This window comes from Chitinophaga sp. HK235, from assembly GCF_018255755.1.
Classification (GTDB): Bacteria; Bacteroidota; Bacteroidia; order Chitinophagales; family Chitinophagaceae; genus Chitinophaga.
On record NZ_CP073766.1, the window covers coordinates 7,115,388 to 7,173,058 of the forward strand.

Consider the following 57,671-nt stretch of genomic DNA (forward strand, 5'->3'; position numbering starts at 1 on the left):
GATTGGCGGCCAGCTTCCGCTGCTGCACATACACAAATATGCCCAGCAATACCAATGATAAAACCATCAGCAGAAAACTCCACCGTGGCCAGTGTTGTTCGCGGCCTTCCGTGATGGAATAGATCAGGCAGCCCAGTGCTGCCGTGAGCACAATCGCTCCGGGATAATCAAATTTTACCTGATCTGTTTTCTCCGTTTCCTGCAGGTAACGACGGATAGCCCACATAGCGGCCACTCCTACGGGCAGGTTGATAAAAAAGATCAGTCTCCAGCCTTCAATGGCCACCTGTGTCTGGGAGAGGTAACCACCCAGCATCTGCCCGATGATAGCGGCAATACTCAATGTAATGCCATACCAGCCAATAGCTTTGGCTCTTTCAGCTGCATCCGGAAAAAGCACCTGTATCAGGGAAATAGACTGCGTGACCATAAACGCTGAACTGACTCCCTGAAGAAAACGGGCAATGTTCAACTGGGTAGCTGTTTGACATAAACCACATAAACAGGAGGTGAGCGTAAACCAGCCCATGCCCCAGAAGAAAACTTTCTTTTTGCCAAGATAATCCCCGGCCCTGCCACCCGTGATCAGGAAGCAGGCGCTGCCCAGCAGATAAGCGGCTATCACCAGCTGTACTTCGCCATCGGTGGCATGCAGACTGCTTTTGATCGTAGGGATGGCGATGTTGATGATAAAAATGTCTATCACATATAAGAGTGGCGCGGTAAGGACAATAAGCAGCGCATACCACTTGTTGATAGTGGAAGAAGAGGATGTCATAAAGTGATGGTGTTAAATAAAAAAATCAGCAGTTGGCTTTTTCGAAGTCGAGCAGCCACTGTTTACGCCAGATACCGCCGCCGTAGCCGGTCAGGTTACCATTGGTGCCGATGATACGATGACAGGGGATGAGGATGGATATTTTGTTCATGCCGTTGGCATTGGCCACAGCCCTTACAGCATCCGGGTTTCCCAGCGTGGTGGCCTGGGTTTTATAGGTTTGGGTGGTGCCGTAAGACACCTGCTGCAGGGCCTTCCAGACAGATTGCTGAAATACGGACCCTGGCGTGAATAAAGGCACCGTGAATGTTTTGCGTTGTCCTTCGAAATAGTTTTTCAGCTGAGATTCCAGTGTTTCGAAGTGTGGGTTGTCGCCCTGTACAATGGTAGCATTCAGGGTGCGGGACAGGTACCGGAATTCTGTTTCCAGCATTTTCCTGTCGGTAAATTCGAGCAGGCAGATACCTTCTTCCACAGCACAGGCGTACATGGTGCCTAATGGTGTTTCCAGCCGTTTAAGATCGATGACCCGTTGTGTCCTGCTTTTTTTAGGAGAGACACCAAAGATGTTTTTAAAGGAATCACCGAAGCCGCTGAGGGATTCGAAACCGGCATCATAAGCAGCCTCAGTGACGGATTCACCCTGCTGTATTTTTTTAAAGGCAGAATTGATCCTGAACATACGCTGATAGGCATGAAAGGTGATGCCGTGATTTTTAATAAACCAGCGTCTTATCTGATGGGGTTCTATGCCGCGCCGGATAAGGTCTGCATCCTTGTATTTGGTACCCGGATCAGCGGACAGCTCCTGTAAGAGTTGCTGTATTGCTGCTGGTGTCTGGTTGAGTTTCTCCAGCGGGTGGCATACTTTACAGGGCCGGTAACCTTTCAGTATACACGCTTTGGAGGTCGGGAAAAATTCAATGTTTTCCGGTTTGGGTTTTCGCGCATGGCAGGAGGGGCGGCAGAAGATGCCGGTTGTTTTTACGGCGGTAAAAAATACTCCTTCAAAAGTGGCGTCCTTTTCGATGGAAGCCTTATACATCCGGTCAAAGCTCAGTTCCATGGTCAGTTATTTTAATTACTTCCACAAAAGTATTTCTACGCTGTCCGCCGGACAACCGGAAAATTGACAAGTATTTTTTTAACGGGCACAACAAGAAGATAGGTACTGACTGATAATTATTATTTAATGTCATCCAGTCGCTACTTTATAGGTTCAATTGTACTTTTGTTTGTCGAGAAATTCTATCGTAAAGTAAAATAAGCACAACCTTGACTTCCTTTCTGAACTCAGCTGATGTGAAAGCTTTTGATATGATCTATGATCAGTATCATCATGCCGTTTTTAGGAACATCTGCCGGTTGGTAGAGCAGCACGACATTGCAGAAGATATTCTTCAGGAAGTATTTATGAGTTTCTGGAATAGCCGGCATGAGCTGGACCTGTCGCAGGGAGCGGGCAAATGGTTGTTTGTGGTTAGCTATAATAAATCATTACAGTATTTAAAAAAGGCAGCCGCTGAAAAATCGAAACTGGTGGCCTATCCATCTATCCTGGATACAATGGAAGATGATAACCCTGATCTTCGGGAAGCCCGGCTGACATTGATTAACGAGGCTATAGAAAATCTGCCTCCCCGCAAAAAGGAAGTATTTCAGTTATGCAGGCTGGAAGGTAAAACAGCCAGTGAAGTTTCTCATATCCTGGGTATTTCACATCATACCGTAAAAGAATATCTACAGGCTTCCGTTAAGTCTATACGCACCTACATCGCCTCCAGCCAGGGTATGGTACCGGTTTGGGGCGCACTCTTTCTGACCGTGTATCTGTAATAAGCCCGTCTTTTTTTGTTAACAATTCCGTAACCTTCTTCTTACCCCTCTTTTTCCCGGCATCTTACTTTTTATATTTGAAAGACATGAAACACATCATCGCACTGATACAGAAAATGAAAGACCGAAAAAAAAAGGCGGCCGATGTGACACGTTCGGAAACTACGGAGGAGTGGGGAGAAGAGGGGATATTGCAGCAGTGGTTGCGGGAAGATTTTGATCGGACTGTGGACAGTGGTGAGCAGGTGCTGACACCGGAGAAGACCGCTTCTATATTAAATCAACTGCACCACAAAATGGAGGCGCAGGAACGGCAGCAGGCGACTGTACCGCGTTTGAGGGTATCCGGCAGTATATATCGCAGGATGCTGCCGCGGGTTGCTGCGGTTGCAGGACTCATCATGCTGGCAGGGCTGGGTATGATTTATTACAGTCAACTGCAAAGAAAAGGGCATCATCCAATAGCTGTGGTGCAGCATGTGAAGTTCATCCGTAATACTACCGGAAAAATCGTGAAGATCAGCTTGCCTGAAGGATCTCAGGTGACCATGGAACCGGCTGCAACGTTGTCGTTTTCGGAGAATGCCGCAAGAGATGTTACGTTACAGGGTAAGGCTGCATTCAGCGTGCAGGCCGATGAGCATCATCCGTTTACCGTTTATGCCGGCAATATTGTCACCACAGCATTGGGCACTGTGTTCACCGTAGACGCACAAGCGCCGCAGCAGGTAATGGTGAAACTGGAAACAGGGAAGGTATTGGTGCGAACAAAAGACGGGACCGCTAAAGAAGATATTTGTTTATTACCTGGTGAAGCGTTTCATTTTGATAGTTCCCGGCATACCTATTCGGTAACAAAGGCGAATGCCGGTAGTGACCATATTTCAAAAACAACTGTTACAAAACATGCGGTGCTGATGGCATTCAATAATGCACCGTTATATACAGTACTCAATAAACTACAGACAGCTTTCGGGGTGAGTATCCATTATGAGCACAGCGATGTTGACGGAGCGTATTTCACCGGGCAGGTGATGAAAACAGATTCACTGCGTAATATTCTGGAGGTCATATGCCAGCTGAATAACCTGGAGTTAATACCCGGAGAGGGAAATATGTCAATCAGGAAGATCAGATAAAAATCATCCATCTACAATAAAAAATAATGCTTTCAGCACCTGCTCATTGTGCAGGTGGCGGGCTTTCTATTCTTAAACTATAATTAATACCTGTCAAAAAATGATCAGACTATTAAAAAGGTACATCTGTGTGCTTTTAGTATTAATCTGTGCCTTGCACGCTCATTCACAGGATTCAGGCATCGCTGTAACTATTAAAGGCAGTGTTATGAGTGAAGACGGGCAGCCGCTGCCCGGTGTGTCTGTAATGGTGAAACAGCGCAATGGCAATGCCAGGATAAACACTGTAACAGACGAAAAAGGCTTTTTCAGACTGGAAGCAATGAAACCTGGTTTGTTGTATGATTTTACATTCAGTTTTGTGGGATATGAAAACAACTTATTAAACGGGTTTCAGGTAAAAGACGGTAACGGTAATCTGCTGCTGATCCGGATGAAAGAAGCGAGTAAAGGGTTAAGTGAACTGGTAGTAGTGGGTTATGGTACCCGTACAAAAAAAGAGCTGACAGGCTCCGTGTCTTCCCTGCGTTCATCTGACCTGAAACAACAGGCAGTGACCTCTTTCGACGAGGCGCTGGCAGGTAAGATGGCCGGTATTCAGGTGATGCAAACCAATGGGGCACCGGGTGGTAACGTATCTATCCGTGTACGCGGTATCGGTTCCATCAGTGCCGGCAACAATCCTTTGTTTGTAATAGATGGGGTGCCTATTACCAACGATACCCGTAGTGCTTCTCCCGGTGTTAATAATTATCAGCAGCCTTTCAACCCGCTGGCATCTATCAATGTGAATGATATTGCTTCCATTGATGTGCTGAAAGATGCGGCTTCAGCTGCCATCTACGGTTCCAGAGGTTCTAACGGCGTAGTGCTGATCCGCACCAAAAAAGGAGCAACAGGTAAAATGACTGTCAGCTATGATGGTAGCTATGGCCTGCAAAATGTAAATAAACATGTAGATGTGCTGGATGCCTATGATTATGCAAAGTTGGTATACGAAGGACATAACAATGCCTACCTCGATGCTGTGCCTACCGGTAAACCTACTGATCCCAACAGCATCCGGCCAAAGAACCCATCCACCTGGATTCCGCCGCAAATACTTCCCTACCTGGAAAATAAACCCGGACTTACCAATACCGACTGGCAGAAAGAAATTTTCAGACAGGCACCCATGCAAAGCCACACCATCAGCATGACCGGCGGAAGCCCTAACCTTTCCTATTATTTTTCCGCCAACTACTTTAACCAGGATGGTATCGTGATCAACAACAACTACAAGCGTTATTCCAGCCGATTCCGTGTTGATGGGAACTCAGGGAAATTCCGCTTTGGTGTGAATATGACACCGTCCTATACCGATAACCGGGTGGTGAATGCAGAAGGGCCCTGGTTTGCGCCCAACTCCGGTGTGATCGCCCTTGCACTGGGTTATGCACCTATTTTCCCGGTACGCAACCCCGATGGCTCCTTTGCTGATTCCGTGAACGTATGGGGCTATGGACAAACCAACCAGCTTAACCCTGTCGCAGTAGCCTCCCTGGTAAAAGACCGGATCAAAAATTTCCGTCTAACGGCTAACGCCTATATGGAATATGAATTTATCCGTAACCTGAAATACAGGATCTCTGCAGGTACAGACCTGAACAGCTTCCGCAGGGATTATTACCGGCCCTCCAATTTACCACTGCCTTCCGGTACACTGCCTTCTGTAGCAACAGGCTTCTCCAATACGGATATGTATACCAACTGGTTGACAGAGCATACCCTTACCTACAATACCTCTTTCGGTAAACACAAACTGGATGTCCTCGCGGGATTTACAGTACAGAAGGAAAACCAGGAACACAATACCCTTACCGCCAATAATTTCCCTACCGATATCATCACCACGCTGAACGCAGGCCAGGTAAATGCAGGCAGTTCCAACCTCGAACAATGGAGCCTTAATTCCTGGTTGGGTAGGGCTCAATACAGCTATGCTGATAAATATTTTCTGACAGCCTCCATCAGACGTGACGGGTCATCCCGTTTCGGTATCAACCGCAAATGGGCTTCCTTCCCCGCTATATCAGGCGCCTGGCAGGTTTCCAACGAACCTTTTTTCCGTAAGGTAAAACATATCAGTTCCCTGAAGATCAGGAGCAGCTACGGTCTTACCGGTAACTTCCAGATCCCGAACTACGGATCACTGGCACAGATGAGTAATACAAACAGTAATTACATTCTGGGCAACAGCACCCTGGTAAATGGCGTATCCATCACCAGTCCGGCTAATCCCAATCTCACCTGGGAAAGTATGGCCAGCTTTGACCTGGGGCTGGAACTGGGATTGTTTGATGAGATGCTGAACTTCACCATCGACTATTATAACGCAAACACCACCAAACTGCTGCTCAATCTCCCTGTTCCCGGTGCATCCGGTTTCAGTACCTATTTGCAGAACGTAGGAGCGGTGAACAATAAAGGGATTGAAATATCGCTGTCATACAACAAAAAGATCGGAAAAGACTGGCAGCTGGAAGGTAATGCAAACATTGCCTTTAATACCAATAAAGTAACCAAACTGGGACCTTCGGGTGCACCTATCATTGCTACAGGCGGTACCGGCAATACTTACTTCATCACCAAAATAGGTGAAACCATCGGCTCTTACTATCTCTATGTAACAGATGGTATTTACCGTGATCAGCGGGACCTGGACACCTCCGCCAAAACCAGCAATCCTACACGCGTGGGCGACCTGAAGTTTAAAGATGTGAATGGTGACGGCAAGATAGATGCCAACGACAGGGCTGTTGTGGGGAGCTTCCAGCCAAAGTATATCTTCGGCTTCAGCAATACGGTCCGTTATAAAAACCTGGACCTGAGCATTTCCATCCAGGGCAGTCAGGGTAATAAGATACTCAACCTCTTCAGACGTTACATCGCCAATGTGGAAGGCAACTTCAACAACCTGAGCGAAGTAAAGGACCACTATGTTTCTCCGGAAAATCCGGGTAATGGGCTGGTAAATCGCGCCAACAGGCTGGCTACAGGTGGTAATGGTATCACTTCTTCCTGGCATGTGGAAGATGCATCATATATCAGGGTGAGAAATATTGCACTCGGCTATAACTTCCCGGCAGCACTGCTTGGTCGCACGGGCATATCTTCAGCGAGGATTTATGGTGCTGTTCAGAATCCGTTCACTTTTTCCAAATACTCTTTATTCAACCCTGAGATCAGCAACCGTACAGAGAATGCGCTTACTGCCGGAGAAGACTATGGTTCCTACCCGTTGGCACGTACTTACATGATTGGTCTTAACGTCACCTTTTAATGCAGCAAACCATGAAAAAATATAATTGCTATCTCCTGTTACTGATATTGATTTTTGCTTCCTGTAATAAAGAATTTCTGGACCTTAATCCGGTTTCTACCATAGCGCCCGGTCAATTCTTTAAAACCGCAGACGATGCCATCACGGCTGTAAACGGATGTTATGCGTCTCTTGCACAGAGCAGCCAATACGGCGCTACCTTTCAGGTACTGATGGAAGCGAGAGCAGATAATTTTACAGACCAGGACCCCTCTTCCAACTCAGGACAGAACTATCAGATCAACCGTTATTCAGACAACTCGGGTAACACCAATTTCTACAATGCCTGGGTAGGCGTATATAACGGCATCTTCCGGTGTAATACGCTGCTGGCTGCTTTGGATGGTATTCAAATGGATGAAACGCTGAAGAACCGTATCAGGGGAGAGGCGCGTTTTATCAGAGCATTGGCGTACTTTAATCTGGTAAGGTTGTGGGGAGCCGTGCCATTGCTGACTACAGCCGCAGATCCTGTTAATGCAATAAATCTGAAACGGGATAATGTAGCAGCCATCTACACTCAGGTGGAAGCGGATCTTGTATTTGCAGCGGCCAATTTACCGGCCACCTATGCATCGACTGAAACAGGGCGTGTTACCAGCGGGGCAGCCAAGGGATTGCTGGGAAAAGTATATCTCTATCAGAAAAAATATGCTCCTGCTCAAACAGTATTACAGGATGTTATTAACAGTAATGTATACACGCTGTTGCCTAAAGTAGCAGATGTATTCAGCACCACCAATAAGTATAATGCAGAAATATTGTTTGCGGTACGTTATGCCAAGGGAGTGGCCAATCAGAGCCATGGTTTCTGGTATGCCAATTCACAAACGATCACGGTAGATACCACGCTGCTGAAAGCATATGATGATGCCGACCAGCGCAAAGCGTTATCGGAATCTGTGAAGCCGGCCGGTAATGCCAATATGATGCCGCGCAAGTTTGTGGACGACCCGGTGAACGGCCAGGCGGGTAATGACTTTCCGGTGCTTCGTTTGGCAGATGTGTTGCTCATGCAGGCGGAAGTGCTGAATGAGCTGGGATATAGTGCCACCGGTAATGCCATTACTTATCTTAACATGGTACGTTCCCGTGCGGGGCTGTCTTCACTGACAGCTGCTGATCTGCCGGACCAGGTTAGTTTCCGCAATGAGGTATATAAACAACGTCGTCTGGAGCTGCCATTTGAATGTGACCGTTGGTTTGATCTGATACGCACCGGCCGCGTTGTTTCCGAGATACTGGCCAACAAAAAGGTTAACCTGCCAGCTTTCCGTCTGCTCTATCCTATACCGCAGCAGGAGATGGATATCATGAATAACAAAGCGACCTTCCCGCAGAACCCGGGATATGATTGATGAAACTGTTGAGACTTTACATCAAAGCGGGTGCACTTCATCAGAAGTGCACCCGCTTAATTAAATGCCTGCCGGAACTCCAGCGGAGAAAGGCTGGTTTTAGCTTTGAACAACTTGCTGAATGACTGCGGATGTTCAAAACCCAGTTCATAGGCGATTTCACTGACGGATAGGTCTGTAGTAGACAGTTTTTCCTTCGCTTTTTCTATCAGCGTGTCATGAATATGTTGTTGGGTACTTTTGCCGGTCAATACCTTGAGTAACCCACTTAAATAATTGGGTGATACGTTTAAGGTGTCTGCAATGTGCTGAACAGTAGGCAGGCCTTTTTTCAGCAGCTCGTCGCTGTTGAAATAGCTGGTGAGTAAGGCTTCCAGCCGGTCAAGGATTTTGTGATGAGGGACTTGCCGGGTAAGAAACTGGCGATGATAGAATCTCTCTGAATAGGTAAACAGTAATTCAAGCTGGGCGATTATTACAGACTGGCTGAATTGATCGATATTGGAATGGTATTCCTGTTCTATGTTTTGCAGGATCGTTGTAATGATGGTTTCTTCTTTCTCTGACAGATGAAGGGCTTCATTGGTGGCGTAGCTGAAATATTCGTACTGTTTGATTGTTTTGGCCAGCGGTGTATTCCAGAGAAAATCGGGATGGATGAGTAACAGCCATCCCATATGTTTAACATCGTCATTTGCCTCAATGGAAAATACCTGGTTGGGCGCAACAAAGAAAAGTACTCCTTCATTAAAATCATATTGCTGTTGCCCATATTTCATTCTACCATTAAAATTCCGTTTCAGCGCCACCGCATAAAAATCCTGTGTAATATTTTTGGGATCATCCGGCCAATTTTGAATCGTTTCAAAATTGATCACACTCACCAAAGGATGTTCAGGTTTGGGTAAGTGCCTGAACTGATGGTATTCACTGATGGTTTTAATCCTGTATGGTTGTGTATCTGCCATATGATGATTTAATTGTTGGTGCTGAAGGCAGCCGCAAATTCTGCTGCAAAATCTTCCAGTTTCACTTTACCCATTACAGCAGGTGGGTTCTGGTAATAATCTTCTGCCAGTATCCCGCTGTGAAGGGCTGCATATAATTCTACCAGGAGGGTGGCCACCTGCGGTGGGACGCCATTAGTTTCCAGACCTGTTTGCATCTGCTCATCCGGAATGATATTCCATTGCAGGTGCGGCTGACCGATAGCCTTGCCTAAAACAGCGGCCACTTCATTGCAGCTGCGTTCATCGCTGGCAATATACCGTATTTTAGGGCCATGAGGCCTGATAATTTCTTCGGCCACTGCTTCGGCAATGTCTGCCGGAGAAACCCATAAAACCTTGTCTGTACCGCCGTAGTTGGCAGCCATAAAGCCTGCCTGTTTTATCATGCCTGTAAATGCATACAAATTATAGTAGAAAGAGGTGGGACGCATATGTGTGACAGCCACGCCTGGCAGCTCGTTCAGCATTTGTTCTACATAGTGGGAGCCCACGATGATGCCGGTGCCCTTGTTGAGATGAGCACCAAAGCTGCTGAGGAAAACGACCCGTTTTACGCCAGCCTCTCCGATGGCTTGTGCATAGTTTTTTCCGATTTTGCGGTAGTAGGAGATGAGGTCATTTTCTGCAAAGTTGGACGGGGTCATACAATACACAGCATCCGCACCGGTAAAGGTGTTGACAAGAAAATTCACATCTTCCAGCTGTCCAATGGCGGCGGTAGCTCCCAGGGATGTTATCTCCTTTTGTTTTTCTCCATTACTGCTGATAACGGTTACATCATGTCCTTTTTCTATCAGTTGTTTTGTCAGGGGCTTACTGATATTTCCCAGCGAGCCTGTTACGATGATTTTCATGTTTGGATCTTTTTATTGCTGCAAAGTTCCGTTGCAATAAAGAGATGGATGAAGCCAAATCTATGTTTGTTGTAGCCGGATCTGAGCTGTGAATCGTACGACTATAAAAATGATAAATATCATTTGCCCGTTATGTATAAGTGCTAATTTCGCTGAGTCATTATAAAACACCTCAGTTATGAAAAAGCCCTGGATTGGAAAAGTATTAACAGGTATAGGCATTATCCACTCTATATTTGGACTGATAGCATTCCGCAATATTTTAGGACAATTGTTCCGTGAAGGACTATTCAACACCGTCACCACACAATTCGACAGAAACGCCGCCTTCTGGTTTTTATTTGCCGGATTTATTTTGATTTTACTGGGGATTTTTATGGATGATGCGGAAAAGAAACAACACCCTATACCCCGTGCGTTGGGTTGGGGACTTTTGATGATCACCTTGCCCAGCGTGGTGATTCTGCCTGCTTCCGGGTTGTGGTTGTTGTTTATTCCTGCTATTGGGATTATTAAGAAGAAACAGTGAAAGCGGGTGTTTTTTGGAAGGCACCCGCTTTACAGATATGCTGGAAATTTTATACAGCCTTTACAGCAAGACTTTCAACCGTGAATAGAACTGCTTCGCGATTGCTGATGGGCGTGTAGTCGAACCTGTTATTAAATTTACTACTGTCGAAGTAATAATCCCGGTCGTACTGATAAAGCATTTCATGTGTTTCCCTGATAATGGTATCTGACAGCCCTATTGCCGCAATAGCTTCATGGGACAGGATTTCTATTTGATTGGGTTTATTTAATACGGTGGCAAATAGTTCCACCCATTGTCTGCCGGTTAGTCCTTCTGTAGCGACTGGTAAATTCCATATCTGATTGAAGGTATTGTCGTGATTGCCCAACATGGCTGTGCCAATGGCCAGCTCCCTTGTAAACCCGGTGGAATGAATAACGTCTGCATTGCACAACCATTTTGCAGGGTTGTTATGTATCAGACTATCATAGATCAGTCCCATCATCAGACTCTTATGTTTGACAGGTCCGAAAAAATCCGGAGATCTTGCAATAATAGCGTCTATATTGCCTTTTTCAACATTTTCGATGATCAGCTGGTCTACCTTTGCCCGTACAGCTCCTTTTCTGCTGACAGGGCTCAGCGGTGAGGTTTCGGTGATATGATTAACATGGTTACCTCCAATAGCGTACACATTATCGAAGAAAACGAGCCTGGTTTTATGACGGGCACATGCTGCTATTACCTGTTGCATGAAGGGGAGCCATTTAGCCTCCCATACTGTAATGTCGTAATCGAAGCCTATGGTGAGGTAACAGATTTCACTGCCTTCAATGGCTTTGTAGAGCTGATCTGTTTCATTCAGATCGGCTGGGAACAGTATATCGGTGTCATTGATTTTCTGCGGGGTCCAGCTTACCAGCCGGATATTGTTGGTATATACATTCAGTGCTTTGGCCAGTTCCACGCCTATTGCCCCGCCGGAGCCTAAAATTGTTTGCATGTTATGTTGTAATTTTATTGCAAAAGTCAGTCAGCTCATGGTTCCGGACAATAACGAACAAAATTGTGAGCTATAAAACGGGAATGTCATGCGTAAGGAAAATTCCAGCAATGCTATCAACAAGCAGTTTTTATCTGAATCCTGTATATTAAATGCAGCCGTGGATGCGTTCAGCGGGCGCTGGGTCCCTCAGATCATCTATTCCATTTCAGAGGGGTTGAATCGTTTCCATTTATTAAAAAATGAATTACCCAATATTTCGGAGCAGGTATTAGGCAGAAAACTAAAGGAGTTGGAGAAGGAGGGGATTATTATTAAAGAAGTTATTCCGGATACTGTTCCGGCAGGGGTTTGTTATATTCTTACGGAGAAGGGAAAAGATTTACTGCCGGTTTTTGTCAGTATATGTGAATGGGGTAAAAAATATGTGATGGGTAAGGAGATGGATTGATTATCAGGGCATATTGCAAAATCGATATAGTCGGGCATTGTAGCCGATGACATAAAACGGGTATTTTGTTTGTTCTTCTTACATATCTTCTCAAAAAAATATCAATTTTTAAATAAATGTTGTGGGAAAATAGAAGTGATTTATTTATCTTACATAAGATCGACTGATTTATCAGCCCCCTATAGAACCCAACATCCACATGAAATATCCATTGAAGGATTGCATCATCCCCATTGTTGCATGTACACTGCTATTCTGTTCCTGCAGTAAATCCGCTCTCGTATCTCCTGATCCGCAAAACAATCCGGTTAATCCATCCGGAGGAAAACAAACCGGTATAAGCGCTGCTGCCACTACACCTGTAGGTACTGTTATCTATACCAGCAACGGCTATACGCTTACTTTCACCAACAACGATGCTACCTTTGACGATGCCGTACGTCAAAGATTGGTAAACACCTTCTTTACTGTTTATCCAAAAATGCTAAATCGATTTTATCCTGGTGCGACCAAAAAGGTAACTTTCCTCATCGATCCTAATTACAACGGGGTAGCCTACACTTCCGGTAATCAGAGTGTTTACAGCCCGGCCTGGTTCCGCAGCCATCCGGAAGATATAGATGTGGTAACCCATGAAGTAATGCATATCGTTCAGGCATATACGGGCGGTACGCCAGGGTGGCTGACAGAAGGCATTGCCGATTATGCCCGTTATAAATATGGTGTCAACAACGGCCCTGCAGGATGGTCGCTGCCCAACTGGTCGTCTTCACAAAAATATACAGATGCCTATCGCGTTACTGCCCGCTTCCTGGTATGGCTTGAAGGGCATGTACGCAGTACTATTGCAGATGACCTCAACACCGCATTGCGGAACAAAACCTATACTGCCAATACCTGGAACCAGCTTACAGGAAAATCTGTAGACCAGCTATGGGCAGACTATTCCAATAACCCGGCATTATAATATTTCAACTTATAATAGTGTTGCTTTAATTATTCTCTAACCAGGGGAATGATGAAATAGTCGATCAACTTTTCCGGCAATACTATTTCCTACCGGTTACCGGCAACCTGCATGGGTTGCCAGGTGGCCGGTATTCCCGTTTCTGTAAGACAAGTCTACATGTTCTTCCTGAAGCCTTCGGGGGAGAGGCCGGTCTGATTCTTAAAAAACTTACAGAAATAGGAATTGTCTTTAAAATTAAGGCTGTAGGCAATCTCCGTTACGGTCATATCCAGATGGATCAACATGCGCTTTGCTTCCAGCACAATCCTGTTCCTGATCATATCTCCGGCAGATATTCCTAACAGCTCTTTACAAATATTATTAAGATGGCCAGGCGTGATGCATAATATTTCAGCATAATATTTGGGCAGGCGCTGGTGGAGGTATTCTTTTTCTATCAGCTTTTCGAAATTACGCAGTACGGTATAGTTATGATGGGTGGCCGCTTTCACCGGGTCATCCTGATGACCGGCCTTTGCCATCAGCAGAAAAAACGTTAGTAACAGCACCCGCAACGTATCTGTGCGATATTTACCTGCGTCCTCTGCCTCGTTAACTGCCTTTTCCAGTATATCGATGGCCTGCTGGCGGTAGTGGTCGGGGATATCCATTGCTGAAAGAGCCGCATTACCGCTGAAAAACGGGAACTGTTCCAGATACTGGCTGTCTAATAAAAAGGACTTAAAAAAAGAGGCAGAAAAATTAATCACATAACCATCTGTTTCTCCTTCAAAATCCCAGCCATGGACCTGGCTGGGGGCCATGAAGTAGACATGATAAGGACGTATGGTAAATTGCTCAAAATCGATCGAATGGGTACCACCACCACTGGTGAAAAAAACAATATGGTAGAAATCATGCCGGTGCGGGAAATGCAGCTTCCGCATGGAATGGAGGTAGGGTGCAAATCGTTTTACAATGACATCTTCTTCCTGAGAATAGGAAAATTTGCATATATCATAAACCGGAAACTCCTTTTTCATTATATATGGATGCCCGGATTGGCGGGGATCCTGCGGTAAAGATACATTATATTGTAATGGGCCGGTTGTAGCCCGGCCCATCATCATATAAGCTCCCTCTTACAATATCCTGCGCTCTGATTCCTGTATGGGCACATCGTTGATACTGGCATATCGCTTTTGCATATAGCCGTTTTCATCGAATTCCCAGTTTTCATTGCCATAAGCCCGGAACCATTGTCCATGATCGTCATGGTACTCATATTCGAAACGAACGGCGATACGGTTGTCTGTAAAAGCCCACAGCTCCTTTTTCAGTTTATAGGCATGTTCCTTTTCCCATTTGGCGGTCAGGAATTTTACGATCTCTTCGCGGCCATTAATAAAGGAGGAGCGGTTGCGCCATTCGCTGTCTATGGTGTAGGCCAATGATACTTTCACCGGGTCCTGGGTGTTCCAGGCGTCTTCTGCCATCTGTACCTTTTGTTGGGCCGTTGCTGCATTGAACGGGGGTAATGGGTGTCTTTGTTCCATGATATCAATAGTTTATACTGATTTACTGACCCAAAGGTAGCAGCGGATACCAGTTGTGCTACGGTGGTTTTTATGGATGGTACGGTATAAATTGAAAACGATACTCAGCAGGAAGATATAACCTGCTTCTTTCCTGTTATAATTCAGGTTGCAGTCATTAGTCGTAGCTTTCCTAATTATTAACTAATGTCCGGATTCCATTATTGCTGCTACCTGAAAAAGTTGACATCGGAAAACCAATAAACTGTACTATAAATTTTACCGGATTTTTCCCATAAAAGTTATGTAGATGATATAATCACGATTCATATTTCTGTTATACTTATAATCTGTTAATCTTTAATAGATTAATAGGTTGTATGCTGGTTATATGATGGCGCAGATACTGCTTTTTATTTCTTGTAACCCGCTTCTGAAGCGCCCTTTGCTGCAGTGATATTGCATGGGAACAGGGGCTGGTGGCTCACCGCAGATATGCTGCAGACAGTCACAATAACTTTATCCCACATCTGATAAACAGGTGATTGATTAATATGTGTATAACAGGTTAGTTTTGCCAATAATAAAGAGGATGGCTGCTGGGGTAACATGTTAGGAGATGCCTGGCAGTGTCTTATTCCCAAAATCAGTATTAAATTTATTGGAGAGAAATATGCTAGAATCAGGTAATTGACCCCGTTAACATAGAACCTACAATTTTTTATTGCAGATCCGTCAGACATTTTGTTCCCTGAAGATGTTGACCTGTTAAATTAATTTCCTATGCTTGTGTATGACGTATTAGGCGTGGGTATTGGCCCATCAAATCTTAGTTTGTCCGCTTTATTGCATCCGCAGAATGAGATCAGCTCTTTATTCCTTGATAAAAAGTTTTCTTTCGCGTGGCACAATGGAATGCTGATGCCTGAAGCAGGACTACAGGTTTCTTTCCTGAAAGACCTGGTCACCCTGGTAGACCCCACCAACCCTTTTTCTTTTCTGAATTTTCTGAAAGAAGAAGGACGCCTGTACAGGCATTCCATGACAAGATTTCCTTCTATTAAAAGGAAGGAGTTTAACCAGTACTACAACTGGGCCATCAGCAAGATGTCTAACCTGCGCTTCGGATGTGATGTGGTAGATGTAGAATTTTTACAGGACAAATTTTTGCTGAATTCCACCAGTGGTATGTTTGCTGCCAAACATCTGGTGGTAGGTGTAGGGTTGGTTCCCTATATCCCTGATTTTATGAAAACACATCTCAGCAATGAAGTGTTCCATTCTTCTGAATATCTGCAGCGTAAGGGCATTGTGGCCAATAAGCGTGTAGCCGTTATCGGTGGTGGTCAAAGCGGCGCTGAGATCGTGAACAACCTGCTGAATGAAAACGGTGAAGAGGGACCCTTATCTATTAACTGGATCACGCGCAGATATAATTATCTGCCCATTGATGACACTTCCTTCACCAATGAACTGTATACGCCCGCGTACAGCGAGTTCTTTTTTAAGCTGCCGCTGAATATAAAGGATAAGTTACTGGACTATCAGAAACTCACTTCAGACGGCATCAGTCAGGATACCCTGCAGAATATTTATAACAAGCTGTATGAAATGGAGGTGATAGAAAACAGGCCGCGCATGTGTCATCTGAGTCCGGGAATGGAAGTGAAAGAGGTGGCGGTGAACGGCTCTTCCCGGCGGATAACCTGTGTGTCCATGCAAAAGGATGTCACCGCGCTGGATGCTGACATTATTATTCTGGCTACAGGTTATCAACATAAAATACCGGCGTTCATGAAAAACATACAGGGTGAATTCAGGGATGGTGATCAGATAGTGTCCATGAACGAAGATTTCTCTATCCGCTGGGATGGACCGGCGGGACATAAAATATTTATTCAGAACGGCAACAAAAGGATATGGGGTGTGCCCAATCCCAATCTGAGTCTGAATGCCTGGAGGTCAGCCAAGATTGTTAACTCACTGCTCAATACAGAGCGGTATTTACTGAAGAAAGAAAGCTCCGTGTTTGCATGGCCGGCCAGCAATGAATACTGCTGAATACCCTATTGAATTAGATAAAATATTTTGTTTCATGCGCATATTTGAACCTCAACAGGTAAGGAAAAAATATTTACTGATCCCTGCAATGCCTACACCCAATGGCAGATTACACCTCGGACATATGGGTGGTCCGTTCCTTAAAATGGACATACTGGCAAGGCTGTACCGCAGAAATGGCCACCAGGCGGAAGTGATGTCTGCATCGGATGTGTATGAATCGTATACCCTGATGAAATCCTTCCGGACTCACCTGCCGGTACAAACGGTGTGCAACGATTTTCATGAGCTGATCGTGAAAGATCTCTCCGCTATGCTGGTGGAGTGCAGTCACTATTTTAATCCGTTGGAAGAAGCTTTTCGTACTACCGTAGACGATACCTACCGGGATACACTCGAGAAACTTACTGCGGCAGGTGCTGTGGTGAAGAGAACCGAAAAAGTATTATACAGCCCTTCCGCTGATAAATATATCGTTGGCACCTGGCTGAAAGGCAAATGCCCACATTGCCATAGCGATGCAGGCAGTTATCTGTGCGAAGCCTGCGGTATGCAGTTTAATCCGGAAGATGTGCTGGAACCTGCTGCTGTTACCGGAGAAACGGACCTGGAAGAAGTAACTGTAGAATCATTTTTTCTGAAGATAACACAGCCGGAAGCACTGATCGCGTATATACATAAGATGGGCGTACCGGATATTAATCTGGAGATTGTGCAGCGTTACCTGACACATTATAACAACGAAGTGCGGCTGACGAATCCTGGTAAGTGGGGCGTGAAATGGCAGAATGATGTGTGGCGTGGAGAAAACTACAATGTCGTTTTCCCTTACAGCGGTTTGCTTTCCCTGTCAAGGGTTTGCGGCGGGCTGTATCCTGCGGGGCAGCATCCGTTCAGCAAAGATTCGGAGGTGATCACCATCGCCAGCTTTGGCATTGACAGCACTGTTCCTTGGTTTGTTGGTGTGCTGGGCAGTTGCCTGGCTACGGATGAACTGAAGCCTTTTGATTATTTCCTGACCAATCATTTTTACAGACTGGAAGGCTCGAAATTCTCCACCAGCAGGTCTCATGCCATATGGGCCGCAGATATTGTCAATAAAACCAAAGCATCTGTAGATGCTGTCAGATACTATCTCACGAAGAACAATCCGGAGTTTGAAGAGAAAGATTTTTTTGTGCAGGATTTTATATCACTCAACAACCATTTCCTGGTTGAACGACTGAACAACCAGATAGAAAAATGCTGGCATTATCTCGAACCAGCGGAAGTGCAGCCTATATCGGATAGTTTGTTGCGTGCGCTGGAAGCAGCGCTGGAAACACAATCCGCTTATCTGGAACCTCCCCGTCAGCAACTGGCTGAAAGCCTCACCGTATTTGATGGCTGGGTGAAGCGTTTGACAGATAAGAACATATGGAAGCTGCAGCCTTACTGGGCGTTGAAAAGTATTGCGCTACTGGCTTATCCGGTGATGCCGCAGATGAGCCAGGCTTTATGGACAGCTTTGTCTGCCGCCGGAGCGCCTTCGCTGGAGAGCTTCCTGGCGATAGAGCCCGTAGTGAAGAAGGATCCCTTGCCCCGCTTCTTTGAAGTGCTGACGTATGAGGATCTGTTGCCTTGTCTGCCTGCCACCTTAACGCAGGCTACAACCCAGCCTCCGACATCGTCCAGGATCCTGCTCGACTTTATGGAACCCGAGGTGGAAGCAGGCATCATGGAAGTAAGGGAAGTGAATCTGATAAATAATGAAGAACGTATTGCGCCGTTTAAAGCGTCGCGTTTCGAAGTATATCCTGGCCAGCAATCACCGCTGGACAAACACGAAGTGAGAGAGTGCTGGTTTATTTCACAAGGGAAAGGAGAGGTGGTTTACAATGGCAGTGAAGTAGTGCCGGTATCCTCAGGAGATGTGCTCTACTTCGAGTCCAACCAGTCGCATCAGGTAACCAATACCGGCGAGGACCAACTGATAATATTTTCTGTATGGTGGAAGAAATAGATGATAGCATCCTGTACGACCTGGTGATAGTGGGCGGCGGATATGCAGGTGCCTGGCTGAGTTATTTCGCTGCCAGGGAATGCCCGGACTGGAGCGTGTTGCTGCTGGACCGGAAGACTTTTGGCAGTGGTGCTTCGTATTATTCCGCAGACCTGGATTTTCCGAATAATGCAACGCCAACGCATAAACGTCTTTCCAGGGAAAGCAGGGCATTGATAGCTGCGGCGCAGGCTGAGATATCGGACTTGCCTATAGCAGAGTTGTCGGCTTTTGCGATAGGAGATACAGACGCAGAACTGGCGCAGCTGGCAGAAAGTGAAGGTGGCATCCCTGCAGAAGAGGCCATGTACGTTTCCGGCTTCCGGTTCAGAAAGGCTTATCAATGGCAGCGTAAAGGCATCCGTGCTCAGCGGGCAATCAATAAAACCACCATCGGGAAACTGATGGGGCAGGCCATGCGGAATACTGGTGTTTTTCTGCATCACCAAACGGAGGTGACCAATATCATCGCAGGTCCGGCAGGTAACGAGGTGTTTTACAATAGCAGCAGCGTACAGGTAAGGCATGTGATCACGGCTGTGGGGCCCTGGATATTGCAGGCACCCTGGATCAATGAAAGTGTACATGCAGCGGTACGGATAAAGAAGGTGGTGGCCTTTGAACTGCTGCTGCCGCCGGCTCCGGATGATACGCTGATCTATATGGTGAATGAAGGTGCTTTCCTGTTACCACAACCGGAAGCAGGGCAGTGGCTCTTCAGCATCACCAGTACAGAATGGGATTGCAGGCCGGTAGCCGGAGAGCTGAAAATCGGTGCAGCGGATAAAGCCACAGCAGAACGCATACTCGGCAAATATGTTCCGGAGTTGCTGCCTTTCCTGTCAGATGGGCGCGTATTCTGTGATGCCTATCCGGCCTGTGGGCACCCGGGCATATTTAAACTGAATGAAGAAGGGACACACCTTTTCGTCGGAGGGGGCTGCGGATCCGGATTCCGGTTGTCGCCCGCCATTGCATATGAAGCCATACAAACCATAAAAAACAGATAATAAAAATGAATGGATTGAATAAAAACGCATTGATAGATGTCAGCAGCGGAACCGCTGTCACTTACCAGATGCTGTTTAATGCGGCAGAGGGCCTCGCATCTATGTTTGCAGGCTTAGGGGTGCGGAAGGGAGGTGTAGTGATGGTGCATTGCAGGGAAAGACTGCATCAGGCACTGTATATACTCGCTGGTTTGCATTTGCCCTATGTTATCAATCCAGTCAACCCCGAATATACAACGGAGCAACTGCTGAGAGTAATCTCTCATGCAGAACCGGCACTGATCATAACAGATATGCCTGAGGTACTGCCCATGACAAATATTAGTGTGATCTCCGCAGATGCTGAGCGGCACTGCTCCGGCAAGGTATCTCCGCAGGTCCGCCGGTATGAGGTGAACGGCAGTCTGCTGATCTATACTTCCGGTACCACCGGCAATCCCAAAGGGGTACTGCTTTCTCCGGGAAACATCACGAAAAATACCACGGAAGCTATACTGGCATTCGGATACAATCCGCAATCCGTTTCCGCCAGTCTGCTGCCCATGTTCCATACTTTCACGCTGATCAGCGACCTGATACCGGTGCTCCGTGAAGGCGGCACCTGTATTGTCTGCCCGCTTTTCAGCGCTGCTGCCTGCGCCGGGATACAACAGGAATTGATCCGGCACCGGGTACAGACCTTCAGTGCCGTACCGGTGATCTTTCAGGCTATTACCAGCCTGTTTGATACTTCGCAGACATCTTCCCTGCGCTTCGTTATTTCCGGCGGTGCGCCGTTGGGTGAAAATGTTCGTTTAGCCTATAGCGTAAGATTCGGGCATCCCATTACCCCTTGTTATGGCCTGGGAGAAGTAACCTGTTTTGCTACCATCTCTCCGCTGGACGGTATCAGAGCCAGATCCGCGGGCCAGCCGGCGGGTGTGACCATCCGTATCGTCAGCGCAGATAATGCTAACGAATACCTGCCTGTCGGAGAAACCGGAGAGATTGTGATCAAAGGCGCCAGTGTGATCAGCAACGGTTATTTCAGAGACGAGCGTACCTGCTATAACATCCATGGCGATTTTTTAACTGGTGATATCGGTCATCTTGATGAAGATGGTTATCTGTTTATTACCGGCAGAAAAAAGAATATGATCATTCGCGGCGGCACAAAAATTTATCTGGAAGATGTAGACCGCTGTATGGAAGGGAATTCCGGAGTCCGGCACTGTGTAAGCATCTCCCTGGTGAAACAGGGAGAGCAGGACAAATCACTGTGCTTTATTGTGCTGAAAGAGGAAGCGCAGCTGAGTCGGGAGGAAGTGAGGGCAAGAGTACAATCGGTACTGTCTTCGCTGCATATCCCCGATGAAATCTATTTCGTGGAAGCTATCCCGATGACAAAAACAGGTAAACCGCTGATCGATCAGCTCCTGCTGCTACGGGAAAGCGTAATAGCCGGAAAGAATTAATTGTTATCACTACCTATAACCATCACCGTAATGACGATCGACTGTCATACCCATATTGCCTCCGCCCGCGTTATCCCTGCACCTTTTGTGAAAGGGATGAGCGATAATATCTATGCCAATGCAGTAGCTACGCAGGAAAATATAAAAGCGGAGAACATCAATATGTTGCTGGGCCGTCTGATGTCATTTGATGAAGACTGCGATAAGTTGCTCGCGGAGATGGATAAGGCAGGCATTGAAAAATCAGTGTTGCTGATCGTCGATTTCGGTATCACTTTCCCAGATGAGGCGGAAGACCTGGAAACATTATACGCCCTGCATAAACGTATACTTGACCGTTATCCTGGCAGGTTTGAAGTATTTGCAGGTATTGATCCCCGCAGGAAAACGGGTGGCCTGGAGCTGTTCGAAAAATCAGTGCGTGACTGGGGATTCAAAGGACTTAAATTATATCCGCCCTGTGGTTATTCGCCCAGCGATGAACGGCTCTATCCCTACTATGAGATCTGCGCAGCTTATGGCATACCGGTGTTGCTGCATACAGGGCCTACCAGCCCGAGCATGTCTTTTGCTTTCTCCGCACCGGAGCTGATCAACGATGCGGCACACCAATTTCCTACAGTAAACTTTATCCTGGCACATGCGGCGTTTATGATGCATGAACAGGCGGCCATACTGGCGGAATACAGGCCCAATATATATCTGGACGTATCCGGGTTTACGAATGCCTTGCGCATGGAACGGTTTGAAACCATATTATCAGAACACAAAAAGAGAGGCATCATACATAAAATATTGTTCGGTACCGACTGGCCCATACATAAGTTGAGCGGCAGCCAGCAAACACTGGTAGAGCTGTTTCGCAACGCCGCCGGTAACATACTGAACGCACAAGAGATGAAACTGGTGATGGGAGAAAACTTTAACCGACTGCTAAAAATGTAATCATGGAACAGCTATTTACAATACTGGCAAAATACGCTTATGCCGACAGCCCCGCAAAGGAGATTACGCTGGAAAGCCCTATCAACACATTGGGGATAGACTCACTGAAGTTTTTGCTACTGCTGATAGATCTGGAAGCGGGTGGCCTCATGGGTCCCCTGCAACCCGGTATGCTCAGTGATATCAAAACAGTGGGCGATCTGGCTAACCTCTGCAAAAATGCTAAAGAAGATAAAAAATAAACAACACTATGGATATAACATTGAAACTACTGACTACTGATGATGAAATCAGGTCATTCTTCAAAGTAATGAAAGAGCTGCGCGGTCATCTGAAGGAAGAAGAATTTCTGGATAATATCCGGGAACAGGAACAGCTGGCTGATTTCAAACTGCTGGGCGCTTATACCGACGGTGAGCCGGAAGGCGTGGCCGGATTCAGGATCAGCAAATGCCTGGCATGGGGTAAGTTCCTTTATGTGGATGATCTGGTAACCCTGCCTGTAGAGCGTTCCAAAGGACATGGTAAACGAATGATGGACTGGCTGATCGATTATGCCCGCCAGCAGGGATGTGCACGATTTGAGCTGGACTCAGGTGTACAGCGCTTCGGGGCACACCGGTTCTATCTGCGCGAGCGCATGGAAATATCCTGTCATCATTTTTCACTGATTCTATGATCCATGTTTTATGAAAGAAAATGAAACAGCCGGTTCCCGGACAAGCAGGGCCGTTCATAATACTACCGGATTCAGGTCCACAGAAGATATTATCGGCGCCTTTGAACACGACGGATATGAGGTAATTAAAATAGTGGAATACGAAGGCGTCCGTGGCTTCATGGCGAAAAGCAAAACAGCTTTTAACTATGAAACCGGCGAACATAAACTCAGCTACTATGTGGAAGGCACTTCTTTCCAGATGGGGTATCTGATGGGATTGCTGGCACCTCAAACCGTGGAACGGATGGCTGTTGACTATGTGTACAATTTCATTCCCTGTATGCTGAAGCCGAACGGAGACCCTGAAAAATTCAGATTACTCTGGAAAGTGCTGTGGTGCTTTATTTCATTGGCTACCCGCTGGCTTCGCAGAAAATATCCGAAAGATATTCCTGCCATGTATGCAGAAGAAATGAAAGGGCTGGTAGCCGGCTGTAAAAAAGCTACCAATGGCAACACAAAAGTTACTTTCAATAAACTATGGAATTTAAATACCTCCTTCGATCTGATATTAAGTCTGACCTACACCAATTTCGGTATGTCAGAACTGGAGCGTTATGTTAAAAAGCGGCTGCCCTGGTTTAATCGTACCATGATCATGATGCCGGCCTTCTGCAATGGTTTTTCGGTATTCGGAGCTGCCACTGCCAGCGGGAATGCGCATTACTTTGGCCGTGATTTTATGCTCAGCACCGGCAACGTGCTGGAGTTTACGGCGGCTATGATCATCTACAATCCTGTTGAAACATTCGACGGACGTAAGGCTGTTCCGTTTGTCAGTATGGCGGCTCCCGGTTTTGTAGGCTCCCTTGCGGCCATGAATAACTATGGTATCGGTATAGGCGTGAATACAGTGCCTGCGGCCAACTGTGCACCCTGCCGGCCGGGAATCAACTCTGTGCTGCTGGTGCGTCATTGTGCGCAATATTCACAAAGCGCACAGGAAGCGGTGTCCATCACAACGGAGAGCCAGCGCGGCGTATCCTGGTTGTATATCGTTGCCGATGGTACCGCGGATAAGGCTGTCGTGATAGAGTGCGGCAAGAAGGAAACCCACACAGACTTCCTCAGTTACATTCCGGACAACCTGAAAAAACTACTGCCGGACCAGGCCTTTCTGAAAGCACACCCATCTGATATCCCGCAGCAAATGGGACTCATGCAACGATGGAATGACTATCGTTATCCACAGGCATATATGTCTTTTAACAAACCTCTGTTTGAACATTTCAACAAACCATATACTGACTGGCAGTTTTCGGAGAAAGGTTATGTAGATAAAAAAGTGACCGATACCGGTTGTCCTTTTACCTGGTACTTTTCACCGCAAAGAGAAGATAAAAAAGATTTGCTGCTGGTCACCAATATGTACATCATTCCGGAGATCCGGCTGGCGATGATGAATGCCGCTACTGTCAAAAAGGCCAATCCTGCACAGGCCATCAAGATCGCGAAGACTACCTACGATGATGTGCAGTGGCGGTACGATGTACTGAACGAAGAACTGCTGAACGCATACGGCAATATTGATCTGGCAGGCGCAAAGGACATTATCAGTTTCCTCCGGCCTGACGGAAAATATCCGGACTATACAGAGAAAAACCCTACCAGCAGTGATGGTAAGGTAAGAACGATCCAGGGGACTATTTCACTTTGTGACCTTAAAAAGAAAGTGATGGAAAGTCATTACGGTTATTATGCTGATGCCTGGCTGAAACTGACATTGTCCCAATATTTATAAATAATGCTACCGATATGAACAATCGCAAAAATATCTTTTTTACAGGTGCTACCGGATTTCTGGGTGGTTATGCCATCATTCACCTGTTACAGCATACCTCTCATCAGTTGTACTGTCTGGTGCGTCCGGGCCGGAATACGTCAGGGGAACAGCGTCTCAGGGCGAAACTGGAAAAGATGGAAGGCTTTGATGAAGAAGCCTATAACACCCGGCTTGTGGTGATTGAAGGTGATATTACAGAAGAAGGACTGGGCATCGTAGAGCCGTTCCCGTATCATATTGATGAATGCTGGCATTCCGCTGCCGTATTGTTTTTTGAGCACTACCTTGAAAAGGAAACGATGCATGTCAATTACGGTGGTACCCTGAATGTGCTGAAGTTTGTAAAGGAGCAACAGATACCGCTGTTGAATTTTGTGAGCACTGCCTATGTGTCCGGTGAGGCTAACGGCCTTATCAAAGAAGCCGTGAGCGAACATGTACACAATCCGCATAATCCATATGAGAAATCCAAACGTTTTTGTGAAGCAGCTGTATTGGATGCACACAGGGAATGGGGCCTTCAGTTCCGTATTCTGCGTCCGTCCATTATAGTGGGTGATTCCAAAAACTTTGTGGTGGATTCCAATTCCGGATTGTATGCCTATCTGTCTATACTGCTGAAGCTGAAAGACAAGATAGAAGCAAAGATGCCGGAGTATTTTAAATTCAATCCCCTGCGGGTGCTGATCAAGGAAAATGCTACCGTAAACCTTATCTGCGTAGACCACGTAGCCGCTTTGATGGCAGCCGTATGTGAAAAACCGGAAACCATCAATGATGTGTTTCATCTCACCAATCCCAATCCTACACCACTGGAAGAATATATCGATGTAATCGGTAAAGTGACCGGTATCAACGCATTTACGGTAGCGGACGAATCTGTCCTTAATACAGTAGACCATCTGTTGTTATCGGAAGAAGAGGTATTCAACTCCTACCTGAAAACTGTGCAGCACTTTGAATGTAATAAAGCATATGACATCTCTGGCATCGACAGGAATTTGCCACGGCTCAGCTATCAGGATGAAATGAATATCACGCAGAATGCCAAGGATAAATACGATGCTGATGAAAGGGTGCAGGCCAAACGTCTGAGGAGTGTGGTACACCGGCTCAGTGCTTCACAATTGTTACTTGATGGAGAAGAAGATCTGACCTATTATACCGGCGGTAACGGTCCTGTGATGGTGATTCTGAATGCATATGGCCAGAGTCTTGCATTCTGGGACTGGGCGGTGGAATCATTGTATGAACATTACCGCATTATTATATGGCCCATGCGTGGCACTTCTTCTCAGAAAGGTGGTGTGGCACAGGTGTTTCCTGTACAATCACATGTTAATGATATCAAACAGATACTGGACAAGGAAGGGGTGAAGGAATGTTATATCGTGGCCTGGTGCACCGGACCCAAGATTGCGCTGCGCTTCCAGGAACAGCATCCTGCATATGTGAAATCTATGGTTTTCCTGAGTGGCTGCTTTAAGGGGCTGCCTCAGTTTGATATGTATCATACCAACTATGAGCGTGATATGCAGGCGATCTGCAGTCGTGTAGATACACATCCTCATATAGCCGGGATAGTGATTGAAGCCCTGAAAAATGTACTGGTGAAGGAGAACAAAACAATTGCCTTCGCAGAACTGAAAGACGAAGACGGCAAAAGAGATTTGGTGGATGATATCCTGTCTCTTGTTAGTGAAGATATCAAACCCATGGTGGTAGAGCCTTTTCTGATGCCTTCCAGTGTGCTGAACTATGCAAGGCAGCTGTTATTGCTGTGGAATGAAGATGTAACGTCACAACTGGAAAAACTAAACATCCCTGTGCTGATGATCACCGGAACGGCCGATAATATTGCTTCCCCTGAAATATCGCAGGCCGCCGCGAAGCTGTCTGATAATGCCACCTGCGCTGTTATTGAAGGTGGCTCCCATTACTTGCAGTTTGATAATATTCAGCTGGTGGTGCCTATGATCAGGGACTTTATCAGCAGCACAGGCAAGTATCAGTTCAAACACGGGCTGGTAACCATTTGTGACTAACAATAAATTAATACCTATGGCAAACATCATGGTGAAAGAAGTAAACGATAGCAGACTGCTGGGGCAGTTTGTAGACTTTCCGTATCACCACTACCGGGAGTCTTCTTACTGGGTGGCGCCGCTTAGATCGCAGGCGCTCGCATGTTTTGACAAAAAAGCCAATCCTTTTTACGAGTCCGGTGACATGCAGTTGTTCATCGCTGTAGACAACGGAAAAGTGGTTGGACGAATTGCTGCTATTGAAAACAAAGCGCATAATATTCACCATAATGACCGTACCGGTTTTTTCGGATTCTTTGAGTGTATTAATGACCGGGAAGTAAGCCGGCAGCTGCTGGACAGCGCTGCTGCCTGGCTGAAGAAAAGGGGGCTGGTGGCTATGAGAGGACCGGTGAGCCCCAGTACCAACCATGAGTCAGGGTTTCTGGCTGTTGGTTTCGATGATACACCACGTCTGATGATGCCCTATTCTTTCCCTTATTATCTGGAGCTGATGGAACAGTGCGGACTTAATAAGGTAAAACAGCTGTGGGCCTACAGTATCTCCGGCGATAAAGTGCTGGCCAATGATAAAGTAAGGCGGGTGGCCGACATCGCGCAACTAAAGTCAGGTGTAACGCTGAGGCCTGTACGAATGAAACACTTTCAGGAAGAGATCAATACCATCGCGGATATCTACAACAAATGCTGGAAGGACAACTGGGGATTTGTGCCTATTTCAGAAAAGGCAGCCTTCCTCATGGCCAAAAGTATGAAGAGCATTGTAGAGCCTTCGCTGATGCAGATTGCAGAGATAGACGGAAAACCCGTCGGCATGATTGTTACCCTTTATGATTATAATGAAGTGCTGAAGAAGGTAAAAGGTAAACTCTTCCCGTTCGGCATCTTCCACCTCATCAATGCCAGAAAAAAAATCAGCTGGGTGCGTATGATGCTGATAGGCATATTACCGGAGCACCGCAAAAAAGGCATCGATGCTATCCTGTATTACCAGGCCAGCTTGATTGCCCGGAAGCTTGGTGTAAGCCGTTGTGAAGGCAGCTGGACACTGGAAGACAATGATGATATAAACAGAATTGCCACGATGATAGGCGGTGAGGTTTATAAAAAATACAATATCTATGAAAAAGATATATAGCCGTCTTTTAAAAAAATCGGAGCAGCTGTTTCTTTCATGGTTGCTGCCTTCCAGCGAAAAGATAGAAGCATTGCATTATGCACTGTTCGACTTCTTCCTGCCTTACAAGGATGATAACGAAGAGGTCCGAGCAGCTATCGCGGAGGCGCGTATCCGGCAGTATGCGATGGCCAGGAAAAACCAGCAGCTGATGTGGATACTGCTTTTTATCTCCAGGCCAGCCCTGTTGCTGAAATCAGGATGGATCCGGTTTTATTTCCGGAATATGGAAAAGACAAAGGTGGACGATGCGGTGATAACAGCGGCAGTGGCTGAATGCAGGCAGTTTCTGTCTGGTCTGTCCACGACCTCATTTGTCAAGATGACTGATCTGCAAAGGAACCAGTTCCTGCAGCTGCTGACAAATTCACGGATCAATTTTTACCGCCGTATTGGAGCTGGTATCAGGGCCTACTATATCGTGAATGTCTATAAAGGCAGGATAGGCCGGCTGTTATCCGGTATTGGTGATTTTAAGCAGGATGCTTTTATCCCGGACCTGGACATTCCGGTGCCGGCGTTTAAAACGCCTTTGCAGTACGACTCCCGGCAGCGCTGTATTAGCGGGGAAATAGACTGTGTGGTGATCGGTAGCGGCCCTTCCGGATGTCTTGTTGCGGCTGAAATGCATAAGGCCGGCAAACGGGTGCTGATACTGGAATCCGGCTCTTTCTTCATCCCCGGTACTTTCGATGGCCGGGCCGGGTTGCAGTTCTATGAAGATAAAGGATTCAGGACTACCAGCGATGGAGGTGTCTTTGTGCTGAATGGCAGTGTGGTGGGCGGTGGCGCCACTGTTAACGTGGATATGGCTTTCGAGCCTATGATACCTTCTGTCAGCGGCCGGTTTGAGCGCTGGCATGCGGAAGGGATTATCGATGACAGCATCTGGACATCACCCCAGCTGAAAGCTGCACATGACAGTATAGCGCATTTACTGAATACCAGAGCAGTGGAACATAGTGAAATGAATGCACACAATAAGATACTGTATGATGGCGGCCTGCAGCATGGTCTTCGCCCTCATTTTTATAAACTCAATACTTATAAGCCCGGTGAATCTCCCTACAAACGGACCGATAAAAGAGGGCCTGTGGAGCATTATATCCTGGATGCCATGCAGGACAAACATAATCCTATTACGCTTATTCCGGATGCTCAGGTAGAAAAACTGGTCATCAAAAATGGTAAGGTAACAGGTATTGAATTCGAAGTGCGTGCTGCGGATACATTGCAGGGAATCATTGCGGATCCGTTCCGGCTGGGCCTTCCGCTCAATAAGCGTATCACCGTCAGCCCCCACGAGGTGGTGGTTGCCGGTGGTAACCTGGGATCTTCCGTGCTGCTGAAAAAATCAGGGCTGTCCGATCCGATGATCGGCAGAGGGTTTATCATGCATCCTTTTATGCTGGTGCTGGGGCTTTTCGACCATATTGTGGATAATCATATCGGTACACAGTCATCCGTTTACATCAGTGACTATCTTACTACAGACTACAGGAGGCCTGCAGCTGATTTTATGATTGAATCCGCCAGTGCCAGACCGGAGATCGCTGCGATGCTGTTGCCAGGGAATCCCGTACAGGTGCTGGATTGCGTTAAACAATACCGGTATCTCGGTGGCATCGGTGTATTGCTGATCGATGAAGTGAATCCGGAAAACAGGGTGGAGGTGAACGTAAAGGGAGAGCCGGAAATCTACTACAGACTGAGCGATAAGGACATAGAAAGGTTCAGGTATGGCGTAAAGGAAGCGATAGAAATTATGTTTAAAGGTGGTGCCCGGAAGGTGATTCTGCCGAGCTTTGAACGGCTGAGTGGAAGCGCGCTGGAGCCTACCGGCTGTAATATGCTGGATAGCATGGATCAGGCGGCAGATGTAGTAGCACGGCTGAACTTCAATGCCAATGAAACACTGTTGTTTGCCGCGCATATGATGGGAGGGGTGAAGATGAGCAGTGATCCTTCGAAAGGATGTATTGACAAACATTACAGGGTGAATGGTGTGGATAACCTGTATGTGGCGGATGCCAGCGTGTATCCGTCTTCGGTAGGTGCCAATCCTATGCAGACGATCTATTCCACTGCAAAAATATTCGTGGACAACCATCTTCATAAAAGAAATCATATTGATCATGTTAATACTACAATGAGCTATGAATGATCAGGAATTTGTGCAATACAACCAGCAACTTTTCAAGAAGGTAGCTCCTAACTACAAGTGGCTGGACCTGCTGGCATCCCGGTGTCGTGGTAAATTCTGCCGTTTTTTAGGGGATATACAGGGACTGAAAATATTAGATGTTGCCACAGGTACCGGCCAGCAGGCACTGGCAATGGCCAAACGGGGTGCTATTGTTACTGGTGCCGACCTGTCTGAAGATATGTTGCATTATGCCATACGCAATGATAAGCGGGATCTGGTACACTTCGAATATGCCAACAGTACGGAGCTTCCCTTTGATAATGAGACGTTTGACATTACGGTCATGTCTTTTGCACTCCATTGCATGACACATGATATCCGTATGGGCACGCTAAAGGAAATGATGCGGGTAACGAAAAAAGACGGTTTCATCGCTTTTATAGACCATTGTAAGCCGTCCAAATCAATCGGTAAATTGATCTATTCCAATATTGCACGATTTGAAACACCCTTGTATAAACAGTTTCTGGACACGGATTTCAGGCAGGAGCTGCGTCAGCTGGATATTGATATAGTCAGGCATCATAAGTTCTTTTTTGAGACAATGCAGATGATAGCATGTAAATATTATCATTAAATGAAATTTTTACATATCAAAGGAAAGTCTTTTCTTTGATGTTTGTTATTCAATCTCAAATGTTCCCAAAATAAGACCTTCAAAAAATACCACACAATGAGAGATTTATTTGATAAAATCAGGGAGGACAAAGGCCCTCTTGGAAATTATTCAGCTCAGGCAGAGGGATATTTCATTTTCCCCAAACTGGAGGGTGAGCTTTCCAGCAGAATGAAATTCAGAGGACATGAAGTAATAGTATGGAGTATTAATGATTATCTCGGATTAAGTAATAACGAAGAAGTAAGGAAAGCGGATTTGGAAGGTGCTCAGCAATATGGACTGGCCTATCCTATGGGCTCCAGGTTAATGTCTGGTCATACCGATCTGCATGAGGAGCTGGAGCGCAGGCTCGCAAAATTTGAACGCAAGGAAGCTGCCTTCCTGCTGAACTTCGGCTACCAGGGTATGGTATCCGGTATTGAGTCGCTGGTATCAAGGAATGACGTAATTGTGTACGATGCAGAAGCACATGCCTGTATTATTGATGGCGTACACCTGCATCAGGGAAAACGTTTTGCCTATAAACACAATGATATTGAAAGTCTCCGGACCAATCTCAGAAGAGCCACCAATCTTGTAAAAGACAATGATGGTGGTATTCTGGTTATCTCTGAAGGTGTATTTGGCATGAGTGGTGTACAGGGCAAACTCAAGGAGATTGTGGCCCTGAAAGAAGAATTTAATTTCCGCTTCATGATCGATGATGCGCATGCGTTCGGTGTACTGGGTGAAACAGGCGCTGGTACTTCAGAAGCGCAGGGCGTGATGGATGGTGTCGATATTTATTTCGGTGCCTTTGCTAAAGCGATGGCCGGTGTAGGCGGTTTCTTCGCTGGTGATAAGGATGTTATCAACTACCTCAAGTACAACATGAGGTCACAGATATATGCCAAAGCCCTTCCCATGGCGATGGTAGTAGGCTCCTTAAAACGCCTCGATATGATTGAAAACAGACCGGAACTGAGAGAGAGGCTGCATGCCAATACTGCTACCCTGCAGAATGGATTACGTGAAAAAGGTTTCCGTATCGGTGAAACTTCTTCCTGTGTTACACCGGTATTTCTCGAAGGGGATGTGCAGGAGGCCATGGCCATGGTATTCGACCTGCGTAACAACTACCATATTTTCTGCTCTATCGTTATTTATCCGGTAGTGCCAAAAGGTACTATCCTGCTTCGTCTTATTCCAACGGCCACGCATACACTGGCCGATATTGAAGAGACCATCGAAGCTTTCTCCGCTATCCGCGATAAGCTGAAAAACGGAACCTATAAAAAGGCAAAAGTGGATATTTCAGCGATGACAGCTGAAATGTCCTGATCATAGTATAAAATAACAGTAGCGCATAAACGATGGCATATGCCGTTGTTTATGCGCCTCCATGACGATAGTGAAGCGGCCCCCTGACCTGAAATAATCAGCCCTGCCCAAGTCCAACATCAGTAGTAACCCGGAATATACGATAGGAAAAGATCCCTCAAAAACAGTAGTCACCGCAGCCCCCAAATTTTAATAATCTGAGTCATCATGCATGTCAACAAGGCCCCCGATAATTTACTGACGCTGTTCGGGAAAAGAATTGCCGAAAGCGGAGATAAGCCCGCGTATAAATTTCTCGTGACGGATGATCATTACAATATGATCTCCTACCGTGACTTTCACGAAAAAGTGCTGGGATATGCAGCTTTTCTGCAACACGATGTGCGGGTGAAACCGAAGGAACGGGCGCTGATATTATACCCGCCAGGGCTGGATTATATCTATGCATTCTATGCCTGTCTGTTTGCCGGCGTCATTGCTGTGCCGGCCTATCCGCCAGACACGAGGAATGTAAACAGGATTATATCCATTATCAGGGATTGTTCCCCTTCAGTGATCCTTACTACCCATCAGCATCAACGGGTACTGGATAATTTTATAGCGCATCATCGTCTGGGTGATTCCTTCTCCGGCCAGGTGATCGTATTGCCGGAGGTGGCAGAAGAGCGGCTGCATCAGCAGTATACAGATCCCGGTATGCAGCGGCATGACATTGCCTTCCTGCAATATACCTCCGGTTCTACTTCAGACCCGAAAGGCGTGATACTCACCCATGAAAACCTCATGGCCAATAGCCACTGTATTGAAGCGAACCTGAAAACCAGGAGGGGCATGGAGATGGTGAGCTGGTTACCGCCTTATCATGATATGGGATTGATTGGCGGTATCATACATCCTTTATCCATGGGGATGACAGCCACGCTGATGTCGCCATTGAATTTTGTGAAGAAGCCAGCCAGGTGGCTGAAAATGATCTCCAATGCCACCCATGCGGATGGCGTGATGAGTCCGGCCCCCAACTTCGGTTTTGAACTATGCACGGAAAAAGTAACGGAGGAACAGCTGAAAGGTCTGCATCTCGATAACTGGGAAAGCGCTATCTGCGGTGCAGAGCCTATACGGTTATCTACCTACGAAAATTTCTGTCGCAGGTTTAAATCCGCAGGGTTTAAAAAATCCTCCTTTGTGCCGGTATATGGCCTGGCAGAAGCCACACTGCTGTTCAGCGGTGAGGTGACTCAGCGCAACCCGGCTGTTGGCGTATTTGATGCGGCCGGAATAAAACATAACAAAATAAGAAACGCCGGAGCCGACAGCGATGGAGAACAGGAGCTGTTTACCCGTATGATCGGATGCGGACCGGTAGTAAAAGATCATTCGGCGCTGATCGTTAACCCGGATACACTAAGCGTTTGCGACGAAAATACCATCGGCGAAATCTGGATACGTGGCAACAGTGTTGCCCAAGGCTACTGGAACAAGCCTGTGGATACTGCTTTTAACGCCTATACGAAGGAAGGGGCCGGGCCTTACTTCCGCACGGGAGACCTCGGATTCTTCAGGGAGGAGCAGTTATACATAGCCGGTCGCCTGAAGGACTGTCTGATCATCAACGGCAGAAACCATTATCCGCAGGATATTGAATATACCGTCAGCAGCGTAGATGACCTGCTGCGGAAAGACAGCACCGCCGTATTTGTGATGGAAGTAACGGCAGAAGGGCGTCTGAAAGAAGAAGTGGTGGTCGTGCAGGAGATTACCCGCATCAGGGAGGAACTGCCTGATTTTTCTGCCTTGTTCAACGCTATCAGGCGTGCCGTATTTGATGCCCACGGGATCAATATCGCGGAGATACTGCTGATAGAGCAGTCTTCCATTCCCAAAACATCCAGCGGTAAAATCATGCGTCATAAAGCGAAAGAGCTATATGCAGAAAAAAAATTGAAAACCGTTACCCTGTCGAGTGTGCATACTGGTCAATAAAACAGCATAAAATATTTGTGATATGAAAAAGTATACTGTAGAAGAAATTTCGAGCTGGATCGTCAGAAAACTTTCTGTAAAACTTAACCTGCCGGCTTCTGCTATCCGCCTGGATAAAGACATTCTTGACTACGGCCTGGATTCGATGGAAGCACTGGGCATGGTGGGCGAAATTGAGGCATTGATTGGTGTAGAGATACCTGCAACGAGTGTATGGGATTATCCTACTATCAGCCAGCTGGCGCAGTTTATTCATGATGAAGCTCCTGTGATATAAAAATATCCCTATGCTGGCTGATGTTACTACCTATCATGATTTTGAAACCTTCCTGGGCAGTACCAGTAACAAGGATGGGCTGTTCAGCTTTGACAGCCTGCTGGCACTGGATGAAAAGGCGCTGTACCCGGAACAGCAGGTGGAGGCCCTCAACCAATGGGGTCTGAACCGATATTTTATTCCGGCTGCCTATGGCGGAAAACTAACTGATCTACGGGATATCTACTATTACTGGTTTCTGCTGGCAAGGCGCGACCTTACCACTGCCATTGCCTATGGAGGCACTTTTCTGGGTGCGCTGAGTGTATGGGTGGCCGGTAGTGAGGCGCTGAGACATAAGGTGGCAGCGGATATCCTGTGTCATAAAAAAATAGCTTTCTCGCTGACGGAGCGGGAGAACGGCAGCGATCTGCTGCAAACAAAGGTGTCGGCGGATTATGATGCGGAGGCAGATGCTTTCGAATTGTCTGGGGAGAAGTGGTTGTTTAATCATGCTTCCAGGAGCAGCTTTACCAGTGTATTGGCTAAAACATCGCCGGATAGCGGCCCGCGGGCCTATTCCATGCTTTATACGCCTACCCTGGGAGAGGCCGCCGACAGTGTAACGGTAACAGGCCTTGACAGAATTCATACGGTAGGAATGAGGGGACTGGACCTGGGCGGGCTGGTCTTCAACGGGCATCCGGTTCAGGGAACATCGCTTGTAGGTAAGCAGGGGATGGGGTTTGAGCTGGCAGTCACTTCCATGCAGGTTTCCAAGCTGTTGCTGGGAGGTCTGGCATTAGGATCGCTGGATACCTTGTTCAGGACTGCTGTTGACTTTTGCAGACAGCGTATGTTGTATAAAAATGAAATCATTCATATTCCCATACTCCGGTTAAAACTGACCAGTATACTGCTGGACATGCTGCTGGCAGAATCTTTCTGTCTCTCTGGTATAAGGGTGGCACAGGTGTTGCCATCGCAGCTGTCGCTGTTATCTGTTATGGTGAAGGCATTTGTGCCTTCCCTGGTGGAAAAGGCTACCGGCGTGCTTTCCGGCTTGCTGGGTGCAAGGTCTTTTATTACCAGTGAAACAGATTACCGTATTTTCCAGAAGCAGGCGCGGGACAATGCTATTATCCCGGTGTTTGATGGGAATACGTATGTGAACTATCAACTGGTGATCAAACAGCTGGAGGTGGTGTTTGCATTGGCTGAAACTATTCGTCCGCCTGATCCGGAGACGCTGCGGCGGGTATACCAGCTGGATGTAGCATTACCTCCCGTTGATTTTTCCCGTTTGTCACTTTTGTCCAAAGGAAAGGACGACCTGGCATTTGGATGCCTGTACCTGAAGGAGGAATTAAGTAATGGAAATATGGCAGAAGAGGAGGGCACTGCCTCCATCATCGAAATGCTGGATATGCTGATCCTGGAAATGGAAAAGGTACGGCAATGGTTTCTGTATGAAAAGGGGCAGAGTAAAACGCCTTATGAGATGGAAGCGGCCGTGTTTCATTACGCAGAACGGTATACCCTGTTGCGGGCCGCCGGTGCTGTGGCCTGTATGATTTTTTATAACAGAAAAGAAATTCATCCGTTGCTGAAATGGCCGTTGTTGCTGAAGCTTTCTCTGAAAAAAGTGATAGCGGCGCTGGGTGGAAAGTATTTCGATATGCAGAAAGAAGAGGAGGATATGCTGATGGCGTATATCCTTCATTGTAACAGTAATGGATATACGTTTTCTCTGTTTCCGGTTAAAATTGCTATGTGAAATAATGTAACTGAAATTTGGAAGGCTTGTAAGTATTGACTTACAAGCCTTCTTCTTTTATTTACTGTAAATTCATTTTCTTTTCTCCCGTATCCACACCTTTGATAAATTTAATAATACCAGTCATATAAGTTTGCTGATCATCGTACAGGGACATATGGCTGCCATTGGCGCAATACAGATAGCTGCCGTTTTTTACCTGTTTGGACACCCATTTCATGTGCTCGGGGTCCATGGTGTCAAACTGCGCTCCCACGGCCAGAACGGGAACAATGAGTTTGGATAGTTCGGTGGTAACGTCCCATTTTTCCAGCTTGCCGCTGGTACCGAATTCACTGGGGCCCTGCATGGTTACATACAGCGATTGATTGGTTTTGCTGAAAGAGCGGTTGACTGGCTCCGGCCATTGGTCCAGCGGCCGGCGGAGTACATGTTTGGTATAAAAATGAGACATCAGCAGGTTCATATAGTCAGGGTTGGAGTAGTCCTTTTTGGCTTCCAGCTCCCGTATCCGTCCTAATACTTTCGGGTCAAACTGTTTGGCCAGTACATTTTCTGCATACTTTGCATATGCAGGAATGCTCATCATCATGTTGGAGATGATAAGTCCTTTCAGGTGTTGCTGGTATTTTAGCGCATACTGGGCTGCCAGGAGTCCGCCCCAGGAATGTCCCAGCAGGTAGAAATTTTCTTTATCCAGTTTGAGTGCCTGCCGTACCTGCTCTACTTCTTCTACATAGCGCGCCAGATCCCACATGGAAGTGTCTTTCGGATTATCTGAATTGCCGCAGCCAAGCTGGTCATAATAGATGAATTCTATGCCTTCTGCTGGCAGAAAACTTTCCATACATTCAAAATACTCATGGGTGGCGCCAGGGCCGCCATTTAGCAGCAGTAACTTTATCCTGGGGTTGTTGCCGATACGTTTGGTCCATACATTAAATTTTCCTTTAGGTGTATTGATGGGGATGACTTGTATGCCGCCGCTTTTAATACCGGATGTGGTATCCTTCAGGTAAACAGAATCGGGTTGGCTGTCGGAAGGTTTGTTGGGGTTACTGCAGGATACAAGCAGAATCATTACCCATATAAGCAATGTGATACCGGATCTCATGATACGTATTTTTTATTGTAAGATAATGGTTTTAAAATAGGATAGAACCTTACCGGATATACGAAACTTATCCAGTTGAAAATATTCCTTTTTTAATGATCAGTTGGCACACTTTTGCGACGAATAATGGTAAGCGTTTTTTGAAAAACCGTCGCCTGACGGTATTGCCTTTATTAAATGTTAAACGATATGAAACCACTAACTGTATCAGCATTTTTGCTTATGGTTTTACTTTCTGCTGCCTGCAAGAAAGACCACCACAATGAACCCCAGGTTGATCCGCCAGTTGTACAACCTGTTGAACCAAAGAAAGCCGTTGAATGGATTAGTATGAAAGTGGATGGCGTTACTTATGCCGATTCGCTGACGATCAAAAGCTATATTCAAAAAAACAATGCTGAATCCTCCTCGCTTGAAATAAACGGTGCAGATACTGGCCAGGCAAAACAAAAAGGGAAAGCCCTGCTTTTTTTAAGAATCAACCTTGAAGGGCATGAAATCAAAAAGGGAGTTCATGTTAAGGTTAAATCGGGTATTGATAATGCCATTCAATGGCAGACATTTATTGATAATCAAGGCCTTCAGGATATCTACTATGCTTCAGGCACAAATCTCAAGGATCCGGATGCCCCAACCTCATTCAGGATCGAGATTACAAGCTATGATGGCGTATTTGTGGAAGGTACCTTCAGCGGAAAAGCTTATGGATCCAATGCCCAAAATGTAAAAGGTGAGAAGGAAATTACTGAGGGTAAATTCAAAATTGCCAAAGAGCATATAGTATCTCTCAGGTAACCGGATTGAGTTTACTACTACAGAAGAGGATATATCAGAAGTAATTTTTAAGATTACTTTTGATACATCCTCTTTTTTATTTTTAATTGGTAAAAATGGTATGAACCCGATCAAGATAAAAACTACCGTAATCCTGCTCATGATGGTTTCCTTTATCGGATGCCAGCAGGCTGCTGAAACAAAAACCGTCTCCCCGTCGTCGACAGCCGCAGATACCGCAACGAAGGCGCCTGCCGGCGATACCCGGACTCCGGAAATTGTTGTTTCTCCGGAGCTGTTGAAAAAATGCGATTGGCCCCAAAACCTGATTGAGGTACCGGACAGTGCCCGGCAAAATACCAGCCTCTCCATCCGGGGAATTGAAGCAAACCTCCATTGGGCAGGTTTTATAGAAGCAGATGAAGGCGATCTTGAATACTTCACCTTTTCATTCACCCAAAAAACAGACACCCTTTTCAAAGTCGATAAGGTCTTAAAAGCATGGATGCCGGAGGTGACTGACAACTGGGCTACCGTATTCCTGAGAAACGACTTAAATACAGCGCTTTACCCTGGATCTATCTTTCTTGTTAATACCACTAACAAGGAGACAACAGTAGTTGACAAGGAGATCTTTGACGGAACAAACGCACCTGTTATCAAAATTAAAGATGCCTACTACCTGTATTATCTGAAAAACGGAGCACTCTGCCAGTATAACCTGCTAAAAAAGGAGAAGCGTTTACTGGCTACACTCCGGCTGAAAGAGATAGACGAAGATAGTATAGAACCGCATAGGCTGGATTTAAAACTTAACAACAGTCATCTGCAGATCAGGATAACATTTTCCTATAACGATAGTTATTCCTGCCTGTCTTATGACACGGCGGCAGAATGATAGCCGTAATTACCGCGGTTGTTGTTGCGTCACACAGTGTACCATGCCTCCATTGGCAAACAGGTTGCGGCAATCGATCCCGACCACTTTTTTACCAGGATACAGCTGTTGAATGATGTTCATAGCCACCGCATCATTGGGATCATTATATACGGGTACCAGTACGCTGTTGTTGGCGATGTAATAGTTGATATAGGAAGCTTTACCCAGGTTTTTCCCATAGGTGGTTACTACATCATTTTGTGTAAGCGGTACTTTTACAAATTTGTAGCCAACGGATGCCTTGTTGGTGGCAGCGTATAATTTATTGATATCATCCTGGGGGACCTGCCAGTAGATGAGATCGTCGTTATTCATTGTTATGATCGTTGAAGCATTGGCGAATCTTGCAAATCCATCGATATGCATATCGGTGATATCGAGTCCTGCCTTACCTTCCAGCCAGATGAACCTGGTAACGCCCAGGTATTTGGTGAATATTGCTTCTGCCTGCTGTTGTGTCATGCCGGGATTCCGGTTGTTGTTTAAAACAGAACTTTTGCAGGCCATTAATGCCCCGTTCCCATCAATTTCCACACTGCCTCCTTCATTTATCATCACGCCATTGAGATCGATGACCGTGGAACGCTTGTCAGCAGCGATTTTTGAAGGTATGGCATTGCAGTTGGTGTAAGCTGCTTTCCGGCCCCAGCCATTGAATCCCCAGTCTTCAATCAATAATTTGCCGGATTTATCTTTTACAAAGATGGGCCCATTATCTCTTGCCCATACGTCATCGGTGGGATAGATGTTAAAATCTATATTATTTAAAGGTACCGCTTCCTTTTCCAGCAGTGCGGTGATCCTGTCCTGTTCGGTTTGGTCGTAAGCAACGATATGGACTTTTTCACCCTGCACCAGTTCTTTGGCCATGGCTATCCAGGTGGCATCCAGACGATTCCGGTAAGTGGTGCCATATTGATACTGATGGGGCCACTGGAGCCAGGTACCTTCATGAGGCCCTGATTCTTCCGGCATTGTATACAGGATGGCAGTCTCGGACGGAGCCGGGCCAGTGCCGGGGTCCGGCGTCAGGGAGGCAACCTCTTTATTACAGGATAACAGAAGTGCTGGTAAAAGCAAGAGTAGATTTTCCATTTTAAACATGATTAATAATGCTGCTTTGTTTGATAATACAGCAAAACTAGGCGAACACGCAGGTGCAATGTTGTCCGAAATTGACAATCTCATTTAACCGGTAATAGTATATCTGTCAGTTGTTCTTCTTCCGTATCGGTATTATCAGGATGTTTGATATATCTTTCAATAATGGGTGTATGGTCAAACTCCAGTTCTGATTCCAGTATCCAGCCTGAATAAATGTTTTTATATGTTTCCTCTATTGTTTCATAAGTTCCTGTGTGAATAAACCGCGCGTATCGACCGCCCAGTATCATTTTGGAAGGGAGGGTCTCATGCCTCGCCTGTACGGAAGAGCAGGCATCATACCTGCAATCCAGTTCCTCTCTTATTAATGGCTCATCCGCTATCACTCCAAAGTAAGTTGTACCGGTACCAGGAAATTCATGCTGCATAAACCGTTCCCATAACAATTCGATTTCATTGTTTTCATAGGGGATGAATGCGCTTTCATAATATACCTGAACAGATGGCAGGTAGATGATTTCAGGCTGTAATATTACATCGGATTCAACCGGAGTAATATCAGCTTCGCTGAATAATAGTGTTTTGTTGGATTTCGCTTCTTTGGGAGAACAGTTGAATTGTTGTTTAAAAGCTTTGGAGAAGGAAGACAGGTTGGCGAATCCGACTTTGAGCGCAATGGAAGTAATGTTTTCTTTCGTGTACAGCATTAATTTATATGCATTCTCCACCCTGAGTCTTTTCTGATACGCGCCGATGGTTTCCCCGCAGGTATATTTGAAAATCCGCTGAATATTCCGGTAGGAGTAATGTGATACCTCTTCCAGTTGCTTTATTGAAATGGGCTGGTCATAGTTTTTTTCAATAAAGTGGAGTGTGTTATAAACACAATGCAGATTGGAGGAGCTGTTCCCGTTCATTCCCATGCTTTTTAGCAATACAAATTTCCGGAATTAAAGTGAAAACTGAATTTTTTATGCTGCGCATAGGGGTAAACCGTTCTCTTCCCGTCGTAAACATACATGCATGTTTTTTTGCGGGAATTCCCCATTACCATTTTTTAAAATCTTTATTATGAGAACCATTATTCCCATTCTACTGGCTATCGTATGTTTTTCCTGTCACAAAACAAATGAAGATCCATCTCCGGAAACACCAGGCCAGGAAACGGGCACCTTTGAAGAAGCCAACATAGACAAAGACAAAATCCTCAAACTGGAAAATGAGATTAACAGTGGTAAGTACAATATCCACAGTCTTATTATTCTTCGGAAAAACAAACTCATATATGAACACTATTTTACCGGAGACGACGCCGTTTTTCCCAATCCGGTAGGCAAAGTGCCCCATACGAGGGATAGTTTGCATGATTGCAGGAGCGTTACCAAAAGTATTATATCCGCCTGTGTGGGTATCGCGCTGAAGCAAGGGAAGATCAAAAGCATCGATGACAGGATATTTGATTATTTCCCCGGCTACCAGCAATATGCTACAGGGGATAAGGCTGATATCACCATCCGTCACCTGCTGACGATGAGCCCAGGGCTTGACTGGAATGAACGTATATCTTATGCAGATCCCGACAACAGTGAGCGGCAGATGCTGGAAGCACAGGACCCTACTGGTTTTGTATTACAATGCAAAAGCGCTGCTAAACCCGGTACTGTTTTTAACTATAGCGGCGGCAACACTCACCTGCTCGGACAGATCGTAGAAAAAAGCACGGGAATGACTATACGGGAATTTGCTAGCCGTTATCTTTTTCAACCGTTGGGAATAGAGCAGTTCTTCTGGACTACACGTCCGGATGGTATTGCGTGGATGCCTTCCGGTCTTCGTATGCGCCCCATTGACATGGCTAAGGTAGGTCGCCTGTATATGCAACAGGGACAATGGCAAGGGCAGCAGCTGCTCCCTGCGTCCTGGATTGCGCAGTCTACCCGCTGGACTGTCAACAGCAGCGAAGATGGTGTAGGCTACGGTTTTCAGTTCTGGTGTTTGCGGCCGCAGATAGCCGGACAACAGGTAGAGATGGCACAAGCTGCAGGCAACGGTGGTCAGACGATTTCCATGATACCTTCTCTCGATCTGGAAGTAGTGATGACTGCCGGATATTATAACGATGAGACAGATATCGTTAATAAAGTGCTGGTAGAAGAAGTGTTGAGTGCAGTGAAGAAATAAAATAAACGTTTTTCGTTAACTGGAAACTACAAGAGCCTTGTAAGTATTGACTTACAAGGCTCTTGCATGCAGTAGGATTCCCCACGCTTTCCACGTGTATGGTGGATTCAGTACGTTAAACGATATTGCTGTTAATTAAGAGCTATCCGGACAGCTATGAATGACCCTTAAAAAAACGTTATGAAAAAGCTCTTTTTTAACACAGCCCTGTTGCTGGTTGGACTCATTTGTTCCACCATTTCTGTATCTGCTCAAATAGCCGCTGCGCTGGAACCCTATTTTACATCTTACACGAGATTTGTTACCAGCAATCCACGCGATAAGGAGGTTTTAATGTACCAGTATAATAGACTGGTAAAAGACAGCTCAAGCCTCAAAACCAGATTAACTTCCACTTTCCCGGGCAAAACATTTTCGAATTTCAACTTTCTCATAGTGGGTGGTTACGGTACAAATACCCCTGTCAGAAGTATTGGTGATGGCCAGGCATCAGATTTGGACCTTAATATGCTTTTTAAGATAGACAATGGCGCACAGGCTACTATTTCAGCCTTTACATTTAAAACGCAGGTCCAAAGCTGGTTAACAAGTATTTTCACCAATACTGCCTATTCCCACTACTATCTTACAATGAAAGATCCTGTTATAGAAATAAAGGCTGATACTACTTTTCCTGATGGTACCAGACTGGATTACCACATGGATTTGGGATCTTTTAACCAGTTGAATAATCCTCAAAACCCGAATTGCCATCCAAGTAAATTGTGTTCTCAGATGGCGTGGGGGACAACAAGTGATAATGCGATAGGCGGGGCCACCTGGGAGGAGACAGAGTCACCAGGTTTCGTTGGGGATTTTAACGGAAAATTTCCGGAAGGAGCTACGACCGGTGACAGAGTGCTGAGTGTTTGTAAAATGTTGAAGTACTGGAATAAGTACGCGAATAAAGATATTGCTAATCCGGATAATGTTCCTCCGTCTATTACCTACCTGATCGGTGCTTATAACTGGATTCCTCCGTCAACGACTAATTACCGGCTGCAACTACTGACAGCTGAAGTAGATAGTTTGCGTAAGAATATATTTAATAACAACTGTACCTCTGTAGCAGGCGCTCACCTGGATGTACCATTTTATACTTCTATGGACCCCAATGTGCTGAGAAAAATGAGCCCGGCTGCACTGACAAAATTTTGTGATTCCCTGAAAAAATTGTCTGATACCTTACACTATGTTTCAACGCTGCCCAGTACGAGTTTGAACAGAGGACTGGCGGCATTAAGTAATGTATTTCCGGATTTCAATAATCTGGCTCCGGGCATTTACAACATTTATTCCTATCACAGTAAGAAGCTCATTTACCCCAAGAATGGAGGTGTGGCCGATGGCGATACGATTGTACAATACAGCTACAGCAACGATTCCATTAAAAAATGGGAAATAGGCAATATTGAGGCAGCTCAGGGAAAATTCTATTATGTTGCTAAAAATCTGAAGAGTAAAAAAGTAATGGATGTTTTCGGCGGATCATATACACAGGGAACGCCGGTTATACAATACCGCTTTGGTAATGCTGATAATCAAAAATGGGAACTGGTGTTTTTAAGGTATGTAGATGCTGACAACAAAAAGCTGTATCAACTGGTGTGTAAGAGAAGTGGTCTGTTGCTGGATGTTACAGGAGCTTCATATGATGATAATGCGGTAGTGGAACAATGGGATTATAATGGTGGTAATAATCAGAAATGGTATTTTGTAGAAGTGCCGGCCAGTTCCATTGTCATGAAGCCAGCTGCTGCTTCAAACGAAAATAAGGTAGCTGCTCAGGAAAGTGTCATAAAAAATAATACAGGCTCAAAATAATGATGGTTGTCTCACAATGGAAAAGGACTGACCGAAAGGGCCCCTTCATTTTAATATTTAAATATTGAAATATTTAAATATTAAAATGAAGGGGCCTTAATTTAAAATTTTACTTTTAAAAATAAATAAGGATAAAATTATCCTTAATAGATATATTTGCTCCATGAATACTGTTTTATGGCAAAATGGGGTCTTATAAACAACCTGCTTAATCCCCGTAACCGGGGCGGTGCTGAGATGAATAAAACGATAACCGGTTTCCTGGAACAGCAGACCTGTGCCACGATCTGCTGCATAAACGAAGACGACGTCCCTTATTGTTTCAATTGTTATTATGTATTTGAACCGGCCTGTGGTTTGATTTATTTCAAATCTTCGGAGAAAGCCTATCATGCTGCTTTGCTGGAAAACAATCCGGCTGTTGCCGGTACTATACTCCCCGACAAACTTAATAAGCTGGCAACAAAGGGTATTCAATGGCAGGGTTACATACAGGAAGCACCGCATCCTTTAACGCTTGATGCAGCGGAAGCCTACCATCACAAGATTCCGATGGCGCGGGCCATCAAAGGAAAAGTATACACTATCCGGCTCAACGCTTTAAAGATGACGGACAGCCAACTGGGTTTTGGCAGGAAACACATATGGAGAAGAGAAGAATAAAAAAATAAGTAACATGCATACATTTCATATCCCGGTAATGGGATTGGCCTACACGGTCGATAGCCCGATCAAAGTGGCGCGCTTTGGCATCTCGTCAGTTATTTCAATTGTGGAAGACCGGCTGATGGAAATGATGAGAAAGCATTACTATCCCACCATCAACCGGGAGTACACGTCTATAACTGTCTATGAAGAGAACCACCGGGAAAAAAGAATCACCGATTACCTGAATCTGGTCAATACAATTGTCCAGGCCCAGATGGAAAAACTCAGGAAAGCTGCATTTGAAAAGGGCTCCGAAATAGTAAAGTATTTTGAAATGCTGCCGGAGGACTCCCTGCTGAAGAATCTTTACCAGAAGATGCTTCATGTCACCAATACAACAGAGAAAATGGACCTGCAGGCGTTTTTACGCACACAAATAAAGCCTGGCGCCATTGATGTGAACATCATGACAAAAACGGTAGACCCTATTACGGCATTGAAGGGATATGTGAACAGCGATCTTACGGATTCATCAGTTGTTTTTTCTGCCGGTATGGACCCCCGGTTGTATAACTACCTGGAAGAATGCAGCCAGTTTGATGCAGATGCAGCAGGCGTTTTCAGGAAGAAGGTGATCGTTAAGGTGAGTGATTACCGTTCTGCCCTGATTCAGGGAAAATACCTTGCTAAAAAGGGAATCTGGGTGAGTGAGTTCAGGATTGAATCCGGTTTGAATTGCGGTGGACATGCCTTTGCTACAGAAGGATTCCTGCTGGGACCCATCATGGAAGAATTCAAATGCAACAGGAAAGAACTCATTGCTTCGTTGTTTGACCTGTACCAGGCTGCTGTAAAACGGAAAAGCGGCCGGGAGATTACCGACCCGCCTGAACTGAAGTATTCCGTACAGGGCGGCATAGGCACCTGCGAAGAAGATGAGTTCCTGCGTAATCATTACGAGGTGGCAGGCACGGGATGGGGTACCCCTTTTCTACTGGTGCCTGAGGCTACGACAGTCGATGAAGCTACGCTGAAACTATTATGTGCTGCTAAGGAAAAGGATGTGGTACTGAGCAACAGTTCTCCATTAGGCGCCCGGTTTCATTACCTGAAAGGTACCACCGGCGAAAGCGAAAGGTTGTCCCGCATCGCCAAAGACAAACCGGGAAGCCCATGTACGGAGAAGCACCTCACGTTTAATACTGAATTTACAGCAGAACCCATTTGTACAGCTTCGCACAAATACCAGCAGTTAAAGATCGCTCAACTGCAATCGCTTAATTTACCCGATGCCGAATATAAAAAGCAGCGTGACAGTGTATTGGAAAAGGAATGTTTGTGCGTAGGACTGAGCAACTCCGCCGCGATCCATTATGACGAGAAATTCGTCAGAACACTGAATGCAGTAACCGTTTGCCCCGGACCGAATATTGTCAATTTTTCAAAGGTGGTTTCGCTGCAAACGATGACGGATCATATATACGGCCGAACCGATATTCTTAGCAATCCCGACAGGCCGCACATGTTTATCGCGGAAATGCGGTTATATATCGCCTACCTGAAGGAACACCTGGAAAGCGACAGCCTTTCAGACCAGCTATCAAAAAGAACAAAATATTATTCCGCCTTTTTTCATAATCTGAATGAAGGGATCAGGTATTACCAAAAATTGGCGGATGCTGTGACAGCCGCGGGGGACAAGTTCATGGCACAACTGCAGCATGCTTATGCAGAGTTGGAATTGTTGAATTGCCGGTATATGGTGAGCGCTGTTTCGTAAGACCACATTGGTTTTTGCGGTTAAATTGAAAGCACTTAAAAAAGGAAGGTCGGATTTTATCTGACCTTTCTTTTTTTTTAGTGGCAGGCAATTTTACTCTTTCGGGAAGTCTTCCATTTGTTTTGAAAATTGTTTGGACTGTTTTCCGCCATTAATAACTGCCCATTCTGCCATGGCATATAAAACAGGTCTTAATTCCCTGCCTTTTTTTGAAAGTTGATACGTTACATAAGGCGGAACAACGGGCTTTGATTTTCGTATGATCAGTCCGTCAATTTCCAGCTGTTTCAATTGTTGTATCAATACTTTTTCAGTGATGTCCGGAATTGACTTTTTAAGTTCACTGTATCGTTTTGTTCCTGTTAGTAAGTTGAACAGAATAATCGGCTTCCAGTATCCGCCAATCCTCTCCATTACAAATGTTACCGGACAATTGGCATACGCATTGTTTTTGTTCTCTTGTATAACCGAAGTTTCTTTTACTGCTGTCATATGTATACATACTATAGGGTAAGTACTTGTACAAAAGTAAGTGCTATTTTACTTTTGTACCAGAAAATTTAAACAAAATATATGAATGTAACAGTAACAGGTTCTTTGGGAAATATCAGTCGCATTCTCATTGATAAATTGGTATCAAACGGACATGAAGTCAAAGTAATAACTTCTAACTCCGAAAGAGTAAAAGAAATTGAACAATTAAATGCCATTCCGCTTGTTGGTTCGGTGGAAGACTACGAATTTGTTAAAAGCGCTTTTGAAGGAAGTGAAGCGGTTTATTTGATGATACCGCCTAATTTCCGGACAGCCGACTTAAAAGCGTATATTAAAACTGTTGGTGAACAATACGCCAATGCGTTGAAAGCAACAGGTGTAAAGTATGCTGTGAATCTGAGTAGCGTAGGTGCTCATCTTCAAAATGGTTTAGGTCCGACAGGTTCAAATTTTCACGTTGAGCAAAAGTTGAATGAATTGCAGGATGTGAACGTGTTGCATTTGCGTCCGGGAATGTTCCTGACTAATTTTTATGGTGCCATTCCAATGATTAAGCACCAGCATATGTTAGGAAACAATTTCAGCGGTTCCGTCAATTTACCGCTTACACACCCTAAAGACATTGCAGCAGTAGCGTTCAGCGCGTTGAATGACTTGTCGTTTTCAGGCAAACAAATCCAATACATTATCAGCGATGAGAAGAACGGTTTTGAGATTGCCGAAACATTGGGTAATGCAGTCGGAAAATCAGGTGTTAACTGGATGGAGTTTTCCGATGAACAACTTCTGAATGCATTGATGCAAAGCGGATTTTCAGAACAAATGGCAAAGGTTTATATGGTTGAAATTGGTGAAGCTTTACGGGATGGCAGTTTTATGGAAGATTACAACAAAAATAAATCACTGTCTGCCGGCGGAACTACCTTGCAGGATTTTTCCAAAGAGTTTGCGGCGGCTTATCAATACGGTAACTAAAGATGATATGAGATTACAACAGATAAGGGAAGTTAGCTGTGCCCTCAGCTAACTTCCTTTACTTAATGGCATATATACGGTAAGTTATTTTGCCGGGCTTCTGCCTGGCGGCCACTGGCTACGGTTTCTTCGGCTTTCTTTTGGACGATTGTAATAAAAAGATGCCTTATTATTTATGACTTACAACTTTTTTTCAAAAGTGAAATGATAAAAAGATTAGTTTTCCTAACTGAAAATTGTTTAATGAAAACGTTTTGTTGTAAATTGTAATTTAATAATCAACAAAGTCTTTGTTGATCCCCCAAATCAAGAAAAGATGAATACAATAAAAATAGCCGGAATCTATGTTCTGATCAAAGATAATTTAAGCGTGATTGTATTGTTGCCTGCTCTGCTAGGCGGAATCTGGCAGGTTATGGAGCTTCTATGTATTGGTCCTTCATATATTCGTTTTTTCTCAGTAACGCAGTTAATTCCTGATGGCTTACTGATTCTTTCTATTTTCTTACTGATATTATTCGTGAACTTAGTTGTTATCAGGTTTCCAAAGTGGCTTGCTGATACAGATTTGGGGATGAAGGAGCTGGCCGGCAATAATAAAGAATCGTGTGAGAAGGAATATTTAAAAGGAGATAACATAGTGTATGACAAGAAGGAGATGAAAAATATTATATGTGCATTTTCCATTGGAGTTATTGGGTTTTCACATTATCTGTGGGTGAATGTTCTCTATCCGGCATTCAAAAGTCAAAGAATCGGTCTAGGTGGAATAATGGAAGTTACAATGGTATGTCCGATAATACTGATAAAGTTAAAGTTCATCTACAGATGGATAAAGGTATATTTATCTAAAACTGCTGAACTTATTCTTTACTTACTTTTCTGTCTCTCCTTTTCAGTATTAATTACTCTCTTTTTCTTCTGCCTGAAAGTATTTCATAATTCATTTTTACTTCCAGGAAATTTCAAAAACATAGCTAACATAAAAGAGAATCCTCTTGTTAAAACTACACCCACCAGAATCCCGGAGATAGTTTATTTCAATGATAAATATATCTTCATTAAAATAAAAGAGGGAAGAGGGTCAGACTCTATTGAGGTGAGAAAATTCGAAGAGTTTTTACAAAATCCCAAACCCAAATTATAGCTGATTCAAGGAGATGCTCCAGGAAAGAGCTATCATTTTGCAGTTTGTAGGGATTACTTTTGGTGATACTGTCCCGGCCATCCAACCCCAAAACACTTTTACCATTAAGCCTTTAACAGAATTTTAACAGCTCCTGTGCAAAAAGCGGATAGGAAGATTCCCTGAACGTATGTTTTACAGTCATACACGGCGGTTATTCCGGCCGGATATTCACTCACTGACTAAAAAAAATTTTATGAAGTACAGGGTATTTTTTGCGGGCATACTGGCAACAGCAGTTACAATGATTACAGCGACCGGAGCCATGGCGCAGCATGCACCATCAAAAGAACAACGTAAACAGGCGGGTGATACCACCCGGAAAGATGGCAGACATTCGGTTGTGCAGGCAGGAAAAGGCGGGCCTAAAGCAGATACCGTTCGTAAACCAGTCAAAAAGCACTAGTGTGGCATCTGTATAAAAGCAACCCGATACGGTTTATGCACCACGTGGTCTCCCGCAACAGCAGGGGGCCTTTCGTGCATGGTGGATGGGAGTGCTGCCAGAAATATTTAAAAATTAATGAAGCAACAGTAGAGGGATACATATTGAACAACGTTTTTAGTGTACAAAGAAACGGAGACCGTAGGGAACCTCTTCAGGAAAGCCCGATAAGTCACGTCAGAGGTACTGTATTATATTTTGAAAAATTTATCGCTTGTGCGTGAAGATGGTCTTTATAAACAGTTTCGGCTTGGATTCGAAAAATTTTATAACCCGCTTTGCATGTATGCCAACAGTTTTGTGAAGGAACAGAGCGTATGCGAAGATATTGTACAGGAAGTGTTTGTCAGGATATGGGAAACACGGAAGGACCTGGTACAGTCCGATAGTCTGAGATTTTACCTTTTCACGGCTGTACGCAATAACTGTCTTACTCACCTTAGCAGAGAACAACGAATGACAGTATACAGCCTTTCCGAAATAGATCTGGAAGATGATGAGACTGCCGATATTACACCTCCTGCTGATGAAACGCTGAATTACCAGGCCTTATTGGGGCTGGGGATAGAACAACTTCCTCCTAAATGCAAAGAGGTATTTCTCTTGTCCCGTATGGGAGAATTGAGTAACCAGCAGGTGGCGGATAGTCTGGGTATTTCCGTTAAAACAGTCAACAATCAGTTATGGAAAGCGCTGAAAATGCTCAGGGCTTTCGTGAGAAATACGGGCATGGGACTACTAGTTTTTTTATGAACGACATAGGAAAATAGGATAGGATTTTGTTTTGTTAAGTAGGAGAGGAGAAAATATGATGGTATTACCTGATAACATAAAAGCAATTATTGTAAACAGGCTTCGGGGAAACATCTCACCGGAAGAAGCGGAGACGCTGGATGAATGGCAGCGTCAACAATCTGTCGGGGATGAAGAACTGGCCGAATACGATAAGATATGGGCAGAAAGCGGCAATGCATTCAGTCAGCCACATTTTGATATCGCGAAAGCCTGGCAGTGTGTGGACCAGCGACTGAAAGAAGCCGGGGTTGATGAAAACACCGGAGGCCGCATTGTCAGGATTCGGAGATATTGGAGAGGGGCCGCTGCAGCAGCAGCCATCATCGTTGTTGTAGCAGGATCCTGGTTGTTCTTCCATCAAACGGGCCGGCAGGAGGTAACCTGGACTAAAGTTACCGCAGACGCCACCAATAAGTATTTCCGACTGCCTGACAGCACGTTGGTGCTGCTCCGCAAAGGTGCTACCGTTACCTATTCGGCTGCTTTTGGTCACAGCGACAGACTGGTTACACTCTCCGGGGATGCCTTCTTCGATGTTGCTCCATATGAAAAAATCCCGTTCCGGATACAGACGGAAAGGGCTGTGATAAAGGTATTGGGTACCTCCTTTGTCGTGAATACCACCATCAATACCGACCGTGTGGTGGTCGTAACCGGAAAGATTATGTTCACAGACAAAGCCAGGCCCGAAAACAAATGTATCGTTTCTGCAAAAGAGGAAGTATCCTTTACCGGCCATACGCTGGAAAAGAAGAATATAAGCGATTCAAATTACCTGGCATGGCAAACCGGTATGCTCCGGTTTACCAATACCCCTCTGATAGTGGTAGTGAAAGAGCTTTCCGCTTATTATGGTAAAACTGTTAACCTGAATGATACATTAAAAACAGGATCGGTGAAAGTAACGGCCAGTTTCCGTGAACAACCATTGCATGAAGTGCTGGAGGAAATTACGGTCATCACCGGGCTGCATTACCGTCACCAGGAAGACAGCGTAACAATTTATTGATCCTTTTACAAATGGATTGTAATAGCAAGTAATTAAAGTAAATGATAATGGTGGTATCCGCTCCGCTACGATACCCTAAAAGAGGACTGAAACTACTACTGATATTGATTATCCTTGCCGGCAACATAAACGTCACTGCACAGACGGGGCTGCTCGGCAGAAGGTTTGCATGCCATAAAACCCGCGGTACAACTACTTTTTTGCTCGAAAAAATTAGTACCTATAGTGGAACTGTTATCGAATATTCCGGCGGATATCTTGACCAGGGAGGGGAAATGCGCCTCCGGGAGGAAGAAACATCTTTGGGTTCAGTTTTGAATGAACTATTGGTGGGCAAACATGTGAAGATAGAAGAAAGGAGCGGAAAGGTGATTCTGATTCCTTCGACGGTCATGTTGACAGCTGACAGTGTGGAGAATGAGTACACGCTGTTCGGTTATATTACGGAAGAGAATAGTCTGGAACCGATACCTTATGCCATGATAAAGGACCAGGAGTCCGGGCGTGTATGCCAGTCCAATAGGTTCGGGTATTACAGCCTGCGGCTGACGGAAGGTCTTCATCACATAAAAGTAATATATGCCGGTTATCCTCCGGTAATAGCATCAGTATCCGTTAACAGCACCATCAGACGTAATCTTACCATGCGTGCAGTGGTGTTGCCGGAGGTGAAGGTGACACCGGGTTGTATGTTGCAGAAAGACGGAGGCTCCAGCCCAGAAAAGTATCTTTCTTCTGCCTATAATAATATTCTGGGGGAGAGTGATCCGGTAAGGTCATTATACCTGTTACCAGGAAATGTTGAGTCGCAGGAAACCACTGGTAAATTGATGGTACGCGGCGGAGATCCGGAACAAAATGCTTTTCTGCTCGATGGGAATCAGGTATTCAACCCTACTCATTTACTGGGTGAGCTGTCCATCGTCAGTGAAGGAGTGATGAAATCGATCCGGCAGTTTAAGAATGATTTTCCCAGCAGATTTGATGGTGCGCTGTCTTCCGTAACGGAAGTAAACACCAAAGACGGCAGTATGGATACCTGGAGCGGACAGGTAAATGCCGGGCTATTGGCAGGTGCGCTGGCGGTAGACGGGCCGCTGATAAAGGGACGTACCGCCATCGTGGCTTCTGTCAGGAAAAGCTGGTCAGACCCGTTGTTGAATGTGCTCGATAGTAACTACCGGTTGCGGTTCTATGATATTCATTTCAAAGTCACGCATCTGCTGGATAGCAATAATAAAATAATGCTCAGCGGGTATATGGGTAAAGACCGGCTGGAGCTGAGACAGAACGATTATCAGAATCTGCAGGTATGGGGCAACAGGCTCGCTACGCTCAACTGGAACCACGTGATCGGCGCCCGCTCTTTTGTGAACACCACCTTGAACGTAAGCAATTATCATAATCTGGCCGGTATGAAGCTCATCCTCTACGATGATTCAACAGGAGAGGAGAAAGAAACGAAAGCGTATAATAATTACGCATCAGTAGAGCGCTATGAGGCCAGAACACAGTTTGAGATGAATGCATCCACCAATCTGCAGTTCCGCTTCGGTGGCAAGTTATTGCACACCGTCATTCATCCTTTCGGAACAAATATTTCATCGGAACTGGGAGCAGTACAAGAGGGGTTCAAGCCCATGAAACCACTGCCATTTACAGAATACTCCTGCTACTACGAAAATGAATTCAGGTTGAGCCCCCGCCTGTTGTTAAGGCCGGGAGTGCTTTTCAGTGCTTACCGGTTCAAGGATTACCACTACAACTCATTGCAGCCGCGGTTATTCGCCAGCTACCGGATAGCGAAAAATCAGCAGCTGACTTTTTCCTTTGCACGGATGGCCCAATACCTGCACCAGGTATCAAGCCCTTTCCTGGGCATCAACAGTGAGTTATGGGTACCCAGTACCGCCATACTAAGGCCGGCCGAAAGTGACATGTTCAACCTCGGTTATAGTCTCAATGATAATAAAGGCACGCTGTTATCTGCTGATATCTATTACCGGAAAATAAACAACGTCACCAATTTTGCGGAGAAAGGAAATATCTTTTACGGTGAAGACACCTGGGAACAGGACATTCTTACCGGAAAAGGATGGAGCTACGGTGCGGAATTGCTGGCCGGAAAGCGGTGGCGGAAATGGCAGCTTCAGTTGTCGTATACGTTGGCCTGGAGCTGGCGACAGTTTGATGATGTGAATGAAGGAGAGAAATTTCCTTTCCGTTTCGACAGGCGACATCATCTGAATATAGCGGCCAACTTCCGGCCGGATAAACACTGGGATATCGGTGCTGTGTGGTACTTCAGCTCAGGCGACTGGATGCTGCGGCCGATAGGTACGCTGCCCGGTGAAGAAAGCGAACCGTTCAGGTATGAAGGTGTTTCCTACTATGATAAACGTGGCCCCAATTATCAGCGCCTCAATTGTAATGTGAACTATCGGTTTGTCACCGGGAAGCTGAATCACAAGGTGGCAGCCGGTGTATATAATGTCTATCGTACTAAAGGATTGTATTCAACAGATAGCTTCAATACAAGCGACAATGGTAATGTTACTTTATCCGGCAACCGGATATTTAATCTAACCTACTATCTTTCCTATACATTGAATTTTTGAACGCTACCCCATCTTTTTTTTAAAAAAATAGTTCCCCACGTAGGAAGTTATTCTGATCAGCTGTTTTAACAGTAGAGAATAATAACCGTATTGTATGAAATATTTTCAGCCGCAGAAAACCAGTACTACACAATGCGCTGATCAGGGAAAATTTTAATAAATCAAAAGTATATGAAACAAGTAAAAACTCAATCAGGGGCGTCTCTGACAGGTATCTCCTGTGCACTGTTGGTAACGGTAGCTTTTATGTCCTGCAATAAGAATAACGACCCCGCACCTCAGCTTGTTGTGAAAAACGCCGGTGTACAGATGATACACACTGCCCCTAAAGTAGGTGACCTGATTGTGGAAATAGATGGAAAAAAACAGCAGGATAAATTACAATTCCTGAATCAATCTAAAGCCTACGTGAATCTGCCCTTTCAAAATGAAAGTACCCTGAAATTTATGCAGGATGGTAACAAAGTGATAGTGGATACAAAATATCGTCTCAACGATAAAGGGACCTATTCCTTGTTTCTATACGATACATTGCTGAACAATAAAATCAGAGCCGTATTGCTGAACGATAATCTCGCTGATCCTGGCAAAGGTAAGACCAGCATACGCTTCCTGCATCTGTCGCCCAATACCACAGCTGTTGATATTGATATTTTCAAAGGTAGCGATAGTATCCGTCTGATCAATAATGTGGCCTATATCAGTGATAAACCGGATGTGGCAGCACTGTCTCCCTTTAAGCCAATCGCTTCCGGCGATTACCGGGTGAAAGTGAAAACGAAAGCCGGCACAACTATTACAACCGTTCTCGATATCCCGTCTGTAAAACTGGCGGAAGGAAAAGTAGTAACGCTGTATCTCAGCGGATTAACCAAAGCCACAGGAGCCTTAGGGGTGGGACTCCAGTTATGGCAGCACAGATAAACAACAGAGAACCATGTCCGGGGCTGTCTCATTATTGAGATGGCCCCTTTTTATGCTGGTCGACCAACGGGTTTTACTTCCTGAACATTTTTTACTTTCTTAACCCTGACTTGTTTCGTAATAAAATAACATCGTATTCCGGGAAAAAAAATCTATCTTAAATAAGTATTTGAAAACCTGAATTTTTAAATTTTAACCCATGAGAAAAGTACTTGTTTTAAGTTTCATGTCAGCCTTATTTTTTGTACAAAGCAATGCCGCTACAGCTAAGGAAAAAACAGTAAACCTATCTTCGATTGCAGATAAACCTGCCAACAAGATCTCAGCAGAATTTAATGTCCGGATAACCCTGGTGGATATCCATGGAGCGCCAGTTACAGGTGGTTCCGGTCTGCGTGGTTACTGGGCGCAGAACGTGGCAACCGGTGAGTATTATTACCCGGGTGGACAGGAAGATGAAGACAAGTTTGAGAACCTCCCTGCCGGTACCTACACCTTTGGTGCATACGCTGGTGCCTGGGATGGAGCTGTTTCCAAAACAGTAACGCTCAGCAGTGGAAATGTAGGCCCTGATGGCTACATTGTAGTAGCATTAACTTATTGGGTAGAATAGATTGCCCGTAAACGCAAATAAAAAGACCGGTCCACACATGTGTCCGGTCTTTTTATTTGTCCCTTAATCCCAAAAAAACTTTCTAATGGGAACGGCTATACGAATCATTAGTGGCGAATGATCATCTTAGGCGTGGATTCCTTTAGTAAAAAAGGATACCTGAAATGCATTAAGAAGCTACTCAGAATTATTTCTGATAGCCTCTTAATGTTAATGCCAGCTTCACAAAGCTTTATTTTTGCGGCCTGGCAACCTTCTGCAAACTAACATTCTCGCAAATAGCATATACTGCGTAGAAGAACATCAGTGTAAATATTGTATATCTGCTGGTATTAGCTCTGTTGACAACGGCATAGATGGTAATACCTGCCAGACAAAGCATCATTCTGCTGATCATTGCACCGTACACCCGAAGCATAAATACGCTATTGCTTTCGGCTTGTACGCCTTTACGGCTCATATTGTAAGTGAATGCTGAAAGTGAAGCTAATGCCAGGTTGCCGAAGAGTAGGACGTTGTGGTGTACACCATTGTCTAACAACCAGGTTTTAAAGTATAATAATACGACGCTCAATAAAATAAAAAGGCCAATGACTCTAAAGTAAAATCTATCCCACATTTCTGCTCTAGCATTTGATAATTAGGGCGCAAAATTACGACTAAAACTGTTAATGGCAAAATGATTAGAAATAAAAAGTAGTATCAATCAGAAATTATGTGGTACTTCTTGTAGTCGTTGTTGGTTTTGATGAATGGGTAAGGCATGCCTGTAGTGCGCTTGCACTGTAATTCAGTGTGTCATTTGGTGTGTCAGATTTGTGTTGTGAGTTGTGAGAGAAAGCGGTAGAAGCCGTTAAGAAAGACACTTGACTAAAAGTAAAAAGGCTTGTAAGTTTGTCTTACAAGCCTTTTTACTTTTAGTGCCCAGAACTGGATTCGAACCAGCACACCCTTGCAGGCGCTGCGACCTGAACACAGTGCGTCTACCAATTTCGCCATCTGGGCAACTGATTTTGTGTTTCAGGGCTGCAAAGATAAGCAGCTGTTTCAAATTTCAAAATTTATTTTTTTCAGATATAAAATTATTTCCTGAGCAGCATCGTCTTTGCTTCCATACCATCTGCTTTCTGGTTGGCTTCGTCGGCGGTAATAGCATTGTTACAAGCCCATTGTAACAGGGTAGTATCATTTTTTGCGGAAGCAAGCTGCGCGATGCGATAGTAGGTATAGGCCAGTAATTCCGGCGCACGGGATACGCTTTGCAGTGCATGCTGATAATAGGCCAGTGCTTCGTCGGGTTTGTTTTGTGTAGCGGTGATACGGCCCAGCTGATAATACAAGGAAAACTCCACTCCGTAATGATCTCCGGGAATACCTGCCTGCAGGTAGGATTTGGCCAATGCCATGGCTTCTTCCGGTTTTTGTTGTATCCGCAGATTCAATACCTGTATTACTTTGGACTGGGCAATCGCAATAGGAGTTAAGGAATCGTCCCAGTGGAGCACTTTAAAGTAAGGGTCTATCTGCACCGTTGTCACCGGACCGTTTACAGGAAGCTGCAGTTGAGTTGTGTGTTCCTGGATAGTGATATGTTGCAGCGCGATGGTACCATTGCGATAGGTGATCAGCACTTCCAGCGGCAACCGGTAGATGCTGTCTTTTTGGGTGAGTGTGAGTTGCAGCGTATTATTTTGCTGCTGCCAGCTGCTTTGCCATGCCGGCACTCCGGTGCGTTCAAACCATTGCTGGTAGAACCATTCCAGGCTGCTCCCGTAGGCGGTGGATATCTCCTGTAAAAAATTCTTCCAGGTAAGGCCATCATGACTATACTTTTCCCCAATATTTCGCAGGGCTTTATGAAATACCTGTTTGCCTGTGATATTGGATAATAACTCCAGTGCGAGAAAACCTTTGCTATCTCCAAGGATATGGCCATTGCTGCCGGTGAGGGCAACCAGCGGTTCATCATTGCCGGCAGCTGCATTTTTAAGGTAGCCAAGTCCACTCTGGTCCCGGAGATAACC

The 57,671-nt window shown here is 45.4% G+C and carries 50 protein-coding genes and 1 tRNA gene (2 of these 51 cut by a window edge); 37 read left to right on the forward strand and 14 right to left on the reverse strand.

The annotated features are described in order from the left end of the window. Together KD145_RS27285 and KD145_RS27290 are read right to left on the reverse strand one after the other, a co-directional pair. Positions 1-778 carry the 5' portion of an MFS transporter gene (locus tag KD145_RS27285; RefSeq protein WP_212002974.1) on the reverse strand. 632 nt of this gene lie to the left of the window's left edge, so only the first 778 of its 1,410 coding nucleotides appear in the window; it begins with the start codon at positions 776-778; its stop codon lies beyond the left edge, outside the window. A gap of 25 nt (positions 779-803) precedes the next feature. Then, complete coding sequence (locus tag KD145_RS27290; RefSeq protein WP_212002975.1) at positions 804-1,844, reverse strand: bifunctional transcriptional activator/DNA repair enzyme AdaA; 1,041 nt, start codon at positions 1,842-1,844, stop codon at positions 804-806. Positions 1,845-2,053: 209 nt separating this feature from the next. Between KD145_RS27290 and KD145_RS27295 the strand changes: the two genes are divergently transcribed. The 4 genes from KD145_RS27295 (at position 2,054) to KD145_RS27310 (ending at position 8,472) form a co-directional block, all read left to right on the forward strand. After that, entirely contained in the window at positions 2,054-2,614 is a 561-nt protein-coding gene (locus tag KD145_RS27295; RefSeq protein ID WP_212002976.1) for an RNA polymerase sigma factor, read from the forward strand. 86 nt (positions 2,615-2,700) lie between these two features. After that, the gene (locus tag KD145_RS27300) at positions 2,701-3,753 is read left to right on the forward strand and encodes a FecR family protein (protein WP_212002977.1); all 1,053 of its coding nucleotides are present in this window, start codon (positions 2,701-2,703) and stop codon (positions 3,751-3,753) included. A gap of 130 nt (positions 3,754-3,883) precedes the next feature. Continuing rightward, on the forward strand, positions 3,884-7,075 hold the full coding sequence (locus tag KD145_RS27305; RefSeq protein ID WP_212002978.1) for a TonB-dependent receptor: 3,192 nt from the start codon (positions 3,884-3,886) through the stop codon (positions 7,073-7,075). An 11-nt stretch (positions 7,076-7,086) separates the two neighbouring features. After that, entirely contained in the window at positions 7,087-8,472 is a 1,386-nt protein-coding gene (locus KD145_RS27310) for a RagB/SusD family nutrient uptake outer membrane protein (RefSeq protein ID WP_212002979.1), read from the forward strand. Between the two features lie 56 nt (positions 8,473-8,528). Here the strand turns inward: KD145_RS27310 and KD145_RS27315 are convergent, their stop codons facing one another. Further along, the gene (locus KD145_RS27315) at positions 8,529-9,440 is read right to left on the reverse strand and encodes an AraC family transcriptional regulator (RefSeq protein WP_212002980.1); all 912 of its coding nucleotides are present in this window, start codon (positions 9,438-9,440) and stop codon (positions 8,529-8,531) included. 8 nt (positions 9,441-9,448) lie between these two features. Then, on the reverse strand, positions 9,449-10,336 hold the full coding sequence (locus KD145_RS27320) for an NmrA family NAD(P)-binding protein (RefSeq protein ID WP_212002981.1): 888 nt from the start codon (positions 10,334-10,336) through the stop codon (positions 9,449-9,451). A gap of 178 nt (positions 10,337-10,514) precedes the next feature. On the opposite strand from KD145_RS27320, the gene KD145_RS27325 reads away from it, so the two are divergent. Beyond that, the gene (locus tag KD145_RS27325) at positions 10,515-10,865 is read left to right on the forward strand and encodes a DUF6463 family protein (protein WP_212002982.1); all 351 of its coding nucleotides are present in this window, start codon (positions 10,515-10,517) and stop codon (positions 10,863-10,865) included. A 49-nt stretch (positions 10,866-10,914) separates the two neighbouring features. Here the strand turns inward: KD145_RS27325 and KD145_RS27330 are convergent, their stop codons facing one another. Beyond that, complete coding sequence (locus KD145_RS27330) at positions 10,915-11,850, reverse strand: NAD-dependent dehydratase (protein WP_212002983.1); 936 nt, start codon at positions 11,848-11,850, stop codon at positions 10,915-10,917. 88 nt (positions 11,851-11,938) lie between these two features. On the opposite strand from KD145_RS27330, the gene KD145_RS27335 reads away from it, so the two are divergent. Together KD145_RS27335 and KD145_RS27340 are read left to right on the forward strand one after the other, a co-directional pair. Continuing rightward, positions 11,939-12,301 carry a helix-turn-helix domain-containing protein gene (locus tag KD145_RS27335; RefSeq protein ID WP_212002984.1) on the forward strand — a complete coding sequence of 121 codons (363 nt, stop codon included), beginning with the start codon at positions 11,939-11,941 and terminating at the stop codon, positions 12,299-12,301. A 199-nt stretch (positions 12,302-12,500) separates the two neighbouring features. Continuing rightward, positions 12,501-13,268: a basic secretory protein-like protein gene (locus KD145_RS27340; protein WP_212002985.1), complete on the forward strand. Its 768-nt coding sequence runs from the start codon at positions 12,501-12,503 to the stop codon at positions 13,266-13,268. 155 nt (positions 13,269-13,423) lie between these two features. On the opposite strand, the gene KD145_RS27345 is transcribed toward KD145_RS27340, so the two are convergent. After that, positions 13,424-14,293 carry a helix-turn-helix transcriptional regulator gene (locus KD145_RS27345; RefSeq protein ID WP_212002986.1) on the reverse strand — a complete coding sequence of 290 codons (870 nt, stop codon included), beginning with the start codon at positions 14,291-14,293 and terminating at the stop codon, positions 13,424-13,426. A gap of 99 nt (positions 14,294-14,392) precedes the next feature. Further along, positions 14,393-14,806: a nuclear transport factor 2 family protein gene (locus KD145_RS27350; protein ID WP_212002987.1), complete on the reverse strand. Its 414-nt coding sequence runs from the start codon at positions 14,804-14,806 to the stop codon at positions 14,393-14,395. Positions 14,807-15,568: 762 nt separating this feature from the next. On the opposite strand from KD145_RS27350, the gene KD145_RS27355 reads away from it, so the two are divergent. From KD145_RS27355 to KD145_RS27430, 16 genes are all read left to right on the forward strand, one after another. Beyond that, positions 15,569-16,846 (forward strand): lysine N(6)-hydroxylase/L-ornithine N(5)-oxygenase family protein, encoded by a 1,278-nt coding sequence (locus tag KD145_RS27355; protein ID WP_212002988.1) that lies wholly within the window; start codon positions 15,569-15,571, stop codon positions 16,844-16,846. A gap of 34 nt (positions 16,847-16,880) precedes the next feature. Continuing rightward, positions 16,881-18,848 carry a class I tRNA ligase family protein gene (locus KD145_RS27360; RefSeq protein ID WP_212002989.1) on the forward strand — a complete coding sequence of 656 codons (1,968 nt, stop codon included), beginning with the start codon at positions 16,881-16,883 and terminating at the stop codon, positions 18,846-18,848. After that, positions 18,833-19,897, forward strand: a complete 1,065-nt coding sequence (locus tag KD145_RS27365; RefSeq protein ID WP_212002990.1) for an FAD-binding oxidoreductase — start codon at positions 18,833-18,835, stop codon at positions 19,895-19,897. The genes KD145_RS27360 and KD145_RS27365 overlap by 16 nt, the downstream gene beginning before the upstream one ends. Before the next feature lie 5 nt (positions 19,898-19,902). Then, positions 19,903-21,351 carry a class I adenylate-forming enzyme family protein gene (locus KD145_RS27370; protein ID WP_212002991.1) on the forward strand — a complete coding sequence of 483 codons (1,449 nt, stop codon included), beginning with the start codon at positions 19,903-19,905 and terminating at the stop codon, positions 21,349-21,351. A 30-nt stretch (positions 21,352-21,381) separates the two neighbouring features. Then, complete coding sequence (locus tag KD145_RS27375; protein WP_212002992.1) at positions 21,382-22,296, forward strand: amidohydrolase family protein; 915 nt, start codon at positions 21,382-21,384, stop codon at positions 22,294-22,296. Positions 22,297-22,298: 2 nt separating this feature from the next. Continuing rightward, positions 22,299-22,538, forward strand: a complete 240-nt coding sequence (locus KD145_RS27380) for a phosphopantetheine-binding protein (RefSeq protein WP_212002993.1) — start codon at positions 22,299-22,301, stop codon at positions 22,536-22,538. Positions 22,539-22,546: 8 nt separating this feature from the next. Next, a complete protein-coding gene (locus tag KD145_RS27385) occupies positions 22,547-22,975 on the forward strand; it encodes a GNAT family N-acetyltransferase (RefSeq protein WP_212002994.1) in 429 nt (142 codons plus the stop codon). 10 nt (positions 22,976-22,985) lie between these two features. After that, a complete protein-coding gene (locus tag KD145_RS27390; RefSeq protein ID WP_212002995.1) occupies positions 22,986-24,758 on the forward strand; it encodes a hypothetical protein in 1,773 nt (590 codons plus the stop codon). A gap of 14 nt (positions 24,759-24,772) precedes the next feature. Further along, entirely contained in the window at positions 24,773-26,845 is a 2,073-nt protein-coding gene (locus KD145_RS27395; protein ID WP_212002996.1) for an alpha/beta fold hydrolase, read from the forward strand. 16 nt (positions 26,846-26,861) lie between these two features. After that, positions 26,862-27,983, forward strand: a complete 1,122-nt coding sequence (locus tag KD145_RS27400) for a hypothetical protein (RefSeq protein ID WP_212002997.1) — start codon at positions 26,862-26,864, stop codon at positions 27,981-27,983. Then, on the forward strand, positions 27,967-30,186 hold the full coding sequence (locus tag KD145_RS27405) for a GMC oxidoreductase (protein ID WP_212002998.1): 2,220 nt from the start codon (positions 27,967-27,969) through the stop codon (positions 30,184-30,186). Before KD145_RS27400 ends, KD145_RS27405 begins: the two co-directional genes overlap by 17 nt. Then, positions 30,179-30,805 (forward strand): class I SAM-dependent methyltransferase, encoded by a 627-nt coding sequence (locus tag KD145_RS27410; protein ID WP_212002999.1) that lies wholly within the window; start codon positions 30,179-30,181, stop codon positions 30,803-30,805. The genes KD145_RS27405 and KD145_RS27410 overlap by 8 nt, the downstream gene beginning before the upstream one ends. Positions 30,806-30,901: 96 nt before the next feature. Beyond that, on the forward strand, positions 30,902-32,167 hold the full coding sequence (locus tag KD145_RS27415; protein ID WP_212003000.1) for a pyridoxal phosphate-dependent aminotransferase family protein: 1,266 nt from the start codon (positions 30,902-30,904) through the stop codon (positions 32,165-32,167). A gap of 207 nt (positions 32,168-32,374) precedes the next feature. Beyond that, positions 32,375-34,150: a fatty acyl-AMP ligase gene (locus tag KD145_RS27420; RefSeq protein WP_212003001.1), complete on the forward strand. Its 1,776-nt coding sequence runs from the start codon at positions 32,375-32,377 to the stop codon at positions 34,148-34,150. A gap of 22 nt (positions 34,151-34,172) precedes the next feature. Continuing rightward, positions 34,173-34,427, forward strand: coding sequence for an acyl carrier protein (locus KD145_RS27425; RefSeq protein ID WP_212003002.1), 255 nt, complete (start codon positions 34,173-34,175; stop codon positions 34,425-34,427). Between the two features lie 10 nt (positions 34,428-34,437). After that, positions 34,438-36,183, forward strand: coding sequence for an acyl-CoA dehydrogenase family protein (locus tag KD145_RS27430; protein ID WP_212003003.1), 1,746 nt, complete (start codon positions 34,438-34,440; stop codon positions 36,181-36,183). A gap of 61 nt (positions 36,184-36,244) precedes the next feature. Here KD145_RS27430 and KD145_RS27435 read toward each other — a convergent pair whose 3' ends face one another. Continuing rightward, entirely contained in the window at positions 36,245-37,297 is a 1,053-nt protein-coding gene (locus KD145_RS27435) for a proline iminopeptidase-family hydrolase (RefSeq protein WP_212003004.1), read from the reverse strand. Positions 37,298-37,486: 189 nt separating this feature from the next. On the opposite strand from KD145_RS27435, the gene KD145_RS27440 reads away from it, so the two are divergent. Then, positions 37,487-38,092 (forward strand): hypothetical protein, encoded by a 606-nt coding sequence (locus KD145_RS27440; RefSeq protein WP_212003005.1) that lies wholly within the window; start codon positions 37,487-37,489, stop codon positions 38,090-38,092. A 100-nt stretch (positions 38,093-38,192) separates the two neighbouring features. After that, positions 38,193-38,969, forward strand: coding sequence for a hypothetical protein (locus KD145_RS27445; RefSeq protein WP_212003006.1), 777 nt, complete (start codon positions 38,193-38,195; stop codon positions 38,967-38,969). A 9-nt stretch (positions 38,970-38,978) separates the two neighbouring features. Here KD145_RS27445 and KD145_RS27450 read toward each other — a convergent pair whose 3' ends face one another. Next, complete coding sequence (locus KD145_RS27450) at positions 38,979-40,106, reverse strand: agmatine/peptidylarginine deiminase (RefSeq protein ID WP_212003007.1); 1,128 nt, start codon at positions 40,104-40,106, stop codon at positions 38,979-38,981. Positions 40,107-40,195: 89 nt separating this feature from the next. Further along, positions 40,196-41,032, reverse strand: coding sequence for a GyrI-like domain-containing protein (locus KD145_RS27455; protein WP_212003008.1), 837 nt, complete (start codon positions 41,030-41,032; stop codon positions 40,196-40,198). Positions 41,033-41,186: 154 nt separating this feature from the next. Here KD145_RS27455 and KD145_RS27460 point away from each other — a divergent pair, with 154 nt between their 5' ends. The 4 genes from KD145_RS27460 to KD145_RS27475 all read left to right on the forward strand — a co-directional run bounded on the left by KD145_RS27460 (position 41,187) and on the right by KD145_RS27475 (position 46,587). Continuing rightward, complete coding sequence (locus tag KD145_RS27460; RefSeq protein ID WP_212003009.1) at positions 41,187-42,296, forward strand: serine hydrolase; 1,110 nt, start codon at positions 41,187-41,189, stop codon at positions 42,294-42,296. 180 nt (positions 42,297-42,476) lie between these two features. Next, entirely contained in the window at positions 42,477-44,159 is a 1,683-nt protein-coding gene (locus KD145_RS27465; RefSeq protein ID WP_212003010.1) for an RICIN domain-containing protein, read from the forward strand. Between the two features lie 177 nt (positions 44,160-44,336). Next, positions 44,337-44,822 carry a pyridoxamine 5'-phosphate oxidase family protein gene (locus KD145_RS27470; RefSeq protein ID WP_212003011.1) on the forward strand — a complete coding sequence of 162 codons (486 nt, stop codon included), beginning with the start codon at positions 44,337-44,339 and terminating at the stop codon, positions 44,820-44,822. Positions 44,823-44,835: 13 nt separating this feature from the next. Beyond that, on the forward strand, positions 44,836-46,587 hold the full coding sequence (locus KD145_RS27475; protein WP_212003012.1) for a hypothetical protein: 1,752 nt from the start codon (positions 44,836-44,838) through the stop codon (positions 46,585-46,587). 93 nt (positions 46,588-46,680) lie between these two features. Here KD145_RS27475 and KD145_RS27480 read toward each other — a convergent pair whose 3' ends face one another. Further along, positions 46,681-47,079 (reverse strand): helix-turn-helix domain-containing protein, encoded by a 399-nt coding sequence (locus KD145_RS27480; protein WP_212003013.1) that lies wholly within the window; start codon positions 47,077-47,079, stop codon positions 46,681-46,683. Positions 47,080-47,160: 81 nt separating this feature from the next. Here KD145_RS27480 and KD145_RS27485 point away from each other — a divergent pair, with 81 nt between their 5' ends. From KD145_RS27485 to KD145_RS27520, 8 genes are all read left to right on the forward strand, one after another. After that, a complete protein-coding gene (locus tag KD145_RS27485) occupies positions 47,161-48,057 on the forward strand; it encodes an NAD(P)H-binding protein (RefSeq protein WP_212003014.1) in 897 nt (298 codons plus the stop codon). A gap of 316 nt (positions 48,058-48,373) precedes the next feature. Next, entirely contained in the window at positions 48,374-49,204 is an 831-nt protein-coding gene (locus KD145_RS27490; protein ID WP_212003015.1) for a hypothetical protein, read from the forward strand. A 235-nt stretch (positions 49,205-49,439) separates the two neighbouring features. Beyond that, positions 49,440-49,649, forward strand: a complete 210-nt coding sequence (locus KD145_RS27495; protein ID WP_212003016.1) for a hypothetical protein — start codon at positions 49,440-49,442, stop codon at positions 49,647-49,649. Positions 49,650-49,904: 255 nt separating this feature from the next. After that, the gene (locus KD145_RS27500) at positions 49,905-50,441 is read left to right on the forward strand and encodes an RNA polymerase sigma-70 factor (RefSeq protein WP_212003017.1); all 537 of its coding nucleotides are present in this window, start codon (positions 49,905-49,907) and stop codon (positions 50,439-50,441) included. Positions 50,442-50,496: 55 nt separating this feature from the next. After that, entirely contained in the window at positions 50,497-51,492 is a 996-nt protein-coding gene (locus KD145_RS27505; protein WP_212003018.1) for a FecR family protein, read from the forward strand. A gap of 47 nt (positions 51,493-51,539) precedes the next feature. Then, the gene (locus tag KD145_RS27510) at positions 51,540-54,110 is read left to right on the forward strand and encodes a TonB-dependent receptor (RefSeq protein ID WP_212003019.1); all 2,571 of its coding nucleotides are present in this window, start codon (positions 51,540-51,542) and stop codon (positions 54,108-54,110) included. A 171-nt stretch (positions 54,111-54,281) separates the two neighbouring features. Further along, positions 54,282-55,034 carry a DUF4397 domain-containing protein gene (locus tag KD145_RS27515; protein ID WP_212003020.1) on the forward strand — a complete coding sequence of 251 codons (753 nt, stop codon included), beginning with the start codon at positions 54,282-54,284 and terminating at the stop codon, positions 55,032-55,034. A gap of 199 nt (positions 55,035-55,233) precedes the next feature. Then, complete coding sequence (locus tag KD145_RS27520; RefSeq protein WP_212003021.1) at positions 55,234-55,647, forward strand: hypothetical protein; 414 nt, start codon at positions 55,234-55,236, stop codon at positions 55,645-55,647. Between the two features lie 232 nt (positions 55,648-55,879). On the opposite strand, the gene KD145_RS27525 is transcribed toward KD145_RS27520, so the two are convergent. The 3 genes from KD145_RS27525 to KD145_RS27535 all read right to left on the reverse strand — a co-directional run. Further along, complete coding sequence (locus KD145_RS27525; protein WP_212003022.1) at positions 55,880-56,188, reverse strand: hypothetical protein; 309 nt, start codon at positions 56,186-56,188, stop codon at positions 55,880-55,882. Between the two features lie 380 nt (positions 56,189-56,568). Next, positions 56,569-56,652: transfer RNA gene (locus KD145_RS27530), tRNA-Leu, on the reverse strand. Between the two features lie 77 nt (positions 56,653-56,729). Continuing rightward, positions 56,730-57,671: the end of a M1 family aminopeptidase gene (locus KD145_RS27535; protein WP_212003023.1), read on the reverse strand. 1,029 nt of this gene lie beyond the right edge of the window; the window shows 942 of its 1,971 coding nt (coding positions 1,030-1,971); the start codon falls outside the window, past its right edge; it ends in the stop codon at positions 56,730-56,732.

Coding starts and splice junctions, on each gene's coding strand:
- KD145_RS27290 (WP_212002975.1), bottom strand. CDS start 1,844: ATGGAACTGAGCTTTGACCGGATGTATAAGGCTTCCATCGAAAAGGAC.
- KD145_RS27300 (WP_212002977.1), top strand. CDS start 2,701: ATGAAACACATCATCGCACTGATACAGAAAATGAAAGACCGAAAAAAA.
- KD145_RS27310 (WP_212002979.1), top strand. CDS start 7,087: ATGAAAAAATATAATTGCTATCTCCTGTTACTGATATTGATTTTTGCT.
- KD145_RS27315 (WP_212002980.1), bottom strand. CDS start 9,440: ATGGCAGATACACAACCATACAGGATTAAAACCATCAGTGAATACCAT.
- KD145_RS27320 (WP_212002981.1), bottom strand. CDS start 10,336: ATGAAAATCATCGTAACAGGCTCGCTGGGAAATATCAGTAAGCCCCTG.
- KD145_RS27325 (WP_212002982.1), top strand. CDS start 10,515: ATGAAAAAGCCCTGGATTGGAAAAGTATTAACAGGTATAGGCATTATC.
- KD145_RS27330 (WP_212002983.1), bottom strand. CDS start 11,850: ATGCAAACAATTTTAGGCTCCGGCGGGGCAATAGGCGTGGAACTGGCC.
- KD145_RS27335 (WP_212002984.1), top strand. CDS start 11,939: ATGCGTAAGGAAAATTCCAGCAATGCTATCAACAAGCAGTTTTTATCT.
- KD145_RS27340 (WP_212002985.1), top strand. CDS start 12,501: ATGAAATATCCATTGAAGGATTGCATCATCCCCATTGTTGCATGTACA.
- KD145_RS27345 (WP_212002986.1), bottom strand. CDS start 14,293: ATGAAAAAGGAGTTTCCGGTTTATGATATATGCAAATTTTCCTATTCT.
- KD145_RS27350 (WP_212002987.1), bottom strand. CDS start 14,806: ATGGAACAAAGACACCCATTACCCCCGTTCAATGCAGCAACGGCCCAA.
- KD145_RS27355 (WP_212002988.1), top strand. CDS start 15,569: ATGCTTGTGTATGACGTATTAGGCGTGGGTATTGGCCCATCAAATCTT.
- KD145_RS27360 (WP_212002989.1), top strand. CDS start 16,881: ATGCGCATATTTGAACCTCAACAGGTAAGGAAAAAATATTTACTGATC.
- KD145_RS27365 (WP_212002990.1), top strand. CDS start 18,833: ATGGTGGAAGAAATAGATGATAGCATCCTGTACGACCTGGTGATAGTG.
- KD145_RS27370 (WP_212002991.1), top strand. CDS start 19,903: ATGAATGGATTGAATAAAAACGCATTGATAGATGTCAGCAGCGGAACC.
- KD145_RS27375 (WP_212002992.1), top strand. CDS start 21,382: ATGACGATCGACTGTCATACCCATATTGCCTCCGCCCGCGTTATCCCT.
- KD145_RS27380 (WP_212002993.1), top strand. CDS start 22,299: ATGGAACAGCTATTTACAATACTGGCAAAATACGCTTATGCCGACAGC.
- KD145_RS27385 (WP_212002994.1), top strand. CDS start 22,547: ATGGATATAACATTGAAACTACTGACTACTGATGATGAAATCAGGTCA.
- KD145_RS27390 (WP_212002995.1), top strand. CDS start 22,986: ATGAAAGAAAATGAAACAGCCGGTTCCCGGACAAGCAGGGCCGTTCAT.
- KD145_RS27395 (WP_212002996.1), top strand. CDS start 24,773: ATGAACAATCGCAAAAATATCTTTTTTACAGGTGCTACCGGATTTCTG.
- KD145_RS27400 (WP_212002997.1), top strand. CDS start 26,862: ATGGCAAACATCATGGTGAAAGAAGTAAACGATAGCAGACTGCTGGGG.
- KD145_RS27405 (WP_212002998.1), top strand. CDS start 27,967: ATGAAAAAGATATATAGCCGTCTTTTAAAAAAATCGGAGCAGCTGTTT.
- KD145_RS27410 (WP_212002999.1), top strand. CDS start 30,179: ATGAATGATCAGGAATTTGTGCAATACAACCAGCAACTTTTCAAGAAG.
- KD145_RS27415 (WP_212003000.1), top strand. CDS start 30,902: ATGAGAGATTTATTTGATAAAATCAGGGAGGACAAAGGCCCTCTTGGA.
- KD145_RS27420 (WP_212003001.1), top strand. CDS start 32,375: ATGCATGTCAACAAGGCCCCCGATAATTTACTGACGCTGTTCGGGAAA.
- KD145_RS27425 (WP_212003002.1), top strand. CDS start 34,173: ATGAAAAAGTATACTGTAGAAGAAATTTCGAGCTGGATCGTCAGAAAA.
- KD145_RS27430 (WP_212003003.1), top strand. CDS start 34,438: ATGCTGGCTGATGTTACTACCTATCATGATTTTGAAACCTTCCTGGGC.
- KD145_RS27435 (WP_212003004.1), bottom strand. CDS start 37,297: ATGAGATCCGGTATCACATTGCTTATATGGGTAATGATTCTGCTTGTA.
- KD145_RS27440 (WP_212003005.1), top strand. CDS start 37,487: ATGAAACCACTAACTGTATCAGCATTTTTGCTTATGGTTTTACTTTCT.
- KD145_RS27445 (WP_212003006.1), top strand. CDS start 38,193: ATGAACCCGATCAAGATAAAAACTACCGTAATCCTGCTCATGATGGTT.
- KD145_RS27450 (WP_212003007.1), bottom strand. CDS start 40,106: ATGGAAAATCTACTCTTGCTTTTACCAGCACTTCTGTTATCCTGTAAT.
- KD145_RS27455 (WP_212003008.1), bottom strand. CDS start 41,032: ATGAACGGGAACAGCTCCTCCAATCTGCATTGTGTTTATAACACACTC.
- KD145_RS27460 (WP_212003009.1), top strand. CDS start 41,187: ATGAGAACCATTATTCCCATTCTACTGGCTATCGTATGTTTTTCCTGT.
- KD145_RS27465 (WP_212003010.1), top strand. CDS start 42,477: ATGAAAAAGCTCTTTTTTAACACAGCCCTGTTGCTGGTTGGACTCATT.
- KD145_RS27470 (WP_212003011.1), top strand. CDS start 44,337: ATGGCAAAATGGGGTCTTATAAACAACCTGCTTAATCCCCGTAACCGG.
- KD145_RS27475 (WP_212003012.1), top strand. CDS start 44,836: ATGCATACATTTCATATCCCGGTAATGGGATTGGCCTACACGGTCGAT.
- KD145_RS27480 (WP_212003013.1), bottom strand. CDS start 47,079: ATGACAGCAGTAAAAGAAACTTCGGTTATACAAGAGAACAAAAACAAT.
- KD145_RS27485 (WP_212003014.1), top strand. CDS start 47,161: ATGAATGTAACAGTAACAGGTTCTTTGGGAAATATCAGTCGCATTCTC.
- KD145_RS27490 (WP_212003015.1), top strand. CDS start 48,374: ATGAATACAATAAAAATAGCCGGAATCTATGTTCTGATCAAAGATAAT.
- KD145_RS27495 (WP_212003016.1), top strand. CDS start 49,440: ATGAAGTACAGGGTATTTTTTGCGGGCATACTGGCAACAGCAGTTACA.
- KD145_RS27505 (WP_212003018.1), top strand. CDS start 50,497: ATGATGGTATTACCTGATAACATAAAAGCAATTATTGTAAACAGGCTT.
- KD145_RS27510 (WP_212003019.1), top strand. CDS start 51,540: ATGGTGGTATCCGCTCCGCTACGATACCCTAAAAGAGGACTGAAACTA.
- KD145_RS27515 (WP_212003020.1), top strand. CDS start 54,282: ATGAAACAAGTAAAAACTCAATCAGGGGCGTCTCTGACAGGTATCTCC.
- KD145_RS27520 (WP_212003021.1), top strand. CDS start 55,234: ATGAGAAAAGTACTTGTTTTAAGTTTCATGTCAGCCTTATTTTTTGTA.